Source organism: Faecalispora jeddahensis (assembly GCF_000577335.1).
GTDB lineage: Bacteria > Bacillota > Clostridia > Oscillospirales > Acutalibacteraceae > Faecalispora > Faecalispora jeddahensis.
This window is the reverse complement of sequence record NZ_CBYL010000015.1, coordinates 1-55,972: the sequence shown is the minus strand read 5'-3', so window position 1 is coordinate 55,972 and position 55,972 is coordinate 1. Positions and strand designations below refer to the sequence as shown.

At 52.4% G+C, this 55,972-nt stretch carries 59 protein-coding genes and 1 pseudogene; 45 read left to right on the top strand and 15 right to left on the bottom strand.

Annotation, left to right across the window (positions count from 1 at the left end; genetic code table 11):
• Positions 1-740: 740 nt before the first annotated feature.
• The 5 genes from TY09_RS07725 to TY09_RS07705 all read left to right on the top strand — a co-directional run bounded on the left by TY09_RS07725 (position 741) and on the right by TY09_RS07705 (position 5,609).
• Positions 741-2,189 carry a 4Fe-4S dicluster domain-containing protein gene (locus TY09_RS07725; RefSeq protein ID WP_042432760.1) on the top strand — a complete coding sequence of 483 codons (1,449 nt, stop codon included), beginning with the start codon at positions 741-743 and terminating at the stop codon, positions 2,187-2,189.
• Positions 2,190-2,319: 130 nt separating this feature from the next.
• The gene (locus TY09_RS07720; protein WP_042432758.1) at positions 2,320-3,228 is read left to right on the top strand and encodes an ABC transporter ATP-binding protein; all 909 of its coding nucleotides are present in this window, start codon (positions 2,320-2,322) and stop codon (positions 3,226-3,228) included.
• Positions 3,225-4,028 carry an ABC transporter permease subunit gene (locus tag TY09_RS07715; RefSeq protein ID WP_009062966.1) on the top strand — a complete coding sequence of 268 codons (804 nt, stop codon included), beginning with the start codon at positions 3,225-3,227 and terminating at the stop codon, positions 4,026-4,028. Before TY09_RS07720 ends, TY09_RS07715 begins: the two co-directional genes overlap by 4 nt.
• Positions 4,029-4,398: 370 nt before the next feature.
• Positions 4,399-5,244, top strand: a complete 846-nt coding sequence (locus TY09_RS07710) for a PHP domain-containing protein (RefSeq protein ID WP_009062958.1) — start codon at positions 4,399-4,401, stop codon at positions 5,242-5,244.
• Between the two features lie 101 nt (positions 5,245-5,345).
• Positions 5,346-5,609 (top strand): TIGR03905 family TSCPD domain-containing protein, encoded by a 264-nt coding sequence (locus TY09_RS07705; protein WP_042432798.1) that lies wholly within the window; start codon positions 5,346-5,348, stop codon positions 5,607-5,609.
• Between the two features lie 245 nt (positions 5,610-5,854).
• Here TY09_RS07705 and TY09_RS18590 read toward each other — a convergent pair whose 3' ends face one another.
• Entirely contained in the window at positions 5,855-6,004 is a 150-nt protein-coding gene (locus tag TY09_RS18590) for a hypothetical protein (RefSeq protein WP_187119592.1), read from the bottom strand.
• A 346-nt stretch (positions 6,005-6,350) separates the two neighbouring features.
• Between TY09_RS18590 and TY09_RS07690 the strand changes: the two genes are divergently transcribed.
• From TY09_RS07690 to TY09_RS07670, 5 genes are all read left to right on the top strand, one after another.
• Entirely contained in the window at positions 6,351-6,800 is a 450-nt protein-coding gene (locus TY09_RS07690; protein ID WP_042432752.1) for a CtsR family transcriptional regulator, read from the top strand.
• A gap of 19 nt (positions 6,801-6,819) precedes the next feature.
• Positions 6,820-7,347: a UvrB/UvrC motif-containing protein gene (locus TY09_RS07685; protein WP_009063130.1), complete on the top strand. Its 528-nt coding sequence runs from the start codon at positions 6,820-6,822 to the stop codon at positions 7,345-7,347.
• Positions 7,344-8,363 carry a protein arginine kinase gene (locus tag TY09_RS07680; RefSeq protein WP_042432750.1) on the top strand — a complete coding sequence of 340 codons (1,020 nt, stop codon included), beginning with the start codon at positions 7,344-7,346 and terminating at the stop codon, positions 8,361-8,363. Before TY09_RS07685 ends, TY09_RS07680 begins: the two co-directional genes overlap by 4 nt.
• 17 nt (positions 8,364-8,380) lie before the next feature.
• Complete coding sequence (locus tag TY09_RS07675; RefSeq protein WP_042432747.1) at positions 8,381-10,846, top strand: ATP-dependent Clp protease ATP-binding subunit; 2,466 nt, start codon at positions 8,381-8,383, stop codon at positions 10,844-10,846.
• Positions 10,847-11,004: 158 nt separating this feature from the next.
• Complete coding sequence (locus TY09_RS07670; protein WP_242841455.1) at positions 11,005-11,550, top strand: hypothetical protein; 546 nt, start codon at positions 11,005-11,007, stop codon at positions 11,548-11,550.
• A 104-nt stretch (positions 11,551-11,654) separates the two neighbouring features.
• Here the strand turns inward: TY09_RS07670 and ggt are convergent, their stop codons facing one another.
• Together ggt and TY09_RS07660 are read right to left on the bottom strand one after the other, a co-directional pair.
• The gene (ggt, locus tag TY09_RS07665; RefSeq protein WP_042432744.1) at positions 11,655-13,382 is read right to left on the bottom strand and encodes a gamma-glutamyltransferase; all 1,728 of its coding nucleotides are present in this window, start codon (positions 13,380-13,382) and stop codon (positions 11,655-11,657) included.
• A 69-nt stretch (positions 13,383-13,451) separates the two neighbouring features.
• On the bottom strand, positions 13,452-14,846 hold the full coding sequence (locus TY09_RS07660; RefSeq protein ID WP_042432741.1) for a sodium:solute symporter family protein: 1,395 nt from the start codon (positions 14,844-14,846) through the stop codon (positions 13,452-13,454).
• Positions 14,847-15,313: 467 nt separating this feature from the next.
• Between TY09_RS07660 and TY09_RS17590 the strand changes: the two genes are divergently transcribed.
• A complete protein-coding gene (locus tag TY09_RS17590; protein ID WP_052335571.1) occupies positions 15,314-16,111 on the top strand; it encodes an AraC family transcriptional regulator in 798 nt (265 codons plus the stop codon).
• A 190-nt stretch (positions 16,112-16,301) separates the two neighbouring features.
• Here the strand turns inward: TY09_RS17590 and TY09_RS07650 are convergent, their stop codons facing one another.
• Positions 16,302-17,231: a S1 RNA-binding domain-containing protein gene (locus TY09_RS07650; protein ID WP_042432737.1), complete on the bottom strand. Its 930-nt coding sequence runs from the start codon at positions 17,229-17,231 to the stop codon at positions 16,302-16,304.
• Between the two features lie 194 nt (positions 17,232-17,425).
• Between TY09_RS07650 and TY09_RS07645 the strand changes: the two genes are divergently transcribed.
• The 6 genes from TY09_RS07645 (at position 17,426) to TY09_RS07620 (ending at position 22,801) form a co-directional block, all read left to right on the top strand.
• Entirely contained in the window at positions 17,426-18,190 is a 765-nt protein-coding gene (locus tag TY09_RS07645; protein WP_042432734.1) for a peptidylprolyl isomerase, read from the top strand.
• Positions 18,191-18,277: 87 nt separating this feature from the next.
• Positions 18,278-18,601, top strand: coding sequence for a thioredoxin (trxA, locus tag TY09_RS07640; RefSeq protein ID WP_009063071.1), 324 nt, complete (start codon positions 18,278-18,280; stop codon positions 18,599-18,601).
• A gap of 345 nt (positions 18,602-18,946) precedes the next feature.
• Positions 18,947-20,563, top strand: a complete 1,617-nt coding sequence (locus tag TY09_RS07635) for a CTP synthase (RefSeq protein ID WP_042432730.1) — start codon at positions 18,947-18,949, stop codon at positions 20,561-20,563.
• Positions 20,564-20,682: 119 nt separating this feature from the next.
• Entirely contained in the window at positions 20,683-21,372 is a 690-nt protein-coding gene (locus TY09_RS07630; protein WP_009063010.1) for a GntR family transcriptional regulator, read from the top strand.
• A gap of 249 nt (positions 21,373-21,621) precedes the next feature.
• Complete coding sequence (locus TY09_RS07625; protein ID WP_042432727.1) at positions 21,622-22,380, top strand: RNA polymerase sigma factor; 759 nt, start codon at positions 21,622-21,624, stop codon at positions 22,378-22,380.
• Between the two features lie 112 nt (positions 22,381-22,492).
• Positions 22,493-22,801 carry a carboxymuconolactone decarboxylase family protein gene (locus TY09_RS07620; RefSeq protein ID WP_035316819.1) on the top strand — a complete coding sequence of 103 codons (309 nt, stop codon included), beginning with the start codon at positions 22,493-22,495 and terminating at the stop codon, positions 22,799-22,801.
• Positions 22,802-23,075: 274 nt separating this feature from the next.
• Here the strand turns inward: TY09_RS07620 and TY09_RS07615 are convergent, their stop codons facing one another.
• The 4 genes from TY09_RS07615 to TY09_RS07600 all read right to left on the bottom strand — a co-directional run bounded on the left by TY09_RS07615 (position 23,076) and on the right by TY09_RS07600 (position 26,427).
• Positions 23,076-23,537: a GNAT family N-acetyltransferase gene (locus tag TY09_RS07615; RefSeq protein ID WP_042432723.1), complete on the bottom strand. Its 462-nt coding sequence runs from the start codon at positions 23,535-23,537 to the stop codon at positions 23,076-23,078.
• 211 nt (positions 23,538-23,748) lie between these two features.
• A complete protein-coding gene (locus TY09_RS07610) occupies positions 23,749-24,417 on the bottom strand; it encodes a redox-sensing transcriptional repressor Rex (RefSeq protein ID WP_009063031.1) in 669 nt (222 codons plus the stop codon).
• Between the two features lie 140 nt (positions 24,418-24,557).
• Complete coding sequence (locus tag TY09_RS07605) at positions 24,558-25,289, bottom strand: TraX family protein (RefSeq protein WP_042432721.1); 732 nt, start codon at positions 25,287-25,289, stop codon at positions 24,558-24,560.
• A gap of 199 nt (positions 25,290-25,488) precedes the next feature.
• On the bottom strand, positions 25,489-26,427 hold the full coding sequence (locus TY09_RS07600; RefSeq protein ID WP_042432718.1) for an AEC family transporter: 939 nt from the start codon (positions 26,425-26,427) through the stop codon (positions 25,489-25,491).
• Between the two features lie 377 nt (positions 26,428-26,804).
• Between TY09_RS07600 and TY09_RS07595 the strand changes: the two genes are divergently transcribed.
• Positions 26,805-27,710, top strand: a complete 906-nt coding sequence (locus tag TY09_RS07595) for a glycoside hydrolase family 25 protein (protein ID WP_042432715.1) — start codon at positions 26,805-26,807, stop codon at positions 27,708-27,710.
• A 21-nt stretch (positions 27,711-27,731) separates the two neighbouring features.
• The gene (locus TY09_RS07590) at positions 27,732-28,187 is read left to right on the top strand and encodes a phage holin family protein (protein ID WP_042432711.1); all 456 of its coding nucleotides are present in this window, start codon (positions 27,732-27,734) and stop codon (positions 28,185-28,187) included.
• Between the two features lie 54 nt (positions 28,188-28,241).
• Here TY09_RS07590 and TY09_RS07585 read toward each other — a convergent pair whose 3' ends face one another.
• Both TY09_RS07585 and TY09_RS07580 read right to left on the bottom strand, forming a co-directional pair.
• Positions 28,242-28,460, bottom strand: coding sequence for a hypothetical protein (locus tag TY09_RS07585; RefSeq protein ID WP_035316787.1), 219 nt, complete (start codon positions 28,458-28,460; stop codon positions 28,242-28,244).
• Positions 28,461-29,428: 968 nt separating this feature from the next.
• Positions 29,429-30,550, bottom strand: coding sequence for a nucleoside recognition domain-containing protein (locus TY09_RS07580; protein ID WP_042432708.1), 1,122 nt, complete (start codon positions 30,548-30,550; stop codon positions 29,429-29,431).
• 204 nt (positions 30,551-30,754) lie between these two features.
• Here TY09_RS07580 and TY09_RS07575 point away from each other — a divergent pair, with 204 nt between their 5' ends.
• The 23 genes from TY09_RS07575 (at position 30,755) to TY09_RS07470 (ending at position 49,762) form a co-directional block, all read left to right on the top strand.
• On the top strand, positions 30,755-31,012 hold the full coding sequence (locus TY09_RS07575) for a YabP/YqfC family sporulation protein (RefSeq protein WP_009059974.1): 258 nt from the start codon (positions 30,755-30,757) through the stop codon (positions 31,010-31,012).
• A gap of 9 nt (positions 31,013-31,021) precedes the next feature.
• Positions 31,022-32,212: a sporulation protein YqfD gene (locus TY09_RS07570; protein WP_042432705.1), complete on the top strand. Its 1,191-nt coding sequence runs from the start codon at positions 31,022-31,024 to the stop codon at positions 32,210-32,212.
• Positions 32,213-32,318: 106 nt separating this feature from the next.
• Complete coding sequence (locus TY09_RS07565; protein WP_009060002.1) at positions 32,319-33,278, top strand: PhoH family protein; 960 nt, start codon at positions 32,319-32,321, stop codon at positions 33,276-33,278.
• Between the two features lie 2 nt (positions 33,279-33,280).
• Positions 33,281-33,790 (top strand): rRNA maturation RNase YbeY, encoded by a 510-nt coding sequence (gene ybeY / locus TY09_RS07560; protein ID WP_009059959.1) that lies wholly within the window; start codon positions 33,281-33,283, stop codon positions 33,788-33,790.
• On the top strand, positions 33,780-34,295 hold the full coding sequence (locus tag TY09_RS07555) for a diacylglycerol kinase family protein (RefSeq protein ID WP_009060058.1): 516 nt from the start codon (positions 33,780-33,782) through the stop codon (positions 34,293-34,295). The genes ybeY and TY09_RS07555 overlap by 11 nt, the downstream gene beginning before the upstream one ends.
• A gap of 113 nt (positions 34,296-34,408) precedes the next feature.
• Entirely contained in the window at positions 34,409-35,344 is a 936-nt protein-coding gene (gene era, locus TY09_RS07550; RefSeq protein WP_081759622.1) for a GTPase Era, read from the top strand.
• Positions 35,345-35,460: 116 nt separating this feature from the next.
• Complete coding sequence (locus tag TY09_RS18295; RefSeq protein ID WP_009060006.1) at positions 35,461-35,637, top strand: YqzL family protein; 177 nt, start codon at positions 35,461-35,463, stop codon at positions 35,635-35,637.
• Positions 35,588-36,346 (top strand): DNA repair protein RecO, encoded by a 759-nt coding sequence (gene recO, locus TY09_RS07545; RefSeq protein ID WP_009060028.1) that lies wholly within the window; start codon positions 35,588-35,590, stop codon positions 36,344-36,346. Before TY09_RS18295 ends, recO begins: the two co-directional genes overlap by 50 nt.
• An 18-nt stretch (positions 36,347-36,364) precedes the next feature.
• Complete coding sequence (locus TY09_RS07540) at positions 36,365-36,901, top strand: GNAT family N-acetyltransferase (RefSeq protein WP_042432701.1); 537 nt, start codon at positions 36,365-36,367, stop codon at positions 36,899-36,901.
• Between the two features lie 23 nt (positions 36,902-36,924).
• Positions 36,925-39,306, top strand: coding sequence for an endonuclease MutS2 (locus TY09_RS07535; protein ID WP_411918403.1), 2,382 nt, complete (start codon positions 36,925-36,927; stop codon positions 39,304-39,306).
• 176 nt (positions 39,307-39,482) lie between these two features.
• Positions 39,483-40,283, top strand: a complete 801-nt coding sequence (locus tag TY09_RS07530; RefSeq protein WP_042432694.1) for a hypothetical protein — start codon at positions 39,483-39,485, stop codon at positions 40,281-40,283.
• A gap of 52 nt (positions 40,284-40,335) precedes the next feature.
• On the top strand, positions 40,336-40,701 hold the full coding sequence (gene ylxM, locus TY09_RS07525; protein ID WP_042432691.1) for a YlxM family DNA-binding protein: 366 nt from the start codon (positions 40,336-40,338) through the stop codon (positions 40,699-40,701).
• Positions 40,702-40,721: 20 nt separating this feature from the next.
• A complete protein-coding gene (gene ffh / locus TY09_RS07520) occupies positions 40,722-42,071 on the top strand; it encodes a signal recognition particle protein (protein ID WP_042432688.1) in 1,350 nt (449 codons plus the stop codon).
• Positions 42,072-42,168: 97 nt separating this feature from the next.
• Positions 42,169-42,411 (top strand): 30S ribosomal protein S16, encoded by a 243-nt coding sequence (rpsP, locus tag TY09_RS07515; RefSeq protein ID WP_009060054.1) that lies wholly within the window; start codon positions 42,169-42,171, stop codon positions 42,409-42,411.
• A 21-nt stretch (positions 42,412-42,432) separates the two neighbouring features.
• Entirely contained in the window at positions 42,433-42,666 is a 234-nt protein-coding gene (locus TY09_RS07510) for a KH domain-containing protein (protein WP_009060039.1), read from the top strand.
• Positions 42,667-42,863: 197 nt separating this feature from the next.
• Positions 42,864-43,382: a ribosome maturation factor RimM gene (rimM, locus tag TY09_RS07505; protein ID WP_009060024.1), complete on the top strand. Its 519-nt coding sequence runs from the start codon at positions 42,864-42,866 to the stop codon at positions 43,380-43,382.
• Positions 43,372-44,133 carry a tRNA (guanosine(37)-N1)-methyltransferase TrmD gene (gene trmD, locus TY09_RS07500; protein WP_042432685.1) on the top strand — a complete coding sequence of 254 codons (762 nt, stop codon included), beginning with the start codon at positions 43,372-43,374 and terminating at the stop codon, positions 44,131-44,133. The genes rimM and trmD overlap by 11 nt, the downstream gene beginning before the upstream one ends.
• A gap of 261 nt (positions 44,134-44,394) precedes the next feature.
• Positions 44,395-44,658 (top strand): HPr family phosphocarrier protein, encoded by a 264-nt coding sequence (locus tag TY09_RS07495; RefSeq protein ID WP_009060040.1) that lies wholly within the window; start codon positions 44,395-44,397, stop codon positions 44,656-44,658.
• Positions 44,659-44,959: 301 nt separating this feature from the next.
• Positions 44,960-46,810 (top strand): excinuclease ABC subunit UvrC, encoded by a 1,851-nt coding sequence (gene uvrC, locus TY09_RS07490; RefSeq protein WP_042432682.1) that lies wholly within the window; start codon positions 44,960-44,962, stop codon positions 46,808-46,810.
• 63 nt (positions 46,811-46,873) lie between these two features.
• Positions 46,874-47,425, top strand: coding sequence for a 16S rRNA (guanine(966)-N(2))-methyltransferase RsmD (gene rsmD / locus TY09_RS07485; protein WP_042432790.1), 552 nt, complete (start codon positions 46,874-46,876; stop codon positions 47,423-47,425).
• Positions 47,422-47,916, top strand: a complete 495-nt coding sequence (coaD, locus tag TY09_RS07480; protein WP_009060041.1) for a pantetheine-phosphate adenylyltransferase — start codon at positions 47,422-47,424, stop codon at positions 47,914-47,916. The genes rsmD and coaD overlap by 4 nt, the downstream gene beginning before the upstream one ends.
• Complete coding sequence (locus TY09_RS07475; RefSeq protein ID WP_009059961.1) at positions 47,913-48,377, top strand: ATP synthase subunit B family protein; 465 nt, start codon at positions 47,913-47,915, stop codon at positions 48,375-48,377. The genes coaD and TY09_RS07475 overlap by 4 nt, the downstream gene beginning before the upstream one ends.
• 374 nt (positions 48,378-48,751) lie before the next feature.
• On the top strand, positions 48,752-49,762 hold the full coding sequence (locus TY09_RS07470; protein ID WP_042432680.1) for a LysR family transcriptional regulator: 1,011 nt from the start codon (positions 48,752-48,754) through the stop codon (positions 49,760-49,762).
• A 98-nt stretch (positions 49,763-49,860) separates the two neighbouring features.
• On the opposite strand, the gene TY09_RS07465 is transcribed toward TY09_RS07470, so the two are convergent.
• Positions 49,861-50,181, bottom strand: a complete 321-nt coding sequence (locus TY09_RS07465) for a putative heavy metal-binding protein (protein WP_042432677.1) — start codon at positions 50,179-50,181, stop codon at positions 49,861-49,863.
• Positions 50,182-50,378: 197 nt separating this feature from the next.
• On the opposite strand from TY09_RS07465, the gene TY09_RS07460 reads away from it, so the two are divergent.
• From TY09_RS07460 to TY09_RS18815, 3 genes and pseudogenes are all read left to right on the top strand, one after another.
• Positions 50,379-50,981 carry a TetR/AcrR family transcriptional regulator gene (locus TY09_RS07460; protein ID WP_042432674.1) on the top strand — a complete coding sequence of 201 codons (603 nt, stop codon included), beginning with the start codon at positions 50,379-50,381 and terminating at the stop codon, positions 50,979-50,981.
• Positions 50,978-51,277 (top strand): annotated as a pseudogene (locus TY09_RS18820) (ketopantoate reductase family protein); the annotation flags it as partial. The gene TY09_RS07460 and the pseudogene TY09_RS18820, both read left to right, overlap by 4 nt.
• 39 nt (positions 51,278-51,316) lie before the next feature.
• Complete coding sequence (locus TY09_RS18815; RefSeq protein ID WP_242841456.1) at positions 51,317-51,943, top strand: ketopantoate reductase family protein; 627 nt, start codon at positions 51,317-51,319, stop codon at positions 51,941-51,943.
• 320 nt (positions 51,944-52,263) lie between these two features.
• Here TY09_RS18815 and TY09_RS07450 read toward each other — a convergent pair whose 3' ends face one another.
• The 4 genes from TY09_RS07450 to gatC form a co-directional block, all read right to left on the bottom strand.
• Positions 52,264-52,557, bottom strand: coding sequence for a GNAT family N-acetyltransferase (locus TY09_RS07450; protein WP_042432669.1), 294 nt, complete (start codon positions 52,555-52,557; stop codon positions 52,264-52,266).
• A 137-nt stretch (positions 52,558-52,694) separates the two neighbouring features.
• Positions 52,695-54,113, bottom strand: coding sequence for an Asp-tRNA(Asn)/Glu-tRNA(Gln) amidotransferase subunit GatB (gene gatB / locus TY09_RS07445; protein ID WP_042432666.1), 1,419 nt, complete (start codon positions 54,111-54,113; stop codon positions 52,695-52,697).
• Positions 54,113-55,576, bottom strand: a complete 1,464-nt coding sequence (gene gatA / locus TY09_RS07440; RefSeq protein ID WP_009059980.1) for an Asp-tRNA(Asn)/Glu-tRNA(Gln) amidotransferase subunit GatA — start codon at positions 55,574-55,576, stop codon at positions 54,113-54,115. The genes gatB and gatA overlap by 1 nt, the downstream gene beginning before the upstream one ends.
• Positions 55,577-55,590: 14 nt before the next feature.
• On the bottom strand, positions 55,591-55,869 hold the full coding sequence (gene gatC, locus TY09_RS07435; protein WP_009060038.1) for an Asp-tRNA(Asn)/Glu-tRNA(Gln) amidotransferase subunit GatC: 279 nt from the start codon (positions 55,867-55,869) through the stop codon (positions 55,591-55,593).
• Positions 55,870-55,972 lie beyond the last annotated feature (103 nt).

Below are 55,972 nucleotides of genomic sequence, written 5' to 3'. Positions count from 1 at the left end.
GGTTTTAAGTAACCAACTTATAAAATTTGAGCAACGGCTCAATCAATAAGGCAACGAAAGTTGCCAACCGGCATTTTGACCCAGCTGTCCGTATGGCGTTTGATTTCTCCCGCAAGGTGCGAAAGAAATGGTCAAAAAAAGTTGTTGCCGCGAGGGTAAAGGCTCACCTTCGCTCAAAATAGGCTTTGATCCTACTTTTCTTTCGAGATGCATTGTACTATAAACAATCGCAAAATGCAAGAAAAATTTTATTTTATTTTTTTAAACTTTGCGTTATATGAAGAATAATTCATCGAAAAATCAGGAACTTTTTCCCATGGCCTCTTTTGCATTTTAGCAAGTTCAGCAAATTCGCCGGAGCAGGGACTACTGTCCTCTGTTGGAGTACATATGTATTACGCAAGCGGTCTGGTGAAAATTGATATTTATGAATTATTTTGAATAAAAATGTATGAAAATTGAAAGAAAGGCTACCCGGTATTTCAGAAAACCCACATGGAATCACAGAAAAAACCAAAGAATCCTGTGCGGTTCACAGGATATATCATTTCGGTTTTTTTTCTGTTTTTTTGCAGATCATTTTTATTTCTCTCTTGTTATTATACAGTTGAAATGTTATAATAATCACAAAGATAACATGAAACTGTTTCCGCAACCCTTTGTGAAAGCTGCGGAACGTTTCTTATGCTTTTAATTGTACGCAATAAAAATACAATGATAAAAGTAGGGTGGATTTTAGCATGAAGTATGACAATGACGCAAAGCAGCTCAAGTATAGAGTGCTGTCTTCGGTGGCACGCCTGAGTTATGACAATCAGTTGTCAGAGCATCTGGGGGATATTCCCTATGAAATCATCCCCGGCCCGCAGCCCGCATTTCGCTGCTGCATTTACCGTGAGCGCGAAATCATCCGTGAACGCGTTTCGGCGGCCTGCGGCGAAGATCTCCCCCGCCAGGAGGACAAGGCCGTAATGGGTGTGCTTCCGGCCGCGTGCGAGGGGTGTCCGATCAACCGCTTTAATGTAACGGATAACTGTCAGAAATGTCTGGCGAAGAAATGCGTGGCGGCCTGTCCCTTTGGGGCGGTCAGCGTTACCGGACGCGGCGCGTATATCGACCCGGCAAAATGTAAGGAGTGCGGCCGCTGTGCCGCTGCCTGCCCGTACAACGCAATTTCAGACACCATGCGCCCCTGTCTGCGGTCCTGCCCGGTCAACGCCATCACCATGGACGAATACCGTCTGGCAGCGATCGATTACAGCCGCTGCATCAGCTGCGGCGCGTGCATGGCGGGTTGCCCGTTCGGCGCGATTACGGATCGTTCCAGTCTGGTCAGCGTGATTCAGGAGATTCAGTCCGGCAAAAAGGTATACGCCGTGTTTGCCCCCGCCATTGAGGGCCATTTCGGAACCGCGAATGTCGGTCAGCTCAAAGAGGGCCTGCGCCGGCTTGGCTTTGCCGATGCGGTAGAGGTTTCTCTGGGTGCGGACGCCACCGCCTACCACGAAGCGCAGGAGCTCAAGGAAGTGGTTGCGGAGGGCAAGAAGATGACCACCTCCTGCTGCCCGGCGTTTGTGGATATGATCGAAAAGCATTTCCCAAAGCTCGAGCCCAACATTTCTCATACGGCGTCTCCCATGACGCTGACCGTGCGGTACTTAAAGGAAAATGAGCCGGACATAAAGGTTGTCTTTTTTGGCCCCTGTGTTGCGAAGAAGCTCGAAATTCAGAAGGCGGAGAATACCGCTGATTATGTGATGACCTTTGAAGAGCTGGCCGCCATGTTCAGTGCCAAAGAGATCGAGGTAGAAACTCTTGAGGTGGAGAACGTGCAGGACGGCAGCATCAAGGGCAAGAACTTTGCCGTCAGCGGCGGTGTTACCGCGGCGGTAGAGGCTGCTCTGGCCGAGGACGGCTTTGACCAGCCGGTTTCCTGCGTAAAATGCAGCGGCGCCAAGGAATGCAAAAAGCAGCTGATGGTGATGAACGCCGGCCGCATGCAGGAGGATCTGATCGAAGGCATGGCCTGCGAGGGCGGCTGTGTTGCCGGGCCCGGCGGCGTAGAGCCGGTGCAGAAGCTGATGAAGAACCGTCAGAAGCTGCTGGCCGCTGCCGACAAACGCGGCATTAAAGAAAATTTGGAGCAAATTCACGATCTGACGCACATTCACATGGAGCAGAGAGCATAATAGATTCATGTACTTTCAAACAGTCTGATACCAATATAGCGGTTTCTTCCCCCGCCGCAGGCGGGGGAAGAAACCGGCAGCTTTATCATGCGGCATTACTGATCGTATCGAAAAGGAGGCGGATGACCCAATGAACGCCATAGCTGCGCAGGGCCTGGGAAAATCGTATGACGGGAAGACCGCCGCACTCTCGGAGCTGACTCTTCGGGTGCCGCAGGGGGGCGTGTGCGGTTTTCTGGGCCCAAACGGCGCGGGCAAAACGACGACCGTCAAGCTTTTGACCGGGCTTCTGCGTCCCACAGCCGGCGAATGCTCCGTGATGGGTCTTTCTCCGCAGAACGAGCCGGAGCGGGTTCACGCCCTGTGCGGGGTCATGACGGAAACCGCCCATCTATACGGCAATATGACCGGTCAGCAGAATCTGGAGTTTTTCGGCCAGACGGCCGGGCTCGTCCGGGCCCAGGCCAAAGAGAGAGCCGAGCTGCTGCTGCGCGAGCTGGAGCTTTGGGAGGCCCGGGATCAGAAGGCGGGCCAGTATTCCACCGGAATGATGCAGCGCCTGTCTTTGGCCCGCGCGCTGATGCATGAGCCGCAGGTTCTGTTTCTGGACGAGCCCACCAGCGGCCTTGACCCCGAATCGGCCCAGGCGGTGAATGAAATGATCTCCACCCTGGCGAAAAAGAGCGGCGTTACCGTCTTTTTGTGTACGCATCAGCTGCGCTATGCGCAGGATCTGTGCACCACCTACGGGATTCTGTACCGCGGCCAGATGATTCTGCAGGGGGATTTTGCCGCCCTGTGCGAAGGCGCCGGGTGCCATATCAAAGCGGGCATCCGCACAGAGCCGGAGCAGACCCTGCACGGCTTTGTCAAAAACGGGGAGTACTGGGAAACGGAAATCGCGTCCGAGGCCGAAATGCCCGCGATTCTGCGTGATCTGGTCGCGCAGGACATTCCCGTATATGAGGCGCGGCTGATCCGCCCCACACTCGAAGACGTCTATTTTTCCTGCCTGCAGGGTCAGGAGGTGGCAAAATGAAGCTGCTGTCTGAGCCGGAGCTCGCTGTCTTTAAGAAGGATTTTAACGAGGTCTGGCATATTCGCAGTGTGCGCGGCACGCTGATTGGCGTGCCGATCTGCATGGTGGTGCTTCTGCCGGCGCTGTACCTGTTTCTGGTGCTGTATGCTCCGTCCGATCAGCTCAACGGGGTGGACAACATGATGAAGCTGATGCCGCCGGAGCTTTTGGACGATTTTGATCTGAAGCAGTCCATGTTCTATTTGATGGTGAACTTGGTTTGTCCCATGTTCTTCCTGATGATCCCGCTGATGTCCTCCACCACGTCGGCTGCGGCCAGCTTTGTGGGGGAGAAGGAACGGGGAACGATGGAGACGCTGCTGCTGACTCCGCTTTCGGCCCGCAGCCTGTTCAAGGCAAAGGTGGCGGGGTGCGCGGCGCTGTCCTTTCTGATTTCGACCATTTCCTTTGTCACGTTTTCCATTGTGGTCGGGGCTGGCAACTTGATTCTGAACATGCCGTTCTTCCTCAACTGGAACTGGCTGGCGCTTGTGTTTGTGCTCTCGCCCGCCGCAACGGTGTTCGGCGTCATTTTCATGGTGCTGCTTTCCGGCCGGTCGAAAAGCTATCTGGAATCCATGCAGCTTTCGGGTTATATCGTGCTGCCGCTGGTGCTGGTGCTGATCGGCCAGTTTACGGGGCTGATTTACCTCGATGCGTTCTGGACTCTGCTGGCCGGCCTTGTGCTGATTCTGGCAGATGTGCTTCTGCTGTTTTTGTCCGCGAGAAAATTCAATTCAGAGTTGCTTCTGAAAAAATAGAGCTCTGTCTGCATAGCCAATTTATTTAAAAATAATTTTCTGTGAAAATAGTAATTTTCCCTTGCCAAAGGCGAGGGAGCATCCAATGGCTTTTTTGAAAGTAAAATTACTGTATGATTGCGCAGGGACAAGCCGGGCTTGTAAAAGCTTTGGCTTGTTCCCTTTTTCCTGTGTCCTCATCTGATGATAACGGATTAGAAACAATGTAACTTTAAAATGACTGCGGTTTCTTCCCCGCTCTCGGCAGGGAAGAAACCGCCATTTTCAGGGAAGCCCGCTTCGATCCGTTGATGATACACGAAGAAATAGCTTACATTTTATTTTTCGATTTGATATACTAAATATGAAGGATTGATGGGGGGATTATGATATGGCAGCGGATTTGCATTGTCATACAAGAATGTCGGACGGCGCGGTTTCTATTGATGAATTGGTGATGCTGGCGAAAATAAAAGGGATCGGTACGATTGCGGTAACCGATCACGATACCTTCGCGGGCGCGACCCGCGCGAAGATTTTTGGGGATCGCCAGGGGGTAGAGGTCATTCCCGGAATCGAAATCTCTGCTTACGATAACGCACGGGGCAGGAAAGTACATATTCTGGGGTATGACTGTGAAAGCCCCGACCGGCTGGAGGGTCTGTGCAAGCGCATCGGTGAATCGCGCAAACGGGCCGCCAATATTATGATGCAGAAGGTCATGCGGCTGTATCCGATTCCGGCAGAAATGATCCTGCGCCGTGCGCAGGGCTGTACGAATATTTACAAGCAGCATATCATGCACGCGCTGATCGATGCGGGCTATACCACCGAAATGTTCGGTTCGGTGTTTCATAAGCTGTTCAGCCCGCGCGGCGGCCTTGCTTACTGCGCGATCGAATATCCCGATGTGCACGATGTCATCCGGCAGATTCACGAGGCAGGCGGCGTTGCGGTGATGGCGCATCCCGGCCAGTATGACGGCCACGATCTGATGCTGGAGCTGGCCGATCGGGGAGAGATCGATGGGATTGAGGTATGGCACCCTCTTCACAAGGAAGAGGATGTCCCCCAGTACATCGCGCTGGCGCGCCTGCGGGGCCTGCTCATGACCGGCGGCTCCGACTTTCACGGAATGTACACCTCACATTCCTGCGCGCTGGGGGCTTTTACCGCTCCCGACGAGCAGCTCGAGGCGCTCAAAAAGAAAAGCCGCAAGATCAAATCCGGCGGCTGATTGGCAGCTGACCTAAAAAATGATGATTTCTTCCCTGCCGAAAGCAGAGGGAAGAAATCACCGGTTTGAGCATTCTGAAAAACAGAAAAGGGGGCAAAGCAATGCAGTATGAATTTCGTCCCAGCGGTGTATGTTCTTCAAAAATCGTTCTCGATGTGGACGGAGATACCGTCCAGCAGGTGCAGTTTGTCGGCGGCTGCAGCGGCAACAGCCAGGGAATCGGCGTTCTGGTGCAGGGGATGAAGATCGACGATGTGATCGGGCGGCTGCGGGGAATCCGCTGCGGGCGCAGAAATACGTCGTGTCCCGATCAGCTCGCGCAGGCGCTGCTGTTATACCAATCCAAAAACGAAACAAAAAACTAGGCCTTGTTTATCAAAGAAGAATCGGCGGATTTTCGGGATGAAATGATGCCCGGCAGAGAAGCAGCACAGGAATACTTGCCGTATTCCTGGCATGGTTGACGCTGCCGGACGCAATTTTAGCCGAAACAGACGAGACTCTTGATTTGATAAACAAAGCCAAAAGCTTGCTTGCGAAAAGGGAGCTGTGGGGTTTCCACAGCTCCCTTTTCGTGTGCGGGTTAGACGGTAGTTTGCTGATTGTAGAATTAGCAGCCGCAGCCGCCGCAATTATTGTTGCAGCCACAATCGCCGCATCCGCCGCATCCGCTATTGCCCCAGCCACCGCAGCAAAACAGAATGAGGATTAAAATGATGATCCACCAGCAGCCACCAAAGCCATTATTATTGTTACACATTATTGTATTCCTCCTTTCGGTTTACACTATAGTATATTGCATGCGGAGAAATGGTGTTACAATAATTTTGCTGCGTCATTTCCAGCGGGAATTTCTCCGCAAATGTTTTTTTCGGCGCTTGAAATCCGCCCAAATGAATACAATAGAAGAGGGCGGGGCAGCAAAAACGCAAGAAACAATTTATAATCGTTAGAAAATAATATGCTGAGCGAGTTAAATTGCTACTGTTTGGCAAAATAAGTGGAAATTGACTTTAACTGACTTTGACTATCGAGCGGCCGCTCTTTATAATAAGATTTATAAAGTCAAAGAAAGTCAAAATCAAACTTCGACTGGAAGGGTGATTATGAAAATCAGTGATCATGTTGCCAATTATATATTGGCACTATTGGAAGAAGAAAACGGAAGAGCAGAAATTCAAAGAAACGAGCTGGCCGAATCACTGGGGTGCGTTCCCAGTCAGATCAGCTATGTGATTACCTCTCGCTTTACGCCCGAACAGGGTTACCTGGTAGAAAGCCGGCGCGGCGGCGGCGGGTATATCCGCATCACACAGATTCAGATGGACGCAAGCAGCGCGATCATGCACACGGTCAACTGCGTCGGGGATTCGCTCGACAGCGCGACGGCGCGCATTATGCTCTCAAATTTGCTTCAGCGCGATATTATTTCGGAAAAAGCGGCAAACATTATGGCAGCGGCCCTGAACGACCGATGTTATCAGAATGTACCGAAAGAAAACCGGGATGTGCTTCGCGCCGCGATTTTTAAGCATATGCTGATGACACAGATTTGAGCTTTTAGGAGGGATTGTCATGAAATGTCAGATGTGCGGGAAAAACCCGGCGACTACGTATGTAAAAATCATTGTGAACGGCGAATTGACCGAATACGCTCTGTGCGGCGAATGCGCGCAGAAAGCGGGGTACGGCAATTTTTTGTACCCCTTTGCGCTGGATTTTAACAGCCTGCTTGGCAGTTTTTTCGGGAACCCTGTTCCCGAAATGACAGATACCGTCCGGTGCCCGGGGTGCGGCTCTTCTTTTGGGGAGATCGCCCAGAGCGGCAAGGTTGGGTGTGCCGAATGCTACAATACCTTCCGCGACCGCATGATGCCGTCGATCCAGAGGATACACGGCAACACCAAGCACTTTGGCAAGCGCCCGAGCAGCCGGGCCCTGCGGGTAAAGCCCGAGGCAAAGCTGAGCGTGGCCCCGCAGGAGGATACGGAGCTCAGCCGCAAAAGGAAAGAGCTGCGCGAGGCGGTCGAAAGCCAGGATTTTGAGCGTGCGGCGGTGCTGCGCGACGAGATCAAAGCGCTGGAGGGGGGCGGCAAAGCATGAAGAAATGGTATGAAAAAAGCGGGCAGGAGGCCGACGTGGTCATCAGTACCCGCGTGCGGCTGGCCCGCAACCTGAGCGATTATCCGTTCCCGGTGAAGATGACCGCCGAGCAGCGGGAAAAGGTGGAGCAGGCGGTGCGCGATGCCGTGATGCGCGGCAACAGCTCCATTTCCAATCAATTTCGGTTTATCAGTCTCGATGACATCAGCCAGAACGAGGCGGTCTCCCTGGTGGAACGCCATCTGGTCAGCCCGGAGTTTATCTCGGCGCCGAACGGCCGCGGTCTTCTGCTGACGCAGGATGAAACCGTCTCGGTCATGATCAACGAAGAGGATCACCTGCGGATTCAGGTGATGTGTGAGGGCCTTGATCTGGAGGGCGCCTACGAAATGGTGGACCGTGTGGACGCTCTGCTGAACGAAAGCCTGCATTTCGCGTTCGACGAGGATTTGGGTTACCTGACCCAGTGCCCCACCAATCTGGGCACCGGCATGCGGGCGTCTTTGATGCTGCATCTGCCCGCGCTTCAGGAAAGCGGCGCGATGCGCCGGGTAGCGTCCAGCCTGTCAAAGCTGGGGCTTGTGATCCGCGGCATTTACGGCGAGGGCAGCGAGCCGGTGGGGGCGATCTATCAGCTCTCCAATCAGGTGACGCTGGGCCTGAGCGAGCAGTCCGCGATCGCGAACCTGAAAAGCATTGCGGGCCAGCTGATCGCGCAGGAGCGCGCAGCCCGGGCCGAGCTGGTGAAAACGGTGGAAACGCAGGACCAGATCTTCCGTTCCATCGGGATCCTGAAAAGCGCCCGTGTTCTCAGCAGCGACGAATTCATGCGGCTGATCTCTTACGTGAGAATGGGAGTCGCCACGGAGCTTCTCACCGGAATTTCGTACGACACCATCAACAGTTTGATCGTGCAGGTACAGCCTGCTACCATGATGCTGACAAAGAAAATGACCACAGCCGAGCGGGATGCGCTTCGCGCAAGCACTGTATCTCAGCGGCTGAATGTAACATAAAAAAGGGGGGACGATCTATGTATCGTTTTAACGGATTTACAGAAAAAGCAAACACTGCGCTGAACCTTGCCATTGAATCGGCGGAAAATCTGGGGCATACCTATATCGGCAGCGAGCATATTGTGCTGGGCCTGCTGAAAGAGGGTACGGGCGTGGCCGCCACAGTGCTGAATAAGCTGCAGGTGACAGCCGCACAGCTGGAACAGCTGATGTCCGAAAAGATCGGAACCGGCACAAAAACCAGCCTTTCCGCGGATGACTTTACGCCCCGCAGCAAGCGGATTCTTCAGATCGCCGTCATGGAGGCCGCACGGCTTGGCCATAACTACGTGGGAACCGAGCATCTGCTCATCGCGATTTTGTCGGAGGGCGACAGCTACGGCGTGCGTTTCCTCCAGTCGCTTGGCGCGAAGTCCGGCGACATTCTGAATGAAATCAGCTCCGCTCTGAGCAGCGGGGAGGATTCCGCTCCCGCTCCCGGTATGCCATCGACTTCGTCCGGCAAGGGCGGTAAAAGCGCTACCAAAACGCTCGATCAGTTCGGGCGTGACCTCACCGCGCTGGCTGCAAAGGGCGGCATCGATCCGGTGATCGGCCGCCAGACGGAAATTGAGCGCGTGATTCAGATTCTGTCCCGCCGCACCAAGAACAATCCCTGCCTGATCGGCGAGCCCGGCGTCGGCAAAACAGCCGTCGCGGAAGGTCTTGCCCTGAAGATTGCGGAAGGCCAGGTGCCGGAGCTTCTGAAAAACAAGCGCGTGATTACATTGGACCTCACCGGTATGGTTGCCGGTACCAAGTACCGCGGCGATTTCGAAGAGAGAATCAAGGCCGCAATGGACGAGGTGCGCAGCGCGGGGAACATTATTCTGTTCATCGATGAACTGCATACCATCATCGGTGCCGGCTCCGCGGAGGGCTCCACAGACGCCGCGAACATTTTAAAGCCTGCGCTGGCCCGCGGTGATTTTCAGGTGATCGGTGCGACCACCATCAACGAATACCGCAAATATATCGAAAAGGACGCTGCTCTCGAGCGCCGGTTCCAGCCCGTCATGGTCGGCGAGCCGAGCGAAGAGGAAGCGATCGAGATTCTGAAGGGTCTGCGCGACCGGTACGAGGCGCATCATAAGGTCAAGATTACCGATGAGGCGATCGACGCTGCCGTGAAGCTTTCTTCCCGCTATATCGCGGATCGCTTCCTGCCGGATAAGGCCATTGACCTGATGGATGAAGCATCCTCTCGTGTGCGTCTGCGTGCCTTTACCGCTCCTACCGATTTGCAGGAGCTGGAAAAGAGCATCAAGGAGCTGGAGCAGGAGAAAGCCGCCGCCATCAACGCGCAGGAATTCGAGCGGGCCGCCAAGGTGCGCGACGAAGAGAAAAAGGCCAAAGAAGAGCTGGAAAGGCAGAAGAACCTGTGGACCGAGAAGCGCTCGCATGAGGGCGGAGAGGTCACTCCCGAGGATATCGCAAACGTGGTGTCTGTGTGGACAGGAATCCCCGTGGTTCAGCTGACCGAAGAGGAAAGCGAGCGCCTGCTGCATCTGGAAGAAACCCTGCATCAGCGTCTGGTCGGGCAGGAAGAGGCCGTCAGCGCTGTGTCTAGAGCCATTCGCCGCGGCCGCGTCGGACTGAAAGACCCGAAACGCCCCGTAGGCTCGTTCATCTTTCTCGGGCCGACCGGCGTTGGTAAAACCGAGCTGACCAAGGCCTTGGCCGAAGCGATGTTCGGCGACGAAAACGCGATGATCCGTCTGGATATGTCCGAATATATGGAGAAGCACACCGTGTCCCGTCTGGTTGGCTCGCCTCCCGGATATGTGGGCTACGATGAGGGCGGTCAGCTGACTGAGGCCGTGCGCCGCAAGCCGTATTCGGTGGTGTTGTTCGACGAAATCGAAAAGGCGCATCCGGATGTGTTTAACATCCTGCTGCAGATTCTGGAGGATGGCCGTCTGACCGACGCGCAGGGACGGAAGGTCGATTTCAAGAATACCGTGATCATCATGACCTCGAACGTCGGCGCGCGCCTGATCACCGAGAAAAAGGGCAGCCTTGGCTTTGCGTCGGAGGAGAACCAGAAGCTGGACAGCGAAAAGGTCAAGGAACTGGTGCTCGGCGAGCTGAAAAGCACGTTCCGCCCCGAATTTCTGAACCGTGTGGACGACATTATTGTGTTCCATAAGCTTACCGATGAGAATATCCGCGAAATCGCAGGGCGTATGCTCAAGACCTTGCAGAAGCGCCTGAGTGAAATCGGTATCTCCGCAGAGTTTGCCGAGGCCGCCGTGGCGGAAATCGCCAAAGAGGGCTTTGACCCGATCTACGGGGCTCGTCCGCTGCGCCGCGCGATTCAGACAAAGCTTGAGGATCGTCTCTCGGAGCTGATGCTGGAAGGAAAAGTGCACGCAGGGAACCGGGTTGTATGCGATTTCGAAAACGGTGAATTTATTTTTGTAGAATCCCCTCTTGAGAAATAACTGGACTGCGGATATAATAGAGGCATTCATAGAAGTGAAAGTGGGTGTTGTCAATGGAATCCGCAGCCAATAGCCGCCCGGATTTAGCGGCAGCTTTATTCCGATTAATCGGGGCCTCAATCCCTGTCAATTATACAGAAGAGGAAGAGGCGCAGCGTTTGTATGCAAAGCTTCAAAATGATCATGAACGTCTGAGCAAGGTGATTTCTCTTTGTGGCACTCCAAAAACGCCGCAGCAGCTTTATATTGCCGCCACCGCGTGCAGCTGGCTGGGCGGAAATGACGAGCTGACGGCCAAATATGCCCAGCAGTATCTGGAAACCTCGGGATGGGACCGCCTTTCTTACGGGACGATGATCCAGGACGGCGTCACCATCAGTCGATGGGCCAAAAGCCGCGCGGAGATGTATGTGATTCTGGCGCAGGCACAGGAAAATCTGGGGAAGCACGAGGCCGCTCTCACCAATTTTGCCGAAGCCTATCGTCTGGAGCCGTATGACGCGATGTACGCCGTAAAAATGGCGGGTGTGATTGAACACGCGCGCAGCCGCAAGGAAGCCCTGCAGTTTTTAAAGCAGCAGACGCTGACCCCTCATTACCGCCCGCTGCATTACAAAGATGAGCATGGCAATCGCGGCAGCAACCAGACCTTCCGCCAGATCATCGATTCTCATATTCTGAAGCTCGAGTCAAAAGAAGATTAAATAAAAGCTCCCTCCGAACGGCAAAACGCTGGTCGGAGGGAGCTTTTCGTATCTGGCGGAATAGGCAGACCGCATGTTTTTGGGCGATTTCTTATTTGAAGGATTTACGGCTGAAAGCATAAGCCGTCCAGCGCTATGGTACCGAACTCAGTCAGCGCACCGCTGCCGCCATCTGCGCGGCTGGTGCCGCCGGGGAAGAAAGTATCGTCCTTTCTCAGAATTCCGTTGGGCAGTACCAGCAGATTGCCAAAGCTGGTGGTTTCCAGAATGCGGTGTCCCTTTTTTTCCAGCAAGCGAATGGTATCGGGAGAAAAGCCGTTTTCCAATTCCAGCCCCTGTTCTTTTGTCAGGCAGCACATGTGGGGTGTCCGGATCGCCGGGTCCATCATCATCCCGTAATCGATCACGTTCAAAATCAACTGCAGAGTGCTTGTAATGATTCTTGGCCCGCCTGCCGCACCCACGGCGAGAAAGGGAACTCCATCCTTCAGAACGATGGTCGGAGACATGCTGGAAAGAGGCGTTTTTCCGGGGCGGATCGCATTTGCCATGCCATAGGCCAGCCCCTGCGAGGTGCGCACCCCGACCTTGGGGCTGAAATCGGCCATTGTGTTGTTCATGACAAAGCCGCGCCCGGGAATCACGATTCCGCATCCCCACCAGTTACGGATGGTCTGCGTCTGCACCAAAACGTTGCCAAAGCGGTCCATGACGGAAAAATGAGAGGTGCAGCCGGCATACTCCCGGGCTTCAATTCCCTCTACCGGTGCAAACTCCTGAGCCCGGTCCGGGTCGATCTTTGCAGATAGCTTATGAGCATACTCTTTGGACAGAAGCTTTTCCTGCTGAATTTCCACAAAGTCGGGGTCACCCATGGCCACAGAGCGGTCTGCAAACATCAGTTTCATTGCTTCTGCGATGATATGGATGCTTTCTGCCGAATGAAAGCCCATGCTCCCCAAGTCAAAATTCTCTAAGATGTTGAGCATCTGAATCAGATGTGTGCCGCCTGAAGATGGGGGCGGCATAGAGACCACCTCATAGCCCCGGTAGCTGCTGCGAACTGGTGTGCGGGGCTTGGGCCGGCATCCGGTAAGGTCTTCTTTTACCAAAAGACCCTGATCACGGTTTACCTGCTGCACAATCTCATCTGCAACCGGCCCGTTATAAAACCAGTCTGCGCCGTTTTTCGCCACGCTCTCCATGGTTTCTGCCAGATCAGGATTGTAAATCAACTCTCCAAAGGTTCTGGGCTTACCGTCGTGCAGGTACAGTTCCCGAAAGCCTTCGTACGAATCGCGGTTATGCTCCGCCTCCGCTGTATTGCTGATTCTTGCATACTGAAATCCACATTTAAATCCCTGTCTGCAAAGACGGATGGCCGGGGCGGAAACTTGCTGCCAGCTCATGGTGCCGAATTTTTTCAGTAGATTGTCCATAGCACGGTAAAGCGCGGGTACTGCAACCGAACGTCCTGAAAATTCCGTCAGCCCTGCGTCCACATCGCCGTTTTCATCGAGGAACATATCCTGATAAGCGTTGATTGGCGCAACGCCGCGGGCATCCACAGCATAAAACGCATCGCTTTCTTTGTGGTAAAAGAGGTGAAAGCACCCGCCCCCAATACCGCTGTGATAGGGTTCCACGACGCCGAGAACGAGAGAAACAGCAACAGCGGCATCTACAGCGTTGCCGCCCTGACTCAGAATCTCCAGCCCGGCGCTGCTTGCGTAAGGACTGTTTGAACTGACCGCGCCGTCTTTACCGGAAACATAGGGCGTGTACATTGCGATCTCGGGGATTTCACACCCCATGTAAGGCCTATTTGGCATAAAAAGGCTCCTCCTTGTTTGCTGGTATTCCTGCGATCGCTAGATTCGCGATATAAAATTGATAGTGGTTTAATTGCCCGCCGCCTCTAGCTGTGAGTTTTTATCCTGTTTTCCCAAGAGTGTAATTATAATGCCAACGGCGTAGCTGACTAAGGTAACGGGATAGATAGCTTCCAGTTGGCTTGTCAGACCCAAAACAACCCACGCAATGCCGGTGGCGGTGCCTAAAATCATGCTCCAGAACGAAGCGGCGGCATTGGCGCGCTTCCAGAGCAGCCCCGCGAAAATGGAGAAACTGACCGGGCCCGTGGCCACATACAGCAGAGTTAAGAACATGCTGGTGAGCGATGTGCTGGGGAGCAGGAACGACGGAATTAGGGTAAGAGCAGCAAAAATGATAGTGCTGTAACGTGTTATATTCAAAAGCTTCTTTTCATTCGCATTGGGATTCACCTGCGTTTTGTAAATATTGGTGATGACTGTGCCGCAGCCAAGCATCATGTTGGCCATAGTATCAATAACGATCATTGCACAGATAGCAAAGATCAGGCCGGTTAAAATGGGCGGAGAAAACTCTCTGACGGTCCAGGCAAAGGCATTGGCACCGTTCCCAAGCGAGTCAGTTGAGGCCCGGCCCATCATGCCAATGATAGCGGTGATAATGCAGATGGGAGTAGCTACAACGTAACCAATGAGCGCGCCGCGACGAGCGGATTTGGCATCCTTGGCGGCCATAATCGGCTGTAGTACAGACTGCATAACGGCACTGGTAAGCAGGCCGCCGATCATCCAGCCAATGATCTTCTGGGTGGGCATAGCTCCCATAGAGCCAAAGCCCTCTGGCAGCTTTTCCAGAAGGCCGGAATACCCGCCCATGGAAGGGAGTTTATAGATGACAAAGCCTGCCAGCAGCACATAAGTACCGATATTTACCACCTTGCCGCTCAGGGCAGAGCCTTGCATTCCGGCAAACCCGGTAAACACCGCGGCAACGACAAGACCGATGATAATTGCCGCAGAGCTGTTAATGCCCGGAATTGCAGACTGAATCACAGTTGAGACTGTTTTAAGCTGAACTGGCATGTAAAGAAACGACATTGCCAACCATATGTAAGAGTACATACGACCGGATTTGGTAGAAAAACGGTTGGATAGAAAATCTGAAACGGTATCACTGGGCATTTTTTCCCGGATCTTTCCGGCCAGCAGTGCGACGATCAGAAAATACACGGGAGTAGCCAGCGAGTACCATGCGCCGGCGATGCCGATGTTGTAGCCGTCCTGCGCCGCGCCGACAATGCTTATACCGCCGATCTGAAAAGCACCCAGCATGGCACCTATGCTGCCGGCAGACATACTCTTGTCTGCGCCCGTCCACTGGTCAGCATTTTTAACGTTGCGTCCGGCGATGATGCCAATGAGTACGACGCCGATAAAAGCAATGATCCAAGATGCTGTTAACATGAAAAAACCTCCTCTTTTTGTTTTGCTGTAAAGATTATGATAAAGCTCCGAAGCCTGCAGTCTGCGGAGGCTCTATGCTATCCTCAATCCGATTCGACAAAATTCGCGCAATCATGAAATTTAAGGACCTATGGGAAAAGACAAAGTGTTTTTATTTGGTGCTTTCGATATGATAGCGTTTCTGCCTAGTGAAATACTAGGAGAAAACGGAAATGAAATTGGATAATTCGGAAAGAGAGTTATTAAAAGGAAGAAGGGGTTGTACAACAGGGGAAATCTGATTAGAATGATCCTTAATGGGCTCAGAAAATAGAAAGATAGGCATCCTAAGGCAGCTGTTCCGATTTTTCCTAATGCGATTCTGTCAGAAATAGATTATAATTAAGAAAAATCAGAAAAGATTTCAGTAATGCTCTCTATTTAGGATTAAACGAGGGAAGGCTTAACAGTAAGAGGAGGTATTGCTCATGTTGGAACCCCATATGATTTCTCTTCAGCCGTTCTGGGAAGGCGGGGTCAAAAATATAGGTCTGCTGACTGACGCCGATGCCAAGATTGTTGCTCATAGTATGCATCTGGTGGCAAAATCCTCTCTGCAGAAATGCGTTCCCGGAACCGGGATGGTGGGGATTGCGTTCTCCTGCGACCCGAACTTGCCCGGATCCTATTGCTACGGTGTGCTGGAGGGCCGCGGAACAACAGATTATAATGGGATTCTGGATTGTTTTCTGGTACGTTTTTTACCTGGGGAATTTTCCCGTCTGTTTGGCGTGTCGAGCTTACTGCCCTCCCAAAAAGGAGTCCCTTTGAAAGAATTGTTTTCTGTTGGAACTTTGGAAGAGGAAATGGCTGCGGCCAAAAGCGATGAAGAACGCCAAAGGCTGGTTGAACGTCTGATTCGATCCGCCTCTTCTTCTGTTTCTTTTCGGAAGCCCAGGGAACAGGAAAAGCAGATTGCTGCAAACGCAGTGCGTACGATTTTAGAGCATCACGGGGATATCCGCATGAAGGAGCTTTCTCAGGAGACTTTATATAGCGCCCGATATCTGCAAACCCTGATTCAGGAGCATGTGGGTCTTCCGCCCAAGCAGCTGTGCAGTCAGATCCGGTTTCAAAATATCCTGCGTCTGCTGCAAAATACCCACGAGCCGTCCCTCACGTTATTGGCGCAGCAGGCTGGTTTTTACGATCAGTCTCATTTTACGCGCGTGTTTAAGGAATATACCGGTATGTGTCCCTCTGCCTTTTTGCAGTCTCGCCCGTAGTAAAATCGGCTGAAACAGGCAACAGGTTATTTTGCGGCAGTTGCCATGTGTTGTTGATTGGATACATAACGACTGGCTTTTTTAAAGTTGTCCAATGATTATAGAAAGACCTGCGTTCATTCATAAAGGAAGGGCCTTGGGGTCGGCAAACGCCGTCCTCAAGGCCCTGTTTTGAATCGTAAAATCTTGTTCAGGTAAACTCCGTTATGATTTGCTTATCGCTGCATTCCGGCGAATAGACAAAGCGATCCATGTGATCTCCCTTAAAAAAGTATTTTGGCGGAATCGGGCGGTAAGAATAATCAAAGGTATCGATAATGACAAGCTTGATTTTCATGCGCGAGGGCAAAATGCTTTTAATGTAAACGCTGGCCTGCTGCCCCGGCAGTACGCCCTCTTTGATTTCGGCCAGCCCGGCCAGATTCGGCGCCAGCTCGACGAAGATTCCATAGGGTTCGGTGGAGCGGATGATCCCCGCCACGGTTTCGCCCGTGTGGAACAAGGCGACGTTTTCCTCCCAGGTGCCGAGCAGCTCCTTTTGGGTAAGGGTAATGCGATCCCCCTCAATCGATTTGATGATGGTGCGAACATCCATCCCCACGGTAAACCGCTCTCTGGGGTGGTCGATGCGTGAAACAGAAATCGCGTCGATCGGCAGCAGCGAGATGATCCCGCAGCCGATGTCTGCAAAAGCGCCGAACGTTTCCAGATGTGTCACCCGGGCGTCCGTTACGTCGCCGGGGCGCAGCTTCTCTATGTACTCTCTCCGGCATTTTTCCTGCGCCGCCCTGCGCGAGAGCACAGCAATCGGATTGCCCGCATCATCCTTCTGAAATCCGGTTATGATAAAGCAGACAGGCCGGTTCACGCGGGAAATGATGGCAATATCCCGGGTGGTGCCCTCCCGAATGCCCAGAGCGCCCTCTTCCCGGGGAATCAATCCTTTCATGCAGCCCAAATCCACCAGCAAATTGTGGAAGCTGTCACAAACTAGCGCCCGGCCCTCCAGTATTTTTTCATCCCGGCATGCGTCCATCAGGGCGGTCATGCTTGCCATGGCAGCCCGGTTCTCCGGCGTATCAATCTTCCAGCCCTCGGGCTTATAAGTATTCAGGCCCATTCTTTTACCTCCTTTTTCCGGTCAGAACATCTATATGCAAAAAACCGCGCGCCTAATACAGAAATCAAAATGTTCCGCCGATTCAGGCCCCCGGCGTGCATCATATGGCATCGATTTCTGCTGGGAAAGCTTGCATATTTTCATGAAATAGACTAAAATATTACCAAATTGATCGAAAAAAGGATGGTGGTTTGATGCGCAAAAGAATCCGCGCGGCGCTGGTTGGTTTTTCCCTGCTGCTGCTTTTAACGGCCTGTGGCGGCCAGCAAAAGAAAGAGCTCGGTTATCAGCTGGACAAGCCCGCGGCCGGCGAGGAAATCGCTGTGATGGAAACCAGCATGGGTGAGATGAAGCTTCGTTTCTTCCCGGAGGCTGCACCAAAGGCAGTAGACAACTTTAAGCAGCTGGCGCAGAAAGGGTATTATAACGGAATTACCTTTCACCGGGTGATGAATAATTTTATGATTCAGGGCGGCGATCCCACCGCGACGGGCACCGGCGGTGCAAGCGCATCCGGCGCGCCGTTTGAGGATGAATTCAGCGAATCGCTGATCAATCTCCGCGGTGCGGTATCAATGGCGAACTCCGGCCCCAATACCAACGGCAGCCAGTTCTTTATCAATCAGGCCCCGGCCTCTTCGTTTTCGGGCTGGGAGTATTATCAGCAGGGCTACGACGTGTACAAACAGAGCCCCGACGCGTTTACCACGCAATACGGCAGCTGGGTAGACATGAGCAAGATTTCGGATACCTACAAAAAGCTGTATACGGAAAACGGCGGCAATCCCACGCTCGACGGCGCTTACAGCACCACAAAGAAGGGCCACACCGTGTTCGCTCAGGTATTTGAGGGTATGGATGTGGTAGACAAGATCGCAGCGGTAGAGGTCGACGGCAGCAACAAGCCCACTGCCGACGTGACAATTACAAAGATCACTCTGGAAAAATACCAGGGCTAATTTCTGAAGCGTGTGTGCAGATCGAGAATAAACCGTTCCGGAGTTTGCCGACACGCTCTTAGGATCACAGAAAAGGAGATCATAACAATGGAACTGATTCATGCAACCGAAGAAAATTTTGATCAGCTGATCACTGAAAATCCGCTGGTGCTCGTCGACTTTTGGGCCAGCTGGTGCGGCCCCTGCCGTATGGTAGCCCCGATTGTGGAAGAGCTCGCGAAAACCTTTGAAGACAGCCTGACCGTTCTCAAGGTAGACGTTGACGATAACCAGGAGCTGGCCCGCCGCTATGGCATCATGAGCATTCCCACCATCATTCTGTTCAAGGACGGCCAGAAGCAGTGGACAGAGGTGGGAGTAAAGCCCCAGAAGCATTTTGAAGAGCAGATCCGGCAGTCACTTGAATCATAATATCCCTGCTGATTGAGGTAAGTTCCCTTTTGGAAAATTAAAATCATTCGCGGCTTAGCGTCTTCTTGTGATTTTGAAAAAGATTTTTCGTACGCCGTTCCATCTGTTTTTGCAAATTGTGATGTGAAAAATCCATTTTGCAGGTGCAATGGATTGATTGTTCCGGGAAAAAAGTGTTGTTTTTTCTCTTATCTTTGGAACTCCTTACGAATCCGACAAAATATCGCCTATCCCGATTGACACCCGCTGGGATAGGCGATATAATAAAATGCGGTAATTTGTGTTCCCCAGCAGTTTGGTGGGGAATTTATTTTTTAAAAGGGCAATTGCTGGTAGGAGGAAATTATGGCAGCGAAATTTGTATTTGTGACCGGCGGTGTAGTGTCTGGCCTGGGAAAAGGAATTACTGCAGCATCTTTGGGGCGTTTGCTGAAGTCGCGCGGACTGCGTGTGACCATGCAGAAGTTTGACCCGTATTTGAATGTTGACCCAGGTACGATGAACCCGTTTCAGCACGGCGAGGTATTTGTAACCGATGACGGTGCAGAGACCGATTTGGATCTGGGACATTACGAGCGTTTTATCGATGAAAACCTGACGCAGAACAGCAACGTGACCTCGGGCCGTGTGTACTGGAATGTTCTTCAGAAAGAGCGCAACGGCGATTACGGCGGAGCAACCGTACAGGTGATCCCGCATATTACAAATGAAATCAAGAGCCGCATCACGGCCGGCAAAGAGAATGTGGATGTAGCGATCATTGAGGTCGGCGGCACGGTGGGCGACATTGAGAGCCAGCCGTTTTTAGAGGCGATCCGTCAGTTTGCGACAGAGATCGGCCGCAATAACTGCCTGTTTATCCACGTGACGCTGGTGCCGTATCTGGCCGCGTCTCACGAGCAGAAAACAAAGCCTACTCAGCACAGCGTAAAAGAGCTGCTTTCCATCGGAATTCAGCCCGATATTATTGTTCTCCGTTCCGAACTGCCGGTCGGTGAGGATCAGAAGAAGAAGATTGCCCTGTTCTGTAATGTGAAAGAAAACTGCGTGATCCAGAATCTGGATCTTCCGCTGTTGTATTCCGTGCCGCTGGCTTTGAAAGAAGAGCGGCTGGATGATATTGTCTGCAAGCACTTTGGTCTGGATACCCACGGCGCGGATTTGACGGAATGGATCAAAATGGTCAACACCGCCATGGCGCTGACGGAAACCGTCACGATTGCCATGGTTGGCAAATATGTGGATCTGCACGACGCCTACCTGAGCGTAGCCGAAGCGCTGACCCACGGCGGCATCGGCAATCACGTCAAGGTGGATATCCGCTGGGTCGATTCCGAGCTGATCACGTCCGAAAATGTGGCAGAGGTTCTCGAGGGAGTGCAGGGCATTCTGGTACCCGGCGGCTTTGGCCAGCGCGGGATCGAGGGCAAGATCACCGCGATTCGGTATGCGCGTGAGCGCAAGGTACCGTTTTTGGGCATTTGTCTTGGCATGCAGATGGCGATTGTGGAATACAGCCGCCATGTCCTTGGCCTGGAGGACGCGAATTCCGCTGAATTCGATCCCCAGACCAGCAACCCGGTCATCGATCTGATGCCCGAGCAGAAGGATGTGGTTCAGTTGGGCGGAACCATGCGCCTTGGCAAATATCCCTGCAAGCTGCTGGCTGGCAGCAAGGCATCTGAACTGTACGATGAGCAGCCGCTGATTTCGGAGCGCCACCGCCATCGTTACGAGGTGAACAACGATTACCGCGATCGCCTGGAGGCGGCCGGAGTCGTATTCTGCGGCAGATCCCCTGACAACCGGATTGTTGAAATGATGGAGCTTCCGAATCACCCGTGGTTTATGGGCGCACAGTTCCATCCAGAGTTTAAGTCCCGTCCGAACCGCCCGCATCCGTTGTTCCGCGGTTTTGTCGGCGCTGCCAAGGAATATAAAAGAGAAACTTCGGTTGAATAGTATCACTTGAGACAATGAACGACTTCTTCCCCCGCCGCAGGCGGGGGAAGAAGTCGTTGAACTCACATGAGGTCATATTGTAAAGTAAATTGATGATAATACGAAAGGGTTAGAATTTCATGGAGCATAAAATCAAGGTATCTGCTCCCGTATATCAACAGATTGCGGCGGATATTGCCGCAAAGATCGTTGAGCGCAGGTACCAGGTGGGCGACAGGCTGTATGCCCGGTCTGCACTGGCCAGCCAGTACAGTGTTTCGCCCGAAACGGCTCGCCGTGCAATTGCCGTTTTGTCTGATCTCGAGATCGTTTCGGTGGTAAAAGGGAGCGGAGTCGTGATTCTCTCTTACGATAACGCGGTCCGTTTCGTTCAGCAGTTTATGGATATTAAGTCCATGTACGACCTGAAAAAGAATATTATGGACAGTCTCGATCGGCAGCGCAAAGAGGCCGAGCACATGGCGGAGTCCATTTCTGAAATATTGGACAGAACAGAACGCTTTCAGGCATTCAACCCCTTTATCCCGTTTGAAATTGAAATCACATCCAAAACACCGTATTTGAATCTTTCGATTTCCGATATTAATTTCTGGCATTATACGACCGCAACGATTCTGGGAATCCGCAGGGGAGAGATGATGATGGTTTCTCCCGGGCCCTACGCGGTTCTCTGCGAGGGCGACGTCCTTTATTATTGCGGCGATACGGACTGCCAGCAGCGCGTCCGCAACTTCCTGTACCCGGAGCATCCGCCGGAAAAGGCGATTCTTGATAAATTACGTGCTTCCCACCGAGATGGGAAGGAATAAAAACAGCATCCTTTCTTTGGCCTTTACCGGGCAAAGAAAGGATGCTGTTTTTTTATGTGGAATTTATCCGTGTATATCGATTTTACAAAATCCAGTGATTCCGTCTGATTACAGAGAGTTTCCCTGCCTGTCATAGAAAATCAGCATCTGCTTTACGACCAGTGGTTTGCTGTGGTAAAATGTCTACAGCAAATATCGCAGCATTGATAAAAATGAGTATACAAATCGTGCTTCTTGCGAGGATACAAAATGAATCTATGTGATGTGTATCAAAACTATTATCAGTATATTTTCAACTATGCTCTTAAATTGACCTGTCATCCTGAGGATGCACTCGATGTAACGCAGGACACTTTTTTAAAAGCAATGCAAAAGCTGGATACCCTGGAAAATGAACAGGCATTGGCAAGCTGGTTAAGGACAATCTGTTTCCATGAATTCGTTAACAGGGCCAAAAAGGACCCGAAAAAATATTTAGCGGAGCCAGTCGAATGGGAAAAGCTGGAGAGGGAAGGCGTTCTGCTGGCCAATGCAACACCGCAGCCAGAGGATGAAGTGATCGTTGAGGAAGAAATCAGGAGCTTGCAAAACGGGTGTTTTTTGGCGATGGTAAGAAAGCTGACGCTACATCAGCGTATCGTATTTTCTCTAGTGGATATGTACGGGCTTCCGATCGAGCATGTCGCCGGAATACTGGACATCTCCAAGGGTGCGGCAAAAGGACTGTTATACCGGGCCAGAATGAATATCGATTCTTTTTTCGCCGATCACTGCAGTATCATTTATGAAAAGAACCCTTGTTCCTGTAAAGCATGGATCGCATTTTCTCTGAACCGTTCCAACCTGCAGAGCAAGGCCAAAAAACTGATTGACAGATTAGATTTTGAACAGAAAAACTATACTTATGATGAAAGTGTCAGAAAAAGAGTCATGTACTTGTATCGTCATATGCCGGAACAAAAGCCGCCTGATGAATGGTATCAAAGTGTTTTGACCATGCTGATGTGAAGTAATCCTAATAATTTATTATTTTTTATTCAAACCGTATCTTTTGCATTTTGATTTTGTCCTTATAGGTAGTTGTTTTAAAACACTGCACAAAAGAAAGGATGAAATTATCATGGAAAAAGTAACAAACGGTTTTGAATTGTTTATGACAGAAACAAACGGTGTGGGTCAGGCTTTTATGGATGCTATCTTTCAAATGTCGGAGAAAAGCGCTCTTGACAAAAAGACGCATGAATTAGCATATATTGCTGTTCTGGTGTCGACAAAGATGTATGGAGGACTGCCATTTCATATTCACCGCGCAACAGAACTCGGCGCAAGTAAAGATGAGATCAAAAGTGCCATGCTGGTATCTATGCCAATTGTCGGCATACAGGTTGCAGATGCTTTGCCCTATTTGACTGAGATGATGGAAAAATAGATATCACGTAAAATTCAGCGAAACGGGTCATCCGGAAAATCCACCCATTGTCAAAAAACGATATAGAAAAACAGCATCCTTTCTTCGACCATTATCAGGCAAAGAAAGGATGCTGTTTTTATATAAAAAATTATCTGCGTTTCGATTTGCTCTGCAAAAAGAGAAACGCCGTGTCAGGAGCAGGTTTCAAAAGGAAATTGCAGCAAGAGCGACGAAGCGATCTGTATCCCATTATTCTTTGTTCGTATTCATCTCATAACCGCGCAAAATATCATTATGATTGATCGTCTGAAAGAATGCGCCATAAAATATGCGCGTTCATAACAAAACCATACTTTTCATATAATCTCTGCGCCACGGCATTCCCATCAATTATTTTTACTTCCACATGCTTTGCGCCGCATTCACGAAAGGTTTTCATTGCCCAATCCATCAGCAGCGCCCCATAGCCCCTGCCGCGGTATTCCTCTTTGACAATCAGGTAATCAAGCTTTCCTTTTTCTCCGTGTATATCGATCTTACAAAATCCAACGATTCTGCCTGATTCTTCTATCGCAGAGATCATCGACGTTTTGCTGTTCAGAGCTTCCCGAAACAGCTCCAGCGTATCCTCGATAGGGCGCCCCGGGTAGAATCCCGAATGATGGGCGGAAACCCGATTGTGGTATTCTGCAAGAGCTTCTAAACATTCCGCTAACCGATATACTTCGCCGGGCAGTATGTTTTTTGTTATCATAACGGCCATCTCTCTTTCAACAATATCGATATGTATCAATATTTTAATACGGCGGGACGTCCTCGTAAAGCAGATGCTGATTTCTTTGGCCGGTTGCCATGTGATTTGCATGAAAATATGGGGGCGGGGGATACGCCCTTAAGTTCCAAGCTAAAAAAGAAAGGTGAACGGCCGAAGCTGTTCACCCTGATTTCTTTATTCCGCCTTATTCTTAAACAGCAGTATCATCCGAAGCGTCTTTTTCTTCCTGATGGTCGGAAATGCGGTAGCACAGCGTCATCAGGCTGTCGTTCAAATGGACGTTTTCCACTACGGCGTCCGGGTACTTCATCGAAATATCAAAATGACTGAAGTTCCAGAAGCTGCGGATGCCGAGGCTGTACAGCTGCTCGGAGAGCTTTTCGGCGCTTTCCCGCGGGATGCAGAGGATCGCCATGGCCGGCTGCTCCGCCTCGCAGAATTCTTTCAGGCGCTGTGTGTCGGTTACCGTAATGCCGTTGATCTCGGTGCCGATTTTTGATGGCGAGTTGTCGAAGATTCCCACCAGCTGGAATCCCTGCGTGGTAAAGGCCATATGTAGCGCCAGAGCCTGTCCCAGGTTGCCGGCACCGATCAAAATGGCCTTGTAAGAGTTCGAAAGCCCGAGAATTCCCCCGATTTCCCGCTGCAGCTGATCGACAATGTAGCCGTAGCCCTGCTGTCCGAATCCGCCGAAGCAGTTCAAATCCTGGCGGATTTGAGAAGCGGTCAGACCCATTTTCTCAGACAGCTCTTTGGAAGAGATACGGGTCATCCCCATTTTTTTCAGATGCGTTAGAAAGCGGTAATAACGCGGGAGCCGCCGGATCACGGACATGGAAACGTTTTCCCGTTTAGACATTCAGTCCACCTCCAATAATTTTAAGTATTCCTTTGATACAAATTGCCCACAAAACAGTAGAAAGAAACTTTCAGTTTCTCCCCCGCCAACGGCGGGGGAGAAAGCTCTTTTTTCGCCCGTTTTATGAAAGATTAGTACACTTAGATAACAAATTGATGAATCACTGTCAAAACAATCAGGTGCAAGGGGTAAAACACGTAGAAAAACCATTTGCCCGCAGGGGAAGTGCCGCGCTGCCCATTGTAGCAGAGCAGCAGGGGAACAGCCAGAAGAAGCCCGAACTGGAAGAATCCGCCCCACGGCGGCGCGTCGCTGAGCAGGGAATTGCTCCAGGCCAAAAAACCGGCCGTGGCCGCGGCAGCTCCCGTGAACAGAAGCATCTGACGCTTTGGATCAAGCCGGTTTGCTGCGAAGATCATCGTAAAGATCACCGCAAAGACCGACCAGTCGCCAAAGGAAGCCAGCAGCATCAGAAGCATCAAGCCCAGCCACCAGAAAGGCTGATACCGCATCCTGTCCAGAATCGAAAGAGAGAGAAGAGCGAACAGGAGTGTGAACAGCACGTTCAGGCGAACAGGGGCAGACAGGACATTCAGGTTTCCCGTCATAAAATAGTGATAGGGTATCTGAGAAATCACCGCGAAGACAGCCAGCCTCGCCGCATATCTGGTACGGCTGCGGGTCTGGTAATATCCCTGCGCGATGAAAAAGCACATGATTGGAATTGTGGTTCGCCCGATCACGTGGAGAAGCTGGCCGGGCGCACTATAGGTTCCCAGAAACAGCCATGCAAAATGGTCCGCCAGCATGGCGGCGGCTGCAATCAGCTTCAGGGAATGCGCGGTAAAACCACGATAAGCGTTCTTTTTCAATCGGCTTGTCTTTCCCTTCTGTTGGGATGAGGGTCTCTGTTCGTGCAGAGAAACTAAAAACAAGTGAAACTTATTATGAAGTAAAACGAAAAGCTTGTCAATGCCTTTCAAAGAATCAAACGCGAGATCGATAAATTTTTATCGTTCAATTAGACGATATTTATACGTCTGCGCCCAAAATTGGAAAAAACTGAGAATATTACATCACTCCAAGCTGCTTGAGACCAAAAATCAAAAGAAACATGGTCACAATGGAACAGATCGAGGTGTAAACCACCAGCTGACCCGCGAGCTTGCCGTCAGAGCCCATCTGCTGCGCCATCGTGTAAGAGGATACCGCCGCGGGAGCACCCAGCATACCCGTCAGTGCCGCCAGCTCTTCATTGCGGAAGCCCAACGCAACGGCGACGGAAAGAAAAAGCAGGGGGGCGAGAATCAGTCTGTTGAATACACCGATTATCAGCGGCTTGCGGTAAACCCGAGTGTCGGCGAATGAGAAGGAAGCGCCCAGACCGATCAAAGCCAGAGGAGTAGCCGAACCGGCAATATCGCCGACGATTTCCTCTGCCACGCCCGGCAGGCAGATACCGAAAAACAGGCAGCTCAGACCCAATACCGCGCCGATGATGAGCGGATTTGTAACGATCTTTTTTGCGATCGAACCAATCTGGATTTTCTGGCCGCGGAACACTTCCAGCAGAATCACAGAGAGAAAATTGTACATCGGCACGATCAAAGAGATCAAAAGAGCCGTGATTCCGGCTTTCTCCGGGCCGAACAGCGAAGCGGTGACCGGCAGGCCGAAAATAACGAAGTTGCTGCGGAACGAAGCCTGCGCCACAGCGCCCCGCTGGCGGTTATCCTTCAGCGTCAGCAGAACGATCAGGATCGATAAAAAATACATGCACAACATCGCGATAAAGCCGTAAAGCATCAGACGCGGACGCACCATACCGTTCAGGTGTGTTTGATAGATATTGTAAAACAGCATGGTCGGCAGAAAAATACGGAAAACCAGATTATTCAGCTGGTCTACCGTTTGGTCGCCGATCATTTTTTTCATTTTTACAAAGTAGCCAAGAGCCATTAAAGTGCAAAGAGGAGCGATTACCTCTGCAGATAAGATTAAATTATCCATTCAGGTCGTTGTATCCTTTCCAGAACAAGGGCGCGGGGAAAACAAATACTTTCTTCAGTGGTTTTTACCGGAACTGTCATCAGCGCGGCGATTTGCCCTCTGTATTCGGCGGAAGTAATCAATGCAATTTTTTCAATTATAGTATATTTTATAACAAATGGCTATACCTAACGGGGCCTATGGCAAAAAAATATCATGCAATATCTGCCGTGGAAACTTCTGCGTTCGGACAAATCCATAAAAACCATCTGATTTTCCCAAAGGGAGAGCGAACGAAGAATTCTGCAATCAAAATATAAATAAGTGGGGGATTGCTTGCATAAACAAGAGCAAGTTTCCCCTTTTTTGCATCTTATGGTAGGGAAAGGAGCGTTATCATGTCTACCAGAAAAGGAATCGATGTCTACAATGGGACAGGTAAGGTTGACTGGCTGCTTGTAAAAGAAGCCGGGTACGACTTTGCCATGATAAAATCCAGCGAAGGACACACACTGGCAGATCAAAGCATGAGTGAAAACCTGACAAAGGCCGCGGTGGCCGGGCTGCATACCGGCGTCTATCACTGGCTGCATGCCGTTACAACAGAAGAAGCGGCAAAAGAAGCCGTGTTTTTTCTCAACGTGGTCCGGGGCTGCAAAATGGAATACCCTGTGGCTTTGGATGTGGAACAGGATACTATTCTGAGACTTCCGCGAGATCAACTGACGGATATTGTAATGGCCTGGTGTAATCAAGTGCAGCAGGCCGGGTATTACGTGGCAGTCTACGCAAATCTGAACGTTTTGCGAAATCATCTGGACTGGAGCCGAATCAAACAGTTTGATCTGTGGCTGGCTCAATATCATACGCAAATGTCAAATGAATTCCCCGCATCTATTTGGCAGCACAGCAATACGGGGCGTGTACCCGGTGTAAAAAATGGAACGGGAGATGTTGATTTAAACCTTTCCTTTAAGGATTATCCCGAAATCATACGCAGGGGAGGCTTTAATAATTTTCCGGCGACCGCACCTCCGGTACAGACAGATTCCCCTCTTTCTCTTGATACCAGAAGCAAGGATATGTCCCCGGGTGAAATTTACACTGTTCTGGCCAGATGCAAAGAAAAACCGGAAGTAACTGTAACGGGCCGGGATGTCATCCAGGCTTCGGAGCCGCGTCTGGATGCAAAAGGGCGCGGGTGGCTGATCGATGTTACGGCACTGAAGCCGCCGGTGCGCCACGCGCACATTCAGGTACGATCAAAGGAAGAAACCGCCAACTGCAATTTCAATGTTTTGTAAGCGGTGTCTGGGGGCGAAAATATGGACAAAATCAAAGCCGGTCTGGCTGCCATGTTTGCGGTGCTTTCCGCCCGGCTTGGAATCCTCGCGGTTCCCGTTTATCTTTTGGTCCTTTCCAGTCTGGCCGACTATATTACAGGGATTATGGCTTCTATTTACCGAAAAGAAGCGGTCAGCTCCTACCGAAGCATCCGGGGGATCATTAAAAAGATCCTCATGTGGGCTCTGGTGGGCGTAGGGGTCGCAATTGATTACCTGCTGATGTATGCGGGCAGTCAGACCGGATTGGAACCTGTTCCGGTCCGCTTTGCGGTGGCCTCTCTGGTCGCTGTCTGGCTGACGGTAAACGAGCTGCTGAGTATCCTGGAAAATATTCAGGCGGCCGGCGTTGCGCTTCCACCCTTTTTAACACGGATTCTGCAGGGAATCCAGAAATACGTTGAAGAGCAGCAGGACGATACGCAGCCAAAAGAATAAAGGAACAACAGAAAGCGCCTTCCTCCCATCTACTGCGGAGAAAGGCGCTTTCATTTACAATGTAAAATCATCCATATCGTATTCCCGCAAGGGGGGCAGCGCGCGCGGGGTGCGCATCAGCGGATCATAAGCAAAGCGGCGGCAGGAGCCGTCCTCCTTGATCGTCAGGCCTTTGGAACACTTGGGCTCCTCTTCGGTTCCCGTATTGTGGCTGCAATAATCGCAGTTGATTTCAATTTGACTTCCGAACAATTTTTTCTTCAGACCGAACAAAACAAATTCCTCCATTGATTGGCAGGCCAATGCTGGTGCCTGTGACATTTTAACAAGTATTCTTTTGAAGCTTTGTTCTTCACAATAAGCGAAAAGAACAATTTTTCGCGGGATTTCCCACGAAGATTTTTGCTGGCGCAGGGTTTGACCTTATGCCAAGGTGAAATTTTTCTTTTTTTGTATTGATTGGGAAAAAGTGATTTTTAGCGAGTGCCCCCGCGTGTGGATTCCGCTTGCGCGGGCTTGCCCCTCGTGCCGGGGCGAGCACTTCCTTTCTTTGCGAAAAGAAAGGAAGCAAAGATTCGCCAAAGGGGAGAGTTTCGATTCTCTCCCCCTTGGAACTCCCTCAGGGCGACCAAAGGCGCCGCCTTTGGAATCCGAGAGAGGCTCCCGCTCTGGTCGAGTTTCACGCACAGGCACGGCTTGCGCGTGAAGCGAGTACATAAGGGAAGCTTTAATATCCGCAAAAAGTAAGAGAAAGAGTACTCTGAGGGCAAACTCTCACCTACAAAGAATGCAGCAGAGCCGCACTAAGAAAACACCAAGCTGACGAGAGCGCTCTGAAAATGCCCGCCGACAGACGGGATTGCTAAGCTTGTTTTTAGATAAAACTCGGAGAGTGGGCATTTTCATTGGAGCGCCTTTCCGATGGCTTTCGGTGTCACAGTTAAGAACCATTCCCCAAAACGGATTCCAAAGGTGCCCTTTGGCGGGCCTTTGCTTACTTTCGCCTCGTAGCGAAAGTAAGTGCCCGCCCCGGCACGAGGGGCAAGCCTGCGCTAGCAGAATCTTCAAGTAAAGGAACTCGCAAAAAAACTGCTCTTTCTACCAAGATAAAAAAGGAAAAGTTTATCCGGTATAAGGGGGCAAGCCTTGTGACAGCAGAATTCCCCTGTAAGGCAACCCACAAAAAATTACTCTTTCATACCTAAATGATGAAAAAAGGCATCTTTGACACGGAAGCAAAGCTAAGCTTTTAAATTATTATAGCATGATTTCTTCCGGAATTCCAGCCTTTCCGCCCCAACGGAGCAAAGCAGAACGATGCACAGTACCACCAGCGCGGCCGCAGCAGCGGGGGTGCCGGAGAGCTCCCCGTTCAGGGCACGGGAGGTGTTTTCGAAAGCAGGAGCGGCCTGAGGGAAAATCTGGAATAAAACAACGGCAAAAATAGCCGAGAAAATTCCTTTGATCAGTTGGTGGGCAAAAAACATCGAGCGCGAAAACGGAATTTTCGTCAGGGAAGACAACACCTGAAAATGAACGCACAGTCCGCCCCAGCCCATGGCGAAGGCAAATAACATCGCACTGCCGCCCAGAGCGGCAATGTCGAAGCAGCCGCCGGTTACCTCCATAATCACCGAGAGAGCGGCGCCGCACACAGCGGAGGGCATCCCAAGGCGAAGCAGAAATTGTGCCAGAAAGGCCGCAGCACCAATCTCGCGCAGCAGCGCGATCAGTACAGAGAACAAAATCACAAAGGCGCACAGATTCATGGTTCCTCTCGCGGCGTCCACTGTGGAATCAATCAGCGGCGAAGAGCTGTACTTGGCTTTCTGTGCGGGCGCTGTGGAAAGCGATTCCTTTGGCTCTGAAAACTTTAACAGAAATCCCAGCAAAATGGAGGCTCCCAGCTGGGCGCAGAGCAGAAGGGCCCCGGCGGTGGGATTGCCCAGCAGGCCGACCCCTACCACACTGATGACAAACGCCGGCCCCGCATTGACGCAGAACGAAGCCATGCGAGCCGCCTGGCGATCGGTAATGCTGCCCTGTTGGTGCAGAGCGGCGATTCCCCGCGCTCCGACCGGGAATCCGCCTACCATGCTCATCAGGATGGTGGCGGCGGTGCAGCCGGGCAGGCGGAACAAAACCCTTGTTACAGGGCCAAGAAACTTACCCATAGCGTCAGAAATCCCCGATTTTACCAGGTAGGTGGAAAGCGCCATAAACGGGAACAGAGAGGGCACCAGAATAATCAGGCAGTACTCCAGCCCCCGTATGGCGCCCGACGCAGCCGCGGCAGGCAAAAACAAAAGCCCCGCTCCAAAGGCGGCGGCGAACAGCGCGGAAAATATTTTACCGGAATACATATACTTCACCTCAGATCATGTATATGAATCCGGGTGATTTTTATATCACGAATCGCATAAGTTTATAGTAATCTCCCATAAAAATATGGAATTGGGGCAGGTGTTTCTCCCGGCCGTCGGCAGGAAAGAAACGCCTGAGCTTCCATTTTGATTCGCGGAGTTTTGGTATGATACAGAAAGAAAATCATGGGATGAGGTGTCGCGGTGAAGAAAAAGCAAGTGAACGTGCCAAGCCTTCCTCCGCCGTCGCTGCTCAGCGGATTCCGCATGGAAATCAGCGGGAACCGCGAGGCGGTTCTAGAAGGCTGCGGCGGCGTTTTGGAATACAGCGAAGAAGCGATACGGGTGCGCGCGGGGAAAATGAGCGTCCGGTTTACGGGGCGGAACCTGAAGATCAAATGCCTGACGGCGGACTCCCTTGTGGTGGAGGGATACCTGACTGGCCTGGAATTTATAACGTGAGGTGTAACAATGGGGTCGATTGCTTTTGTGCGCTGGATTCTGGGATGGGTGGATTTTCAAATCCGCCCGCGCAGAAAGGGTGCTTGTGAGCGCTTTCTGAATCTATGCGCCCGGCAGGGCGTGGCCCTTTGGCGCATTGGGCGCTCGGAGGAGTTTTTCACCGCGGCCATCGCGGTCGGGCGGTACGAAGAGCTGCGCCCGATTGCGCGCAAGGCCGGGGTACGTCTGAAATCGGGCAAGCGTCATGGACTGCCCTTCCTGTGGAAAAGAATTTCTTCCAGAAAAGGGATTCTGGCGGGGATGGTCGTATTTGCCGTGACGCTGCACATATTCTCGATGTATGTGTGGAGCGTTCAGGTGACGGGGAATACCAGCATTCCGAGCGATCAAATCCTCACGGAGGCGAAAAATCTGGGGCTTTCTCCCGGTGCGCTGAAAAGCCGGCTGGAATACCAGGAGCTGCAGCGCCGGCTGATGATCGCTTTCCCCGATGTTTCGTGGCTTTCGGTCAATACGCAGGGCTGCATGATCGAAATCGCGCTGGAAGAGCGGATCAAGCATCCCGAAGCGGAGAATCAGGAGAAGATCAGCAACCTCAAAGCGTCCGCTTCCGGGCAGATCATCAAGCTGGAGGTAACCGGCGGCGCTTTGCAGGTGAAGGTGGGGGACGCGGTCGTCAAGGGTCAGCTGCTCGTCAGCGGCATTGCGGAGGATGCCACCGGAGGAACGCGGATGATGCGCTCTTCCGGAAAAGTCATTGCAGAAACCGAGAAAAGCCTTGTGGCCGAAATTCCCATGAAGCAGACCGTTCAGCGCCCGACCGGCAAACAGATCGTTCGCCGCAGCGTGCGGATTTTCGGTCTGGAGCTGCCGCTGTCCCTCACGGGCCGCCCGCAGGGGGAATACCAAAAGGAATCGCAGCGCGTGACGCTCAAAGGCAAAACAGGCGACCTGCCGATTTCTCTTTATACCGAAACCTGGTCGGAGCAGACGAACGAGGAAATTACCCTGACCGAGGCACAGGCCGAGGAGCAGGCCAGAGCAAAGATAGAGGAATTAAAACAGCAGGAATGGAAGGATGTAAAGATCCTTTCCTCCAACCTTTCCGGGAAAATGGAAGGGGATGTTTACCGCATGACATTGTACTGCCAATGCGAGGAAAATATTGCGCTTGAATCAGAAATTCTGTTTAAACCATAAAAATTTTGTGAATAATTTTATTGAATTTTTATTGTATTTCTGATGACGGATGGTGCGAATCATGTTATAATATACAAGAAATGCAGAGATGGCGAAAGGTGAAAGAATGTTTGAACAACGCATCAATATAGATCGCATGGAGCAGGCCGTCGCACTTTTCGGCAGCTTCGATGAAAATATTAAGCTGGTGGAAAAGGAATATCAGGTCAGCGTCATCGGGCGCGGGGCGGAAATTAAGGTTTCCGGCGAACCTGAAAATGTAGGAAAGGCGGTTCGCGTCATCGAAAGCCTTCTTTCACTGATCAACAGAGGGGAAGCGCTCAGCGAACAGAATGTGCGCTACTGCATCTCGCTGATCAACGACGGCAGCGAAGAAAAAATCGAAACTCTGGCGGGCGACTGCATCTGCATTACGTCGAAAGGCAAGCCCGTAAAACCCAAAACCCTTGGGCAGAAGAATTACTGCAATCAGATCCGGCAAAACACCATCACCATTGGGGTGGGGCCTGCCGGTACTGGCAAAACATACCTCGCTGTGGCCATGGCGGTCACGGCGTTCCGCGCTCAGGAGGTCAACCGGATTATCCTGACCCGGCCCGCAGTGGAGGCCGGTGAAAAGCTGGGATTTCTGCCCGGCGATCTGCAGCAGAAGGTAGACCCTTATCTGCGCCCTTTGTACGACGCGCTGTTCGATATGCTGGGAGCGGAAACGTACCAGAAATATCTTGAGCGCGGCAATATTGAAGTGGCGCCGCTGGCGTATATGCGCGGCAGAACGCTCGACGACAGCTTCATCATTCTGGATGAGGCGCAGAACACCTCCCCCGAACAGATGAAAATGTTTCTGACCCGACTGGGCTTTAACTCAAAAATGGTCATCACCGGCGATGTGACCCAGATCGACCTGCCGGACGGAAAGCGTTCCGGTCTGAAGGACGTGATGCGTATTTTGAGGAACATTGACGACATTGCGCAGGTCAGATTCAGCGACAAGGATGTTGTGCGCCACCGTCTGGTGCAGGACATCATCAAGGCTTATGAAAAGAATGAAGAGAGCAGGAGATAGAGATGGAAAAGATCAGAGTCATCATTGATAATAAACAAAAGGAAGTGAAAATCCCTACCGGGCTTCGGATGCTGATCCGCCGCTGCTGCAACGCGGTTCTGCGGCTGGAAAAATTCCCCTACCCGGCAGAGATCAGCGTGACCTTTGTCAATAACGAGCAGATCCGCGAGCTGAATCATCAGTACCGCGAAAAGGATGTTCCCACGGATGTGCTGAGCTTCCCAATGGGCGAAAACGGGCAGTACGATGAAAATCATGATACCGGGGCAAAAATTCTGGGCGACATCGTTCTTTCGATGGAAAAGGCGGTGGAGCAGGCCGACCGTTACGGCCACAGCCTCGAGCGCGAGGTGGGGTATCTCTGCGCTCATTCCATGCTGCATCTGCTGGGGTACGACCACGAGCAGGGCGGAATGGACCGCGTACGCATGCGCGAAAAAGAGGAGCAGGTAATGACGCAGCTGGGACTGCCAAGTACCAGCAGCTACGTTCTGGATGAGGATGAAGAGTAAACGAAAAAAGCGCTTTCTGAAAAGCCTGAAATATGCTTTTCGGGGCGTGATATACTGTATCAATAACGAACGGAACATGCGGATCCATACAGTGGCGGCGTTGTATGTGTTCGCTTTTTCGTTCTTTTTTGAATTGACCCGCACGCAGTATGCGCTGCTGTTTATTACCTTTGCCATGGTGATGGGCGCGGAGCTGTTCAACACCGTTGCGGAAGAAATTTCAGACATGCTGGCTTCCAGCTTTCACCCGGTCGTGCGGATCATCAAAGACCTAGCGGCGGGCGCGGTGCTGGTGTTTGCCGGTTTTGCAGTGGGGGTCGGCCTGTGTCTGTTCTGGCGGCCGGTCGTACTGCTTTCGATTGTGCGGCTGTTTTTATACAATCCGCTGTATCTGTGCGCGCTGGTACTCGTTACGGCAGCCGGTATGGTGTATATTCTGCTGGGGCCGGTCGGCATTCGCGATACCCTGCACCGCAATAAAAATAAAAAATCAAATCAGAAATAATAGGATCATAGTCGATGCGCTTTGAAAGCTGGATGTTTCCACCCTATCAAAAGGTAGGGAACAAAACGGCTGCTTTCTGAAAGCGGCATGGCTATAGAAAAAGGAGCATTCGTTTGTCGGAATTGAATCAAATGCAGGAAACTGCCGGAAAAACCGCGTTTATCGCAATCGTAGGGCGCCCCAATGTGGGAAAATCCTCCATCCTGAACCGCCTGCTCGGCCAGAAGGTCGCGATCGTCAGCAGCAAGCCTCAGACGACCCGCACCCGCATTATGGGGGTGCTGACTGAGGGCGACACCCAGCTGGTGTTTTTGGACACGCCCGGCCTGCACAAGCCGCGCACGCGTCTGGGGGACTATATGGTCAAATCCGTTACGGAATCCGTTGCGGGTGTGGACGCCTGCCTGCTCGTTGCGGAAGCGGGTACCCGCATCAGCCCCGCCGATCACGAGCTGATGGAAAAATTCAGTTCGATGGGTCTGCCTGCGATTCTCGCGATCAATAAAATCGATATGCTGGGGGATAAATCCCCGCTGATGGCGCAGATCGGCGCTTTCGCGCAGAAGTTTGGCTTCGAGGCGGTGGTTCCGGTGTCGGCGAAAGACGGCAACGGCATGACACTGCTCAAGCAGGAGCTGATGAAGCTGGCGCAGCCCGGCGGGCATTTCTTTGCGGACGACACCCTCACCGATCAGCCGGAGCGCGTACTGGCGGCCGAGATGGTGCGCGAGAAAATCCTGCGCCTGACGGACAAAGAGATCCCTCACGGCATCGCCGTGGCGGTAGAGAGCATGAAGGAGCGCGAGGATGGCAGCGGAATCACCGATATTCAGGCGATCATCTTCTGCGAGCGCGATACGCACAAGGGAATCCTGATCGGCAAGAACGGTTCCATGCTCAAAAAGATCGGCATGTATGCCAGAGAAGACATGGAACGCTTCTTCGACTGCAAGATCAACCTTCAGCTTTGGGTGAAGGTGAAAGAGGATTGGCGCAACCGCGAAAACCTGCTGCGCTCGCTGGGGTACGATTCAAACTCGTTCCAGTAACACAAAAAACGCGAAAAATTTGTCAAAAGCTGGCGAACGTTCTTTTATTTTCCTTTCATACTGTTCTCCGAACTGCAAATACTCTTCTTGGGATTCTTTTTTGGGAGGCGTTTTTTGTGGACAGAGAACAGGCTTGGAATGTTTTTCAGCAGACCGGCAGCGTAGAGGCCTATTTGCATTACGCAAGGCTGACGCAGGCCATGAACCAGCAGACTACCGGTCGGCAGCCCGAGGAGGAAGAGTATGCAAATCAATACCGAGGGCTTAGTCCTTATGGAGAAGAGCGTGGGTGAAAGCGACCGGCTCGTTACGGTTTTGACCCGCGACGAGGGAGTCATCCGCGCGTTTGCACAGCAGGCGAAACGCCTGCAGAACCGAAAATTGTCCTCCACACAATTGCTTAGCTATTCCCGCCTTTCTGTTTACAAGGGGCGGGATAAGTACATAATTAACGACGCCTGGCCGATCGAATCCTTTTTTGATCTGCGCTTGGATATGGAAAGGCTGTCCCTTGCCCAATATTTTTGCGAGCTGGCCGTCGTACTGGCTCCCGAAGAAGCGGAGGCGGGGGATTTTTTGCGTCTGATGCTCAATTCGCTGCATTTTCTGGCAAAGGGGCTGCGGCCAGGCCTGCAGCTGAAGGCTGTGGTGGAAATGCGCATGCTGGCGTTGGCCGGGTACATGCCGGATCTTGTCTGCTGCCGTGACTGCGGCTGCTATGAGGCGGATACCATGTTTTTTCTGCCCCGCAGCGGGGGGATCGTGTGCGGAGACTGCTTTTCTCCCGTGCCCCAGCAGGAGGAACCGGCCATTCCGCTGCCGCGCGGCGTGATGACTGCGCTTCGCCACACGATTTACGCGGATTTCGACAAGCTGTTTTCGTTCCGATTGTCGGACGACGGTCTTCGCCTGCTGGCGGATGCCTCGGAGCAGTATCTGCTTTCCACGGTGCAGCGGCGTTTTGCCACACTTGATTTTTATCATCAGATGACCCGGCCTTAGCCGGGCGGGAGGAACACTATGGATCACAAGCTGATTTTTCGCAGGGCAGAGCCGGAAGATTTGCCCCGCCTTCTGGATTTGTATCTCGGTTCCATTGAGCTGATGCGCTTTCAGGGGATTGACCAGTGGGATGATGTTTACCCGAGTGAGGATGTTTTAATGCAGGATATCGCGAATCGGGAATTATATGTACTGGAGGATGACGATGGGCTCGCGGCCTCCATCGTTCTGAATGAAGACCAGGAGCCGCAGTACCGCTATGTGGACTGGCAATATCACACCGGCCCTGTCGGAGTCATTCACCGCCTTTGTGTCGATGCCGGGCATCAGGGCAAGGGCTGCGGGAAAAAGATTGCCCGGATGGCGGAGGAGTATTTTCGCGAAAGGGATTACGCGGCCATCCGGCTGGACGCGTTCCCCAAAAATGAGCCTGCGATCCGGCTGTACCGGTCGCTGGGCTATGAGTTTTGCGGCAGAATCCTGCTCCGTAAGGGGGTGTTTCACTGCTTTGAGAAGTCTTTGGCGGTGGAGCTGCAGGAAGAACAGCTGCTTTGAACAACAGTAAGAAAGGAACTTCCATGCAAAAATATAACGTTCAGCGGCACAGCGCCGCTGTGGAACTGGATAAAATTTTAAAGCTTCTGGCGGAACAGACCGCCAGCGAGGATGCCTCGGAGCAGGCGCTGGCGCTCGAGCCTGCCGTTTCTACCGACGAGGTGCGCCGCCGACTGCAGGAGACGGACGACGCGTTCGTCTTAATGGCGAAATTCGGTTCGCCCTCGTTCAGCGGACTGAAAAACGTCGCGAATCCCCTGCGCCGCGCGCAGGCGGGCGGCGTGCTGAACCTGGTGGATTTCCTGCGGATCGCGGGAGTGCTGCGCACCATGCGCGCGATTTCGGACTGGCGCCGCAAGAGCGAGGGCATGAAAACGACGCTCGATTGGCGGTTTGAATCCGTCGTCCCCAACAAGTATCTCGAAGAAAAGATCAACGCGGTCGTGATTTCGGAGGAAGAGGTGGCCGACAACGCTTCGCCGGAGCTTGCCTCCATTCGCCGCCGCATCCGCGCGGCGTCCTCCCGCGTGCGCGAACAGCTCGATAAAATGATCCGCTCTACCGCGTACCAGAAATACCTGCAGGACCCGATCGTGACGATGCGCGGCGGGCGCTACGTTGTGCCCGTCAAGGCGGAATGCCGCGGCGAGATCCCCGGCTTGGTGCACGACACCTCCTCCAGCGGCGCGACCGTGTTTGTAGAGCCGATGGGTGTGGTGGAGGCCAACAACGAAATCCGTGTGCTTCAGTCGCGCGAAAGCGCCGAGATCGAGCGGATTTTGGCGGAGCTATCCGCAGAAGCGGGCGGCTTTGCCGATCTGATCATCGAAAGCTACCACGCGGCCGTGGGGCTTGACCTGATATTCGCCAAGGGGCAGCTTGCCTACAAAATGAAGGCCAGCATGCCGAAGGTGAACGATACGGGCAGAATTCTGCTCAATCAGGCGCGGCACCCGCTGATCGACTCCAAGCAGGTCGTGCCGATGAACATAGAGCTGGGCACCACGTTCGACACGCTGGTGATCACCGGCCCGAACACCGGCGGCAAGACGGTCACTCTGAAAACGCTGGGCCTTTTAACGCTGATGGCCATGTGCGGCCTGATGCTGCCTGTGGGCGACAACAGCGAAATATCGGTGTTCCATCAGGTATTGGCCGACATCGGCGACGAGCAGAGCATCGAGCAGTCGCTCAGTACATTTTCCGCGCACATGACGAATATCATACAGATCATTGAGCAGGCGGACGAGCGCAGCCTCATCCTGCTTGACGAGCTCGGCGCCGGCACCGACCCCGTTGAGGGCGCGGCGCTGGCTATGGCGATTCTGGAGGCGCTGCGCGAACGGCACGCGCGGGTCGCCGCCACCACCCACTATGCGGAGCTCAAGGCCTATGCCCTGCAAACGGCAGGCGTGGAAAACGGCAGCTGTGAGTTCGATGTTGCCACCCTGCGTCCCACGTATCGTCTTTTGATCGGCGTGCCGGGGCGCTCGAACGCGTTCGCCATTTCGAGTCGGCTCGGTCTGAATCAGGAGATTGTCGACCGCGCCCGCGAGCTGGTTTCGGGTGAGGACCGCCGCTTTGAGGATGTGGTTCAGAATCTGGAGCAAAGCCGCCAGAAATTGGAGGCGGAGCGCCGGCAGGCACAGGAGCAGAACGCCGAAGCGCGCAGAATCAGCGAAGAGGCGAGAGAATACCGCGAGCGGCTGGAACGCGAGGCCGCGAAAGAGATCGAGCAGGCCCGCGAGCGCGCGGCGCAGCTGGTGGCGCGCACCCGCGCGCAGGCTGACGCGCTTCTAGAAGAGCTGGAAGAAATGAAGCGCCAGGGCGCAAAGAGCATGACAGCTGAGCAGCGGGCCAAAATGAAGGCCGGCATGCGAGACATGGAGAGCGCTTCCGACCCAGTGAGCAGAAAAGAGCCGGAGACCTATGTGCTGCCCCGCCCGCTGAAAGCGGGCGACGATGTGCTGATTTTCGACATCGACAAAGAAGGCACAGTTGTTGAAACTCCGGCACCAGACGACAAAAAAGTACTCGTGCAGGCTGGTATCATTAAGACAAGGGTTCCCGTTGAGAATCTTCGCCTGCTCGAGCAGAAAACCCAGAATCGCAAAGCGCGCCGCAGCGGCACGAGAAATGTGCCAAAACGCTCCGACGCGCCGGTGATGACTGAGGTGGATGTGCGGGGCGAGGATTCGATCGAGGCCGTTATGAGTGTAGACCGCGCGATCGATTCGGCCCTGCTGTCCGGTATTCACCAGCTCACCATTATTCACGGTAAGGGTACCGGTGTGCTGCGCACCGCCGTACAGCAGCATCTGCGCCGCCATCCCTCCGTAAGAACGTACCGTTTGGGCGTTTTCGGGGAAGGGGAATCCGGCGTAACGATTGTAGAACTGAAATAGGCCGCCCTAAGGCGGCTTTGGGCCAACGGATCATTGCGCGATAGGCTTGGGTCATACCGGCAAATCAGGCTCCGTATCAAAACGGTAGGGAGCCTGGTCTGCGGGCCGGCTTGTCCGCGGCAGGATTCGGTTGGCCTGTTTTTATGAAACCACCGTCTGGAAAGGAGCTGTCTGATTTGCGTACACCAATTCCCCGCTGGGGGCTGATCACCATAGGGGCTGTCGTCATTCTCGGGATTGCCGCCTTCATCCCTTACCGATTGATGATGACGGACGATCTTGCCGGAAAATACAATCCCGCACCGTCGCAGGAGCTGCTGCGCTCCGCCACAGCGTCGATACTTACCGGGGAGCCGGTGGTTTTCACCGAGGAGGAGATCAACGCCTATACCGCGTATCATCTGGAGGATATCCAGAATTATCTGAGCAAGACCGAATTTCAGCCGAACCAGATTTATCTCACCTTCCCGGAGGAGGACACAGTGACCGCCTATACGCCCGTCACCTGGAAAGGGAAGAATCTTGGGGTCACCTCGCAGTCCAAGGTAGTGTACGACGCCGTGAACGAACAGCTGAACATTGAGGTGCGTCAGGTGCGGCTGGGCAAGCTGAGCGTTTCGCCAAAGTTTGCGCTGAACCATCTGTTTACAAAAGAGCTGCCGAGCGGCATCACCAGAGAAGACAACAGGATTACGGTGGACTTAAAACCATACCTGGAATCTGAAAAAGCGGTGCAGTCCGGCTTTTCGCTGGGGCAGTTCAAGGTGCAGAAAAACGGCGTTTTGTTCCAGGCGAGCAGTACTTTGTCCGATGCGGGAAGCAAATTAAAGGAGCAGCTGAAAGAATGGCTGGGCGAAACCTTTACAGGCGATCTGGACGATTTGGCGGGTCAGCTGCAGGATTATTTGAAAAAGAGCGGATTCGGCGGAAAAACGCTTGACTTTTCCGCCCGATTCCTGTATAATTCAGTTCTGTAAAGTGATTGGCTTTACAGAAAGGGACCAACTTTACAGCGAATGAGGGTGCGATATGGCAAAAAATCTGGAAATATCTCTTCTGCTGGATTTTTACGGCGATATGCTCACCGATAAGCAGCGCTGTGTAATCGAGTATTACTATAACGACGATTTGTCCCTTGCGGAAATTGCCGATAACGAGGGCATCACCCGGCAGGGTGTGCGCGACTCCATCAAGCGTGCGGAATCCCAGCTGCTGGAGATGGAGGAACGTCTCGGCCTTGCGCGGCGCTTCCGTGAAATGCGCGAGGGGCTCGAGCAAATCCGCGGCGCGGCCGAGCGAATCCGCATTTACAATTCGCAATCCATCTTTTCACAGGATGTGCAGCAGGATGTGGCTTTGATTGAAGACACCGCCCGGCGGCTGTGTGAAGAGTAGACGAAAGGATTTGAAAAGCAGTGGCGTTTGAAGGATTGGCGGAAAAGCTCAGCACCGCCTTTAAAAATTTGAAATCCAAGGGCAAGCTGACCGAAGCCGACGTCAAATCCGCCATGCGCGAGGTTCGCCTCGCATTGCTGGAAGCCGACGTTAACTATAAGGTTGCAAAGGATTTTACCAACAAGGTGACCGAACGGGCCATCGGCACGCAGGTGATGGAAAGCCTGACCCCGGCGCAGATGGTCATTAAGATTGTAGACGAAGAGCTCACCGAGCTGATGGGCGGGCAGCAGGCCCGTCTGAACGAAGCCTCAAAGCCGCCCACAATCGTGATGCTGTGCGGCCTGCAGGGCGCCGGTAAAACGACCCACGCGGGCAAGCTGGCCGCTATGCTGAAAAAGCAGGGGCGCCGCCCCATGCTGGTGGCGTGCGATATTTACCGCCCCGCCGCGATCAAGCAGCTGCAGGTGGTTGGTTCTCAGGCCGGGGTTCCCGTGTTCGAGCAGGGCAGCACAAAGCCGGTGGATATTTGCCGCGCCGCGGTGCGCCATGCCAGAGACTACGGCAACGACATTCTGATTCTCGATACCGCCGGTCGTTTGCAGATCGACGAGGCGCTCATGAACGAGCTCAAAGAGCTCAAAGGCGCGCTCGAGCCGCAGGAAATTCTTCTGGTGGTCGACTCCATGACCGGTCAGGAAGCGGTGAACGTCGCTAAAACATTCGACGATCTTCTCAATATTTCAGGTGTTATCCTCACAAAGCTCGACGGCGATACCCGCGGCGGCGCGGCGCTTTCTGTTCGCGCGGTCACCGGCAAGCCCATCAAATACGCGGGCATCGGCGAAAAGCTGACGGATCTGGAAGTATTCCACCCCGACCGCATGGCCTCTCGAATTCTGGGGATGGGCGACGTTTTGACACTGATCGAGGACGTTCAGCAGAGCATCGATAAAAAAACGGCGGAGCAAACCGCCCGCAAGATGATGCAGAACAAGATGGACCTGAACGATCTGCTCGACCAGTTCAATCAGATGAAGAAGATGGGCCCGCTCAAATCCGTGCTGTCGAAGCTTCCGGGCATCGACAAGCAGATCAAGGATGTGGACATCGACGAGCGCATCATGGACCGTTCCGCCGCGATCATCCTTTCGATGACGTCGGAGGAGCGCGAGAACCCCTCTGTGATCAACCCCTCCCGCAAGCGGCGCATCGCCGCCGGCTGCGGCATGAAGGTGGAGGACGTCAACCGTCTGCTCAAGCAGTTTGAGCAGATGCAGAAGATGATGAAGCAGGTCAAGGGTCTCAAGAAAAAGAAAAGGTTCCCGGGGATGCCGGGAATGCCCGGGCCGGGCGGCATGCCGTTCTAAGCCCCGCAAAATCAGGGATTTCATTCAAAAAGGACAAAATCCTTTCAAGTGAATCACATATATTCAATTTAGAATCATATTTTGGAGGTTGTTTCGTATGGCAGTAAAGATCAGATTGCGCAGAATGGGCGCTAAGAAAGCTCCCTTTTATCGTATTGTGGTAGCGGATTCCCGCTTCCCCCGCGACGGCCGCTTCATTGAAGAGATCGGCTACTACAATCCCATGGAGGAGCCCTCTGTTGTGAAGGTAGACGCGGAAAAGGCGAAGAAGTGGATTTCTAACGGCGCTCAGCCCACCGATACCGTGAAAGACCTGTTCAAGAAGCACGGAGTGATTTAAAAGATCGGAGGAGATCTACCGATGGAGAAATTACTGGTTACGATCGCTCAGGGGCTCGTCGAGCATCCCGAAGCCGTTACCGTGCAGGTGGACGAGCCGTCTGAGGACGGCAACGTCGTATATCATCTGCATGTGGCAGAGGATGACATGGGCCGGGTGATCGGCAAGCAGGGGCGTATTGCCAAAGCGATCCGCGTGGTAATGCGTGCCGCAGCGACCCGCACCAATGACAAGGTTTCTGTCGAGATCGACTGATGAACCAAGACTGTAACATGCCCTGTCCCGAATGGGAGGCCGGCTTTGTTGCAGTCTTGTTTTAGGCATGGAGCAAATTCAGGCGGATTGGTTGCAAATTCCGCCGTGCAAAAACAGACTATGCAGCCTCTTCCTCCGCCTTCGGTGAGGGAAGAAGCGGTATGGTCTGGAATCAATTGGCTATGAGGAGGAAGGCAATGCTGCAGCAATATTTGGAGGCGGGAAGAATCGTGGGGACACATGGGGTGAAGGGTGAGCTTCGCATCGAGCCCTGGTGTGATTCCGCGGAGTTTTTGTCTCAGTTCCGCACGCTGTACTGGGACCCGAACGGAACATCTGCTGTGAAGGTGCTTTCCGGCCGGGTGCATAAGCGCCTGCTTCTTGCAACTCTGGAGGGGGTCACCTCTGCCACGCAGGGCGATACGCTGCGCGGGCGGGTATTGTACCTGAGCCGTGCGGATGTGCGCCTGCCGAAGGGCACCTGGTTTGTACAGGACCTGCTTGGCCTGACCGTTCTGGATGTCGACACCGGCAAGGAATACGGCAAGCTGACGGATATTCTGAAAACCGGTGCGAACGACGTGTACCAGGTCACCTCCCCGGAAGGAAAAACGTATCTCGTTCCCTCCATCCCGCAGGTGGTTCTGGAGCGTGATCCGGAGGGCGGGGTTGTGAAAATCAGACCGATCAAGGGGATTTTTGACGATGAGGATTGATCTGTTGACCTTGTTTCCCGACATGTGCGAAACGGTGATGGCGGAAAGTATCGTGGGCCGGGCCCGCAAAAAAGGCGCGCTGCAGGTGTGCTGTCATCAGATTCGCAATTACGCCTACGACAAGCACTCCCGCGTCGACGACTGTCCGTTCGGCGGCGGAATGGGGATGCTGCTCATGGCGGAGCCGATCGCGGAGTGCATCGACGATCTGGTGCGCCACCTCGGCAAAAAGCCGCATCTCGTCTACATGTCACCGCAGGGTACCGTTTTGACGCAGGAAAAGATGAAGAAGCTGGCCGAACACGAGAATCTCGCGATTCTGTGCGGCCATTATGAAGGGATCGACGAGCGGATCATCGACCGCTATGTGGATGAGCAGATTTCCGCGGGGGATTATGTTCTCACCGGCGGCGAGCTGCCGGCCCTGATTCTAGCAGACGGCGTCAGCCGACTGATTCCCGGCGTGCTTTCCGATGATTCCTGCTTTGAGGAAGAAAGCCATTTCAGCGGCCTGCTGGAGTATCCGCAGTATACGCGCCCGGCGAATTGGCGCGGCCTGCAGGCGCCCGAGGTGCTGCTTTCGGGGCATCATGCCAACATTGACAAATGGCGCAGAGAGCAGTCTTTGCTGCGAACCTGGAAGAATCGTCCGGATCTGCTCGAAACGGCCGATTTAGACGAAAAGGACAAAAGATACCTCGCCGCACTTTGTGAAAAAGAGCGGGATTCTTCCGCGAACGAATCAAAATAGAACGCATAGTATAGAATATTCGCAGCGAAGATGTTAGAGGGTACAAAAGTTTTCAACAATCGGGGCAAACTATACAAAGGGATTGCCTGTCCTAAACAGCGTATAGGGCATCAATCCAAAATTAGCCTTCCTTCCTTGACGGCGTTTTCTATTGTGATATAATGACTATGACTTAAAAAATAATGTCAGTTTGTATATTATTATGATGTGAGATGTTTTTCGGGTTAGAAGCTACATTTTGATGCTAGGAGTGAATTTTGAATGTGCGTGAAAGAAGTATTGGTTCAGAATCAGGTAGGGCTGCATGCTCGTCCGGCAACCTTTTTTATTCAGAAAGCCAACGAATTTAAATCCTCGATTTGGGTGGAAAAAGAAGAGCGCCGTGTGAATGCGAAAAGCCTTTTGGGCGTACTGTCTCTGGGGATTGTCGGCGGTACCGATATTCGCATTATTGCTGACGGTTCCGATGAGCAGGATGCTGTCGACAGCCTGGTTGCACTGGTGAAATCCGGCTTTGCGGAGTAAGAACCTGTTTTTTGGTATGAACTGCTAAGCGCCGGCGGGAATCCGGGTTTTCATTGGAAAAGGCTGAGGCCGGCGATTTTTGGGCAATTCAAGGCACCGCTTTGGCGGTGCTTTTTTGTTATGCCGGGTCTTGATCCCGGTTCTGAATGATTTGGAAACAGAATGGTGACGCCATTTGAAAGAATATGAGTTTCTCCTCTGTACAGGAGAAGAAAATCGCCGCTATTAAATCAGTTTGCTTTGAGGGCGGCCGGGTGCCAAAGCGGCATTCCGAAAAAACACAAGGAAAGGGGGAGAACACTTGGAGGATCATAAAAAAGAGCTGCGCCAAAAGGCGATGCGCCTGCCGCTGACGCCGGGCGTCTACCTGATGCGCGACAAGAGTGGCACGATCATCTATGTCGGCAAGGCCAAAGCGCTGAAAAACCGGGTCAGCCAGTATTTCGGCTCGGAAAAGAATCACGACGACAAGGTGCGCCGCATGGTGTCCAACGTACAGGATTTTGAATATATCCTCACCGACAGCGAGTTTGAGGCGCTGGTGCTCGAATGCAGCCTGATCAAGCAGTATACGCCCAAATACAATATTCTGCTCAAGGACGACAAGGGCTACCATTATATCCGCATCAGCGGGGGAGAGTGGCCCAGAATCTCCGAGGCAAAGCAGCTTGTTGACGACGGCGCGGAATATATTGGCCCTTATGTCAGCTCGTGGTCGGTCAAGCAGGCGGTGGATGAGGCGCTCAAGATTTTCCGCCTGCCCTCCTGCAGCCGCCGTTTTCCGCAGGACATCGGCAAAGGGCGGCCCTGTCTGAATTATTATATCAAGCAGTGCTGTGCTCCCTGCCGCGGCCGCATGAAGCCGGAGGAATACCGCGAGGCTGTTTCGGAAGCCGTGGATTTCCTGCGCGGCGGCAGCGCCGAATCCATGAAGCGCCTGACGGAAAAAATGGAGCAGGCGGCGGAGAATCTCGAGTTTGAATACGCCGCCAGAATCCGCGACCGCATCGCCGCGATCCAGAAGATGCGCGAGCGGCAGAAGGTGGTTTCCATCCGTGTGCCGGAGCAGGACGTGATCGCCCTTGCGCAGGGCCCAGGCAGCGCTTGTGTGGAGGTCTTTCGTTTTCGCGGCGGCAGTCTGGTGGATCGCGAAACCTTCCTTTTGGGAGAGGTCGGCAATTCCAAGCAGGCTCGCAGCGAGTTTCTGGAGCGGTACTATTCCATGCGCGATCAGATTCCCCCGCGCCTGACGCTGGACGGGCCGGTGGAAAATGCCGCTCTGCTCGAAGAGTGGCTGACGCAGAAGGCCGGGCGAAAGGTGAATATCACCGTGCCGCAAAAGGGGGAACAGGCGCAGCTGGTCGAAATGTGCCGCAGCAACGCGGCGGAGCAGCTTGCACAGCAGACGGGCCGAACCGGGCGCGAAGCCTCCGCTCTGGATGAGCTGGCTCGCCTTCTGGGACTGGAAAATCCCCCGCAGTATATCGAGTCCTACGATATTTCAAACCTTGCAGGCGGCGATAACGTGGCCGGTATGGTCGTGTTTGAAAACGGGCGCCCGCTCAAATCCGCATACCGCCGTTTTCAGATCAAAAGTTTTGAAGGGCAGGACGATTATGGTGCTATGCGGGAAGTAATCGGCCGCCGTTTGGGGGAATACTACCAGCATAAGGACAGCGGAGAAGGCTTTGGCCGCCTGCCGGATCTGATTCTGCTCGACGGCGGCAAGGGGCACGTTTCCGCGGTTCGCCCGATTCTGCAGCAGTATGAGCTGGAAATTCCCCTGTTCGGCATGGTAAAGGACGACAAGCACCGCACCCGTGCCATTGCAAAGGACGGCGGAGAGATTTCGATTCACTCCAACCGCAGCGCCTTTACGCTGGTGTCCACCATTCAGGATGAGGTTCACCGTTTCGCGATCGGCTACCATCGCCAAATGCGAAAGAAGAACACCATCTCCAGCACCCTGACGGGTATACCCGGTGTCGGCAACGCCCGGGCAAGGGCGCTGCTGCGGCATTTCCGCACCATTACCGCGATTCGCGAAGCGGATTTGGAGCAGCTGTGCGGGGTAAAGGGAATGACCCGCCCCGCGGCCCAGACGATTTACGAGTATTTTCACCCGGATTCGGGAGAAAAAGATAGCGGTTGACAGTATGCACAAATAATGGGATAATGAATTTAACAAGACTCTGGGAAAGGTCCGGTTTTGCATATGCGAATTATCACAGGCGCAGCGCGCGGCAAAAAGCTGCAATCCCTGGAAGGGGAGCGCGTTCGTCCTACGCCCGACCGGGTGAAGGAAGCCCTTTTTAATATTATTCAGTTTGATTTGGAGGGCCGCCGGGTGCTCGATCTGTTCGCCGGTTCCGGCCAGCTCGGGCTGGAGGCGCTCAGCCGCGGTGCACAGGAGGCGGTGTTTGTAGACAGCTCGCGCGATTCCGCCGGCGTGGTGGAGCGCAACATTGCCGCCACCGGGTTCGGGGAGCGGGCCAAAGTGGTGAATGCCGACTTTGCTTCGTTTCTGTCCCGCAATCCGCAGCCGTTCGACATTGCTTTTTTAGACCCGCCTTACCGCACGGGGCTGCTGCAGCAGGCTCTGCCGCAGACAGCCGCGGTGATGAACCAAGGTGGTACCATCATCTGTGAACATCCGAGTGACGAAGAACTCCCTCTTTCTGCCGGTGATTTTGTGAAGGTACGTTCTTACCGTTACGGAAAAATTCTGCTGACCGTGTATCGGCATAAGGACGTGACATCATTATGAAAATTGCAATTTGTCCGGGCAGCTTTGATCCGGTTACCTTCGGGCATCTGGACATTATCAATCGTGCCCGCAAAATTTTTGATCACCTGATCGTTGCTGTTTTGGTAAACCCCAATAAGCACACCAGCTTTACCGTTGAGGAGCGCATCAACATGCTCAAGCGCGCCACGGCGGATATGCCCAACATAGAGATTGTCGGTTTTGAGGGCCTTCTTGCGGATTACGCCAAAATCCGCAACGCCACTGCGATTGTAAAGGGACTGCGGGCCCTGTCGGACTTTGAATACGAATTTCAGATGGCTCTGACCAATAAGAAGCTGAACCCGAATCTGGAAACTCTGTTTTTAACCACTCGGGCGGAAAATATGTATCTCAGCTCTAGTATCGTGAAGCAGGTAGCCAGTTTTGACGGTGATATTTCGAATTTTGTGCCGGAGTGTATTTTGGATGACATCACGCAACGTCTTTATACAGGAGGCAAAAAACGATGAATGTAGAGAATTTGTTGGACGAGCTCTACGAAATGGTAGATAAGGCGTGGAATTTTCCGCTGACCGGCGGCAAGGCTGTGCTCGACGGCGAAGCGGTAAAGGGAATCCTCGATGAAATCCGCGATAATCTGCCGCAGGAGCTTCGTCAGGCCAAGGCCATTGTGGCCGACCGAAACCAGATCATCAGCGACGCAAAGCGCGAGGCGGAAAGCATTGTCCGCATTGCGGAGGAACGCGCCAAAACTCTTGTGAATCAGGATGAGATTGTGCGCCAGGCACAGCAGAAGGCCAACGAGCTGGTCAGCCAGAGTCAGGCGAAATTCCGCGAGATGCGCCGCGCCTCGAACGATTACATCGACGACTTGATGAAGCGCACGGATGACGCTTTGGCCGCGAATCTGGCCGAGCTGCGCAAAACCCGCAACAACATCAAGGCGTCTCAAAGAAACAATCAGCAGTAACACAAAGAAATCATTCCAGCAGTAAGCTTTCTACGAAAAATGCGCTCTGACCGGGTATTCACTGCCGGTCAAAGCGCATTTTTCAACCAAATTTCTATTGTGTAAAAGGGTCTTGTAAGCAAATTATTGTGTAAGAATTACACTTTCAAACAGATGACTGCGAAAGCTCGCGCTGTTTTATGGCCTTTTCCTCTGCGGCGATTGCCGCTTTGGCCTTGCGAATTTCAGTTGTTTGTATGTTCCGAATCATTCTGCAATCGGGTTTGTTGAACTCATATCTTCTATATTGACAATACCAGAAAGAGAGCATATAATCAAATACATATAACATGATAGAAAGTATATAGTTTTATTTATAATATAGGGAGAATGCCATGTTCCAGACTTTAAAGTACGTTTATGAAATTTATAAAGAAGGCAGTTTTTCCCGGGCGGCGAAAAATCTGTATATTTCTCAGCCGTCTTTGAGCGCGACCATCAAAAAACTGGAACAGGATATTGGTGTAACCATTTTCGACCGCAGCACCACACCGGTTCAGCTGACGGATGCGGGGAAGGTATACATAGAAACAACGCGGCAGATTTTAGAGCTGCAAAGCAATTTGGAATTGTATTTACAGGACTATACAGAGCTGAAAACCGGCACTCTGAAGATTGCCGCGGCTCAGTTTTTTTCCTCGTATTTGCTCGCGCCGCTCATTTCCAACTTCAATCAGCTTTACCCGGGGATTCAAATTCAGGTCAATGAATCCAGCACGCCCGATCTGCTGCAAAAGCTGGTGAATTCCGAAATCGACTTGGTGATCGACAGCAGCGAGTTTGACGATAAGCTCTTTACCAGCTACCCGCTGATGGAAGAACATATTCTGCTTGCGGTGCCCTCTGGGTACGAGGTCAACGAGCAGCTCTCAGAGTACCGTATGACCGCCCGGGATGTGCGCGAGGGAAAACACAGAAAGCCGGGCTGTCGGCCGGTGGACCCCAGAATCTTTCAGGATTTTACCTTTCTGCTGCTGAACAGGGGACACAACATGAACACGTTTGCGACGGGCTTGTTTGATCGGTACCGCTTTACCCCTCGGCGCATCATGTATTTAGACCAGCTGATTACCTCGTACCATATGGTGCAGCAGCAAATCGGTATGGCGTTTGTCTCGGATACAGTCATCAAGCGCACGAGCCTGGAGCCCGGGGTATATCTATATTTAGTAGATGCACCGAATGCCAGCCGGTATGTGAGCCTTGCCCATAAAAAGAATCGCTATGTCAGCAAGGGGATGCGCGAATTTATCGCGCTCTCACAAAAGCAGTTTCCCCTGCAAAAAGAAAGCGATACAGAGTTTTACTATGACGAAATTCCGGCAAGAGTGGAAGGCTGCGAATGATTTAAAAATTGCAAAAAGGGCTCAAAACAGCGCTGTCGGTGCTGCTTTGAGCCCTTTTTGATGGAGAATCGTCTGAATCAAATAAAAGAGAAAGGGCTTTATTCCACGACGACCGCTGTTCCCGATGCAGTCACCATCAGCATATTGTTGCCGGTGCCAAGAACTTCATAATCGATATCCACGCCGATGACGGCATTTGCTCCCAGGGCCGCCGCTCGGCCTTGCAGCTCCTGAATTACCTTTTCGCGTGCATCCATCAGCTCGCCTTCATACGAGTTCGATCTGCCGCCGAAAAAGTTAGTGAGACCAGCCGCAAAATCTTTAATAAAATCCACGCCGGAAACGACTTCTCCGAATACAATCTGCTTATACTCCACAATTCGCTTCCCCTCGATCGTGTTGGTTGTGGTAAGAATCATCTGCTTGCGCCTCCCTTTGACTGGTTAAGAATGCTTTCAGAATACCATAGAACTGTTGTAATTTCCATGTTCTTTTTGTAAATCTTTTCAAATGATTTTTTTAATATGGTAAAAAATCAGAGGCTATTGACATCGTGGATGCAGCGATATAGAATAAATAAAAAGCGACTATAAAGTCGCAAAACAGGGAGGGCACAATGGGACAAAAAGGGGAAAAAACGAAACAACAAATCCGTGCTGCGGCGTTTGCTTTATTTTCCGAATTGGGATATACAAGGGTTTCGATGCAGGATATTTGCATGAAAAGCGGACTGAGCAAGGGCGGATTATATCGGCACTATGAGGATAAATCACAGCTTTTTATGGATTTATTGCAATCATTGCAGCACAGCGAAGAAAAAGCAACAGAACGTTTCATATCTGAGCACGCTTCGGCAATAACGATTTTAAATCGCTATTTTGACCATGTGAAATCTGAAATAAATCGTGAAATTCCTAATATTGATTTTGCGGTATATGAATTTTGCATGGAAAAGAAAAGTGATTTCGGAGCGCAATTTTTTTCAGCGCAATATAAAAGAGGGCAGCAAATCCTGCGCTCACAAATTGAATATGGACTCAGCACAAAAGAGTTTGATGTCAGCGATGTGCAAGCTGCCACAGACACGATCCTGATTCTGATCGAAGGATTAAAAATGACGAAAGAGGTTTTACCTGTTACGGATCAAATGTGCGACGGGATTTTTGACCAAATCAAAATGATGCTGGGCGTTACAAAAGATCGGGGAGATTACAGATGAAAATTATGGTGATAGGTCTTGGCGTGATCGGTACAACATATGCATACTGTTTTCAGAAGGCGGGGCATACTGTGGAGCATTTCATTCGGGACAATAAACAGGCTGCCTGCCCCCAAAAGATAGAGATCGATCTATTGGATGGAAGGCACAGTAAAAAAGGAATCGCGAAAAAAGATTTCTATTCGGTTGAGATTTCCCCTTCGGACAGCTCTTATGATTTTATCTTTGTCAGTGTGTCCTCCGGGAAGCTGGGGAGTGTAATAAGTGCTCTTCAGGAAAAGGGGATCACCGGTACTTTGGTTTTGTTTTGCGGGATATGGCAGGATCGCAATGAGTTGGAAAAAATTTTGAACGACTGGGATTTTATTTTAGCCTACCCGGTAGCAGGCGGAACCCTGAACCAAAATCGGTTGGAATGTGTGATTTTCGACCATATCATGCTGGAACGCCAGGAAAAGGCGCATATTTCAAACTATGATTCCTTGTTGGCGCTCCTGAAAAGCTCAGAGATAGAAGTGGAATGTCCCTATGATATGCTCGAATGGATTTGGCTTCATATGGCGATCAATGCTGCCGTTATAACGACAATCGCAAAATATGGGAAGATGGATGAAATCTCCCATTCAGCAGAAACGGCAATGAATTCACCCCGCATCTTGTCAGAAGTGGTGCGTGCTGTTCGCGAGACTGCAAACATCATTTCGTCGAAAGGGGTACAGTTGGAACATTATAAAAACGAATTGCTGCCATATAAAATCCCCGCTTTTGTCGCCGGAAGAGTCATGTGTCACATGTTCCGGGCAAATGAGCTGACGCGCAAAATTATGCTTCTTCACAGCAATATAGACGATCTTCTCTATGTGTGCAAAAATGTTTACGACTGTGGAATGCAAAATCATATCGATGCTCCGATTTTTTATAAAAATGATGAAACGATGTATAAAAAAATATCCTGCATGTAGAACGTATCTGAGTAAAACAGACTGCCTGAATCCGTTCGGCTTCACCTGTGATACGAAGCCTTTTGACACAAGGAAGGGGAAGAACCCAATGGTTCTTCCCCCCGTTTACCCATTTGAATGGAGATTGTTTTACGTCCTATTTTTAAGGCGGACTACAAGAGGTGCCAAGCGGATCAAATTCAATCCATTTCAGAAAAGAATCTCGAACCAATTGTATCGCTTCCGCCGGCACCAAAAAAACGGAGTGTTTTTATGGCAAGGCTTCAGCAAAGTTGGTTCTTCGCTTGAACTTCCTCGACAATAGCATGTGCAGGATACGCCTATTTATTTCTGGAAATTTCTGAATCCAAAAGATCTGAGAACTCCGGATTTTTCTGGAACCAGCCCACCGCATAAGGGCAGGTGGCGATCGCTTTTTTGCTCTGCGCGCGAATCGCATCGACGGCCGCCAGCATCAGCTGCCCGGCTACGCCCTGGCCGCGCAGGGAATCGTCCACAAACGTGTGATCAATATCGACCGTGGTGGCGGAACGATCGGGGAACGTGACTTCGGCAATCAGTTTTCCGTCCGCATCCTTTGCAAAAATGCGATTGGCCTCTTTTGTAAATTCCATAAAACATCCTCCTTTTTTATGAATTCCCACTCATCAGCAGAAATAAAATTTTGGTTTCTCCCTCGCCGTAAGCGGGGAAGAAACCTGTTTTTCACCTGTTTCAATGGAAGAGCAGTGTGAATCAATCAATTACGAAATCAGCCTTTCGAAATCAGCTCGATCAGAATGCGTTCCGCTTCCAGCGCGTCCGCACGCCCGCGGCTGGCCTTCATCACAGAGCCGAGCAGGGCCTTGAGCGCCTTTTCCTTGCCAGCACGGTAATCCGACACCGCATTGGGATTCGCGGCCACAGCGTCCTCACAGAACTTTTTCAGGTCGCCGGTGTCCACACCGCTCAAATCGCTTTCACTTAGGAACTCCGTGGCGGGCTTGCCGCTGTCGAGCATCTTATCCAGCGTGGATTTGAGCAGGTTCATGCGGATTTTGCCGCTGTCGAGCAGAAGAACCAGATCTTTCAGGTAAGAAGCGGGGATCGAAACCTCAAACTTCTCTTTGGCGTCGTCGTTTTCCATCCGGCGGAAAATCTGGCCGATGATGCAGTTCGCAACCGTTTTAGGATTGGCTACACCGTCGCTGGCCGCTTCAAAAAATTCCGCAATCGCACGGGATTTGGTCAGCTGCAGCGCGTCGGCCTCCGGCAGTCCGAACTGGCTGATATAGCGCTCGCGCTTGACCTCCGGCAGCTCCGGCAGAGCGCGGCGGATTGCGTCCACCTCTTCGTCCGTCACGTGAATGTTTACGAGATCGGGATCGCGGAAGTAGCGGTAGTCGTCGGCGTCCTCCTTGTTTCTCATGCTGGAGGTTGTGCCGTCCGATTCGTTGTAGCGCAGGGTTTCCTGCGTGATTTTCCCGCCGTTTTCCAGTACATCGATCTGGCGGGTGTATTCGTAGTCGATCGCCTTGGTCATAAAGGTGATCGAGTTCATGTTTTTGATTTCGGTGCGGGTGCCGTATTCTTCGCTGCCAGCCGGGCGGACGGAAATGTTGACGTCACACCGCATGGAGCCCTCCTGCATTTTGCAGTCGGAAACGCCGATGAATTTCATCGCGAGCTGTAGTTTTTCCACATACTCGCGTACCTCGTCGCTGCTGCGGAAATCCGGCTCGGTCACGATCTCGATCAGCGGAACGCCGCCGCGGTTGTAGTCCACATAGGTGTTGCCGCCCTGATGAACCAGCTTGCCCGCGTCCTCTTCAATATGGATCCGGTTGATGCGGATTCTGCGCCCGTTCGAAAGATCGATATGTCCGTTTTTGCAAAGCGGCATATCGAACTGCGAAATCTGATAGGCTTTGGGCAGATCGGGATAGCAGTAGTTTTTGCGGTCCATTTTCGAAATATTCGAAATTTCGCAGTTGGTGGCAAGGCCCGCCATAATGGCGTATTCCACCACTTTTTGATTCAGCTTCGGCAGTGTTCCGGGGAACCCAACGCATACCGGGCAGCAGTGGGTGTTCGGTTCGCCGCCGAATTCCGTGGAGCAGCTGCAGAAAATTTTTGTTTTTGTGGAGAGCTCCACGTGGGTTTCAAGACCCGATACCAATTCGTATTTCATTATCGCACCCCCATTTTCGCCGCACGGAACACCGTTTCTCTGGTCGCCTGCTCAAACTGATAAGCGGCGTTGAGAAGCGTGGCCTCGCAGAAGGAATTCCCGATCAGCTGCAGGCCGATGGGCAGACCCTTCTGGTCAAATCCGCAGGGGAGAGAGAGGGCCGGAATGCCCGCAATATTAATCGGCACGGTGCAGATATCTGTCAGGTACGTTTCCACCGTGTTCTGGGCCGCCTTGCCGCGCTCAAAAGAGGTCATCGGCACGGTGGGGGCCGCGATCACATCGCAGCGTTCAAACGCGGACTGGAACGCCTGTACCAGCATCCCGCGCAGGCTCTGCGCCTTTTTATAATAGGCGTCGTAGTAACCTGCGCTGAGCACGTATGTGCCAAGCAGAATGCGACGCTTGACTTCTTTGCCGAAGCCCTCGCTGCGCGTTTTGGCGATCATTTCGTTGACGTCGCTGTAGTTTTTCGCTTTGTAGCCGTAGCGGATGCCGTCAAAACGGCCAAGGTTCGAGGAAGCCTCCGCGCAGCTCAGAATGTAATACACCGGCAGGGCGTAAGAGAGCTGGGGCAGGTCAACCTCCACCAGTTCTGCGCCAAGCTCGCGGTAAACCTGCATGGAGCGCTCCACGGCCTCGCGCACTTCGTCGCGAACACCGTCAAAATACTGCTTGGCAAAGCCGATCCGCATGCCCTTGATATCCTTTTTCAGGGTGTCGCAGGCCAATTCGCGCGCGCCGCGCGAGGTGGAGTCCCTCGGGTCCTGTTTTGCCAGAGCGTCGTAAACCAGAGCGGTATCTTCCACGTTGGTAGCGATGGGGCCGACCTGATCAAAGCTCGAGGCATAGGCCACCACGCCGTAACGCGAAACCGCGCCGTAGGTGGGTTTTAAACCGACGATGCCGCAGAAGCTGGCCGGCTGGCGGATCGATCCGCCGGTGTCGGTGCCAAGGCCGTATACTGCCAGATTCCCGGCAACGGCGCTGGCCACGCCGCCGGAGCTGCCGCCCGCTACGTGAGCGGTGTTGTGGGGGTTCCACGCACCGCCGTAAATCGAGGTTTCGTTCGAGGAGCCCATGGCGAATTCATCCATGTTGGTTTTGCCGAGAAGAACGGCGCCCCTGCTGCGAAGCAGCTCCCATACGGTGGCGTCGAATACCGGGCGGTAGCCCTCCAGAATCTTGGAGCCGCAGGTGGTTTCGATTCCCGTGGTGGAGATGTTGTCCTTCAGGGTCATCGGGATTCCTTCGAGGATATCCAGCGTTTCGCCGCGGGCGATTTTTGCGTCAACCTCCTGCGCGGCCGCAAGCGCGGTCTCCGGCGTAAAGTGAACATAGGCGTTGAGGGCGGGATTGTCCGCTTCAATTGCCCCGATATAGGTTTTGGTCAGCTCCTCGCAGGAGAATTCCTTCTTCTGCAGGGAGTCATGCAGCTTTTTGATTTTTCCGTAATCTTCCATTCAGTACACCCGCCTTATCCTCTTTTTTTCACCAGGAAGTAACCGTCCTCCTGGCTTTCCGCGTTGCGCAGAATTTCCTCAGAGGGAAGAGACGGCTCAACGACATCCTCACGGAAAACATTTTCCAGATGATTGATATGATCAAAGTCGGAGGATTCCACCGTGGCCTGATTGATCGTATTGGCGAAATTGATGATTTCGTCCATATCTTTCGTAAAGGCCTCCAGCTCATCCTCGCGGATTTGGAGCTTGGAAAGCCGCGCAATTTTTAATACATCCTCATGTGTGACCATGCGGAAACGCCTCCTTGTCACTTTCTGTCTTTCTCTTCTGCATACAGTGGAAAGAAAGAGAATTCCTATACAAAATATAAAAAAGCAGTTAGTTTCTTTCCCC

Excerpts from the sequence above, each read along its gene's own strand:
- TY09_RS07725 (WP_042432760.1), top strand. The coding sequence starts at position 741 with ATGAAGTATGACAATGACGCAAAGCAGCTCAAGTATAGAGTGCTGTCT.
- TY09_RS07720 (WP_042432758.1), top strand. The coding sequence starts at position 2,320 with ATGAACGCCATAGCTGCGCAGGGCCTGGGAAAATCGTATGACGGGAAG.
- TY09_RS07715 (WP_009062966.1), top strand. The coding sequence starts at position 3,225 with ATGAAGCTGCTGTCTGAGCCGGAGCTCGCTGTCTTTAAGAAGGATTTT.
- TY09_RS07710 (WP_009062958.1), top strand. The coding sequence starts at position 4,399 with ATGGCAGCGGATTTGCATTGTCATACAAGAATGTCGGACGGCGCGGTT.
- TY09_RS07705 (WP_042432798.1), top strand. The coding sequence starts at position 5,346 with ATGCAGTATGAATTTCGTCCCAGCGGTGTATGTTCTTCAAAAATCGTT.
- TY09_RS18590 (WP_187119592.1), bottom strand. The coding sequence starts at position 6,004 with ATGTGTAACAATAATAATGGCTTTGGTGGCTGCTGGTGGATCATCATT.
- TY09_RS07690 (WP_042432752.1), top strand. The coding sequence starts at position 6,351 with ATGAAAATCAGTGATCATGTTGCCAATTATATATTGGCACTATTGGAA.
- TY09_RS07685 (WP_009063130.1), top strand. The coding sequence starts at position 6,820 with ATGAAATGTCAGATGTGCGGGAAAAACCCGGCGACTACGTATGTAAAA.
- TY09_RS07680 (WP_042432750.1), top strand. The coding sequence starts at position 7,344 with ATGAAGAAATGGTATGAAAAAAGCGGGCAGGAGGCCGACGTGGTCATC.
- TY09_RS07675 (WP_042432747.1), top strand. The coding sequence starts at position 8,381 with ATGTATCGTTTTAACGGATTTACAGAAAAAGCAAACACTGCGCTGAAC.
- ggt (WP_042432744.1), bottom strand. The coding sequence starts at position 13,382 with ATGCCAAATAGGCCTTACATGGGGTGTGAAATCCCCGAGATCGCAATG.
- TY09_RS07660 (WP_042432741.1), bottom strand. The coding sequence starts at position 14,846 with ATGTTAACAGCATCTTGGATCATTGCTTTTATCGGCGTCGTACTCATT.
- TY09_RS17590 (WP_052335571.1), top strand. The coding sequence starts at position 15,314 with ATGTTGGAACCCCATATGATTTCTCTTCAGCCGTTCTGGGAAGGCGGG.
- TY09_RS07650 (WP_042432737.1), bottom strand. The coding sequence starts at position 17,231 with ATGGGCCTGAATACTTATAAGCCCGAGGGCTGGAAGATTGATACGCCG.
- TY09_RS07645 (WP_042432734.1), top strand. The coding sequence starts at position 17,426 with ATGCGCAAAAGAATCCGCGCGGCGCTGGTTGGTTTTTCCCTGCTGCTG.
- trxA (WP_009063071.1), top strand. The coding sequence starts at position 18,278 with ATGGAACTGATTCATGCAACCGAAGAAAATTTTGATCAGCTGATCACT.
- TY09_RS07635 (WP_042432730.1), top strand. The coding sequence starts at position 18,947 with ATGGCAGCGAAATTTGTATTTGTGACCGGCGGTGTAGTGTCTGGCCTG.
- TY09_RS07630 (WP_009063010.1), top strand. The coding sequence starts at position 20,683 with ATGGAGCATAAAATCAAGGTATCTGCTCCCGTATATCAACAGATTGCG.
- TY09_RS07625 (WP_042432727.1), top strand. The coding sequence starts at position 21,622 with ATGAATCTATGTGATGTGTATCAAAACTATTATCAGTATATTTTCAAC.
- TY09_RS07620 (WP_035316819.1), top strand. The coding sequence starts at position 22,493 with ATGGAAAAAGTAACAAACGGTTTTGAATTGTTTATGACAGAAACAAAC.
- TY09_RS07615 (WP_042432723.1), bottom strand. The coding sequence starts at position 23,537 with ATGATAACAAAAAACATACTGCCCGGCGAAGTATATCGGTTAGCGGAA.
- TY09_RS07610 (WP_009063031.1), bottom strand. The coding sequence starts at position 24,417 with ATGTCTAAACGGGAAAACGTTTCCATGTCCGTGATCCGGCGGCTCCCG.
- TY09_RS07600 (WP_042432718.1), bottom strand. The coding sequence starts at position 26,427 with ATGGATAATTTAATCTTATCTGCAGAGGTAATCGCTCCTCTTTGCACT.
- TY09_RS07595 (WP_042432715.1), top strand. The coding sequence starts at position 26,805 with ATGTCTACCAGAAAAGGAATCGATGTCTACAATGGGACAGGTAAGGTT.
- TY09_RS07590 (WP_042432711.1), top strand. The coding sequence starts at position 27,732 with ATGGACAAAATCAAAGCCGGTCTGGCTGCCATGTTTGCGGTGCTTTCC.
- TY09_RS07580 (WP_042432708.1), bottom strand. The coding sequence starts at position 30,550 with ATGTATTCCGGTAAAATATTTTCCGCGCTGTTCGCCGCCGCCTTTGGA.
- TY09_RS07570 (WP_042432705.1), top strand. The coding sequence starts at position 31,022 with ATGGGGTCGATTGCTTTTGTGCGCTGGATTCTGGGATGGGTGGATTTT.
- TY09_RS07565 (WP_009060002.1), top strand. The coding sequence starts at position 32,319 with ATGTTTGAACAACGCATCAATATAGATCGCATGGAGCAGGCCGTCGCA.
- ybeY (WP_009059959.1), top strand. The coding sequence starts at position 33,281 with ATGGAAAAGATCAGAGTCATCATTGATAATAAACAAAAGGAAGTGAAA.
- TY09_RS07555 (WP_009060058.1), top strand. The coding sequence starts at position 33,780 with ATGAAGAGTAAACGAAAAAAGCGCTTTCTGAAAAGCCTGAAATATGCT.
- recO (WP_009060028.1), top strand. The coding sequence starts at position 35,588 with ATGCAAATCAATACCGAGGGCTTAGTCCTTATGGAGAAGAGCGTGGGT.
- TY09_RS07540 (WP_042432701.1), top strand. The coding sequence starts at position 36,365 with ATGGATCACAAGCTGATTTTTCGCAGGGCAGAGCCGGAAGATTTGCCC.
- TY09_RS07535 (WP_411918403.1), top strand. The coding sequence starts at position 36,925 with ATGCAAAAATATAACGTTCAGCGGCACAGCGCCGCTGTGGAACTGGAT.
- ylxM (WP_042432691.1), top strand. The coding sequence starts at position 40,336 with ATGGCAAAAAATCTGGAAATATCTCTTCTGCTGGATTTTTACGGCGAT.
- rpsP (WP_009060054.1), top strand. The coding sequence starts at position 42,169 with ATGGCAGTAAAGATCAGATTGCGCAGAATGGGCGCTAAGAAAGCTCCC.
- TY09_RS07510 (WP_009060039.1), top strand. The coding sequence starts at position 42,433 with ATGGAGAAATTACTGGTTACGATCGCTCAGGGGCTCGTCGAGCATCCC.
- rimM (WP_009060024.1), top strand. The coding sequence starts at position 42,864 with ATGCTGCAGCAATATTTGGAGGCGGGAAGAATCGTGGGGACACATGGG.
- trmD (WP_042432685.1), top strand. The coding sequence starts at position 43,372 with ATGAGGATTGATCTGTTGACCTTGTTTCCCGACATGTGCGAAACGGTG.
- TY09_RS07495 (WP_009060040.1), top strand. The coding sequence starts at position 44,395 with ATGTGCGTGAAAGAAGTATTGGTTCAGAATCAGGTAGGGCTGCATGCT.
- rsmD (WP_042432790.1), top strand. The coding sequence starts at position 46,874 with ATGCGAATTATCACAGGCGCAGCGCGCGGCAAAAAGCTGCAATCCCTG.
- coaD (WP_009060041.1), top strand. The coding sequence starts at position 47,422 with ATGAAAATTGCAATTTGTCCGGGCAGCTTTGATCCGGTTACCTTCGGG.
- TY09_RS07475 (WP_009059961.1), top strand. The coding sequence starts at position 47,913 with ATGAATGTAGAGAATTTGTTGGACGAGCTCTACGAAATGGTAGATAAG.
- TY09_RS07470 (WP_042432680.1), top strand. The coding sequence starts at position 48,752 with ATGTTCCAGACTTTAAAGTACGTTTATGAAATTTATAAAGAAGGCAGT.
- TY09_RS07465 (WP_042432677.1), bottom strand. The coding sequence starts at position 50,181 with ATGATTCTTACCACAACCAACACGATCGAGGGGAAGCGAATTGTGGAG.
- TY09_RS07460 (WP_042432674.1), top strand. The coding sequence starts at position 50,379 with ATGGGACAAAAAGGGGAAAAAACGAAACAACAAATCCGTGCTGCGGCG.
- TY09_RS07450 (WP_042432669.1), bottom strand. The coding sequence starts at position 52,557 with ATGGAATTTACAAAAGAGGCCAATCGCATTTTTGCAAAGGATGCGGAC.
- gatB (WP_042432666.1), bottom strand. The coding sequence starts at position 54,113 with ATGAAATACGAATTGGTATCGGGTCTTGAAACCCACGTGGAGCTCTCC.
- gatA (WP_009059980.1), bottom strand. The coding sequence starts at position 55,576 with ATGGAAGATTACGGAAAAATCAAAAAGCTGCATGACTCCCTGCAGAAG.
- gatC (WP_009060038.1), bottom strand. The coding sequence starts at position 55,869 with ATGGTCACACATGAGGATGTATTAAAAATTGCGCGGCTTTCCAAGCTC.